This window comes from Paenarthrobacter nitroguajacolicus (genome assembly GCF_007786235.1).
Classification (GTDB): Bacteria; Actinomycetota; Actinomycetes; order Actinomycetales; family Micrococcaceae; genus Arthrobacter; species Arthrobacter nitroguajacolicus_A.
On record NZ_VNFK01000007.1, the window covers coordinates 1 to 55,969 of the forward strand.

56 protein-coding genes and 1 pseudogene (1 of these 57 cut by a window edge) are annotated in these 55,969 nt (G+C 63.2%); 31 read left to right on the plus strand and 26 right to left on the minus strand.

The annotated features are described in order from the left end of the window. From FQP90_RS23640 to FQP90_RS10865, 10 genes and pseudogenes are all read left to right on the plus strand, one after another. Nucleotides 1–238, plus strand: a pseudogene (locus tag FQP90_RS23640) (hypothetical protein); the annotation flags it as partial. A 233-nt stretch (nt 239–471) separates the two neighbouring features. Next, nucleotides 472–1,026 carry an RNA polymerase sigma factor gene (locus FQP90_RS10825; RefSeq protein ID WP_144650062.1) on the plus strand — a complete coding sequence of 185 codons (555 nt, stop codon included), beginning with the start codon at nt 472–474 and terminating at the stop codon, nt 1,024–1,026. After that, nucleotides 1,023–1,844 (plus strand): hypothetical protein, encoded by an 822-nt coding sequence (locus tag FQP90_RS10830; RefSeq protein WP_144650064.1) that lies wholly within the window; start codon nt 1,023–1,025, stop codon nt 1,842–1,844. The genes FQP90_RS10825 and FQP90_RS10830 overlap by 4 nt, the downstream gene beginning before the upstream one ends. A 130-nt stretch (nt 1,845–1,974) precedes the next feature. Beyond that, nucleotides 1,975–2,400 (plus strand): CoA-binding protein, encoded by a 426-nt coding sequence (locus FQP90_RS10835; protein ID WP_144650066.1) that lies wholly within the window; start codon nt 1,975–1,977, stop codon nt 2,398–2,400. 138 nt (nt 2,401–2,538) lie between these two features. Continuing rightward, on the plus strand, nt 2,539–3,330 hold the full coding sequence (locus FQP90_RS10840) for a polysaccharide deacetylase family protein (protein ID WP_244296686.1): 792 nt from the start codon (nt 2,539–2,541) through the stop codon (nt 3,328–3,330). 23 nt (nt 3,331–3,353) lie between these two features. After that, nucleotides 3,354–3,764, plus strand: coding sequence for an MmcQ/YjbR family DNA-binding protein (locus tag FQP90_RS10845; RefSeq protein ID WP_144650070.1), 411 nt, complete (start codon nt 3,354–3,356; stop codon nt 3,762–3,764). Nucleotides 3,765–3,860: 96 nt separating this feature from the next. After that, nucleotides 3,861–4,487 carry a hypothetical protein gene (locus FQP90_RS10850; protein WP_144650072.1) on the plus strand — a complete coding sequence of 209 codons (627 nt, stop codon included), beginning with the start codon at nt 3,861–3,863 and terminating at the stop codon, nt 4,485–4,487. 176 nt (nt 4,488–4,663) lie between these two features. After that, complete coding sequence (ngcE, locus tag FQP90_RS10855; RefSeq protein WP_144650074.1) at nt 4,664–6,073, plus strand: N-acetylglucosamine/diacetylchitobiose ABC transporter substrate-binding protein; 1,410 nt, start codon at nt 4,664–4,666, stop codon at nt 6,071–6,073. Between the two features lie 5 nt (nt 6,074–6,078). Continuing rightward, nucleotides 6,079–7,095, plus strand: a complete 1,017-nt coding sequence (locus FQP90_RS10860) for a carbohydrate ABC transporter permease (protein ID WP_144650076.1) — start codon at nt 6,079–6,081, stop codon at nt 7,093–7,095. Then, nucleotides 7,095–7,988 (plus strand): carbohydrate ABC transporter permease, encoded by an 894-nt coding sequence (locus FQP90_RS10865; protein ID WP_144650078.1) that lies wholly within the window; start codon nt 7,095–7,097, stop codon nt 7,986–7,988. The genes FQP90_RS10860 and FQP90_RS10865 overlap by 1 nt, the downstream gene beginning before the upstream one ends. Nucleotides 7,989–8,085: 97 nt before the next feature. Here the strand turns inward: FQP90_RS10865 and FQP90_RS10870 are convergent, their stop codons facing one another. Both FQP90_RS10870 and FQP90_RS10875 read right to left on the minus strand, forming a co-directional pair. After that, nucleotides 8,086–8,808 (minus strand): alpha/beta fold hydrolase, encoded by a 723-nt coding sequence (locus FQP90_RS10870; RefSeq protein ID WP_144650080.1) that lies wholly within the window; start codon nt 8,806–8,808, stop codon nt 8,086–8,088. 87 nt (nt 8,809–8,895) lie between these two features. Next, entirely contained in the window at nt 8,896–9,894 is a 999-nt protein-coding gene (locus FQP90_RS10875; RefSeq protein WP_144650082.1) for an AraC family transcriptional regulator, read from the minus strand. A gap of 80 nt (nt 9,895–9,974) precedes the next feature. Between FQP90_RS10875 and FQP90_RS10880 the strand changes: the two genes are divergently transcribed. After that, entirely contained in the window at nt 9,975–10,295 is a 321-nt protein-coding gene (locus FQP90_RS10880; RefSeq protein WP_018780008.1) for a putative quinol monooxygenase, read from the plus strand. Between the two features lie 57 nt (nt 10,296–10,352). Here the strand turns inward: FQP90_RS10880 and FQP90_RS10885 are convergent, their stop codons facing one another. The 6 genes from FQP90_RS10885 to FQP90_RS10910 are packed head-to-tail and all read right to left on the minus strand — an operon-like array spanning nt 10,353 to nt 15,580. Continuing rightward, nucleotides 10,353–10,877: a flavin reductase family protein gene (locus FQP90_RS10885; protein ID WP_018780007.1), complete on the minus strand. Its 525-nt coding sequence runs from the start codon at nt 10,875–10,877 to the stop codon at nt 10,353–10,355. A 1-nt stretch (nt 10,878) separates the two neighbouring features. Beyond that, complete coding sequence (locus FQP90_RS10890) at nt 10,879–11,250, minus strand: cupin domain-containing protein (RefSeq protein WP_144650084.1); 372 nt, start codon at nt 11,248–11,250, stop codon at nt 10,879–10,881. A gap of 2 nt (nt 11,251–11,252) precedes the next feature. Then, entirely contained in the window at nt 11,253–12,725 is a 1,473-nt protein-coding gene (locus FQP90_RS10895) for a 4-hydroxyphenylacetate 3-hydroxylase family protein (protein WP_144650086.1), read from the minus strand. Continuing rightward, a complete protein-coding gene (locus FQP90_RS10900; RefSeq protein WP_144650088.1) occupies nt 12,725–13,417 on the minus strand; it encodes a DUF2848 family protein in 693 nt (230 codons plus the stop codon). The genes FQP90_RS10895 and FQP90_RS10900 overlap by 1 nt, the downstream gene beginning before the upstream one ends. Nucleotides 13,418–13,427: 10 nt before the next feature. Continuing rightward, nucleotides 13,428–14,222 (minus strand): carbon-nitrogen family hydrolase, encoded by a 795-nt coding sequence (locus tag FQP90_RS10905; RefSeq protein WP_144650090.1) that lies wholly within the window; start codon nt 14,220–14,222, stop codon nt 13,428–13,430. Continuing rightward, nucleotides 14,219–15,580: an MFS transporter gene (locus FQP90_RS10910; protein WP_144650091.1), complete on the minus strand. Its 1,362-nt coding sequence runs from the start codon at nt 15,578–15,580 to the stop codon at nt 14,219–14,221. The genes FQP90_RS10905 and FQP90_RS10910 overlap by 4 nt, the downstream gene beginning before the upstream one ends. A 230-nt stretch (nt 15,581–15,810) precedes the next feature. On the opposite strand from FQP90_RS10910, the gene FQP90_RS10915 reads away from it, so the two are divergent. Then, the gene (locus FQP90_RS10915) at nt 15,811–16,452 is read left to right on the plus strand and encodes a GntR family transcriptional regulator (protein WP_144650093.1); all 642 of its coding nucleotides are present in this window, start codon (nt 15,811–15,813) and stop codon (nt 16,450–16,452) included. On the opposite strand, the gene FQP90_RS10920 is transcribed toward FQP90_RS10915, so the two are convergent. Then, nucleotides 16,449–16,742 (minus strand): DUF503 domain-containing protein, encoded by a 294-nt coding sequence (locus FQP90_RS10920; RefSeq protein WP_144650095.1) that lies wholly within the window; start codon nt 16,740–16,742, stop codon nt 16,449–16,451. The genes FQP90_RS10915 and FQP90_RS10920 overlap by 4 nt on opposite strands. A 163-nt stretch (nt 16,743–16,905) precedes the next feature. Here FQP90_RS10920 and FQP90_RS10925 point away from each other — a divergent pair, with 163 nt between their 5' ends. From FQP90_RS10925 to FQP90_RS10950, 6 genes are all read left to right on the plus strand, one after another. Then, nucleotides 16,906–18,900 carry a cellulose biosynthesis cyclic di-GMP-binding regulatory protein BcsB gene (locus FQP90_RS10925; protein WP_144650097.1) on the plus strand — a complete coding sequence of 665 codons (1,995 nt, stop codon included), beginning with the start codon at nt 16,906–16,908 and terminating at the stop codon, nt 18,898–18,900. Continuing rightward, on the plus strand, nt 18,890–20,581 hold the full coding sequence (locus tag FQP90_RS10930; RefSeq protein WP_144650099.1) for an ArnT family glycosyltransferase: 1,692 nt from the start codon (nt 18,890–18,892) through the stop codon (nt 20,579–20,581). The genes FQP90_RS10925 and FQP90_RS10930 overlap by 11 nt, the downstream gene beginning before the upstream one ends. Further along, nucleotides 20,581–22,539 (plus strand): glycosyltransferase family 2 protein, encoded by a 1,959-nt coding sequence (locus FQP90_RS10935; protein WP_144650101.1) that lies wholly within the window; start codon nt 20,581–20,583, stop codon nt 22,537–22,539. The genes FQP90_RS10930 and FQP90_RS10935 overlap by 1 nt, the downstream gene beginning before the upstream one ends. A gap of 125 nt (nt 22,540–22,664) precedes the next feature. Next, nucleotides 22,665–23,843 (plus strand): GGDEF domain-containing protein, encoded by a 1,179-nt coding sequence (locus tag FQP90_RS10940; RefSeq protein ID WP_144650103.1) that lies wholly within the window; start codon nt 22,665–22,667, stop codon nt 23,841–23,843. Further along, nucleotides 23,840–24,337 carry a hypothetical protein gene (locus FQP90_RS10945; protein ID WP_144650105.1) on the plus strand — a complete coding sequence of 166 codons (498 nt, stop codon included), beginning with the start codon at nt 23,840–23,842 and terminating at the stop codon, nt 24,335–24,337. Before FQP90_RS10940 ends, FQP90_RS10945 begins: the two co-directional genes overlap by 4 nt. After that, nucleotides 24,334–25,752 carry a putative bifunctional diguanylate cyclase/phosphodiesterase gene (locus tag FQP90_RS10950; protein ID WP_244296688.1) on the plus strand — a complete coding sequence of 473 codons (1,419 nt, stop codon included), beginning with the start codon at nt 24,334–24,336 and terminating at the stop codon, nt 25,750–25,752. The genes FQP90_RS10945 and FQP90_RS10950 overlap by 4 nt, the downstream gene beginning before the upstream one ends. A 67-nt stretch (nt 25,753–25,819) precedes the next feature. Here FQP90_RS10950 and purL read toward each other — a convergent pair whose 3' ends face one another. The 3 genes from purL to purS are packed head-to-tail and all read right to left on the minus strand — an operon-like array spanning nt 25,820 to nt 29,149. Next, the gene (purL, locus tag FQP90_RS10955; RefSeq protein WP_144650107.1) at nt 25,820–28,129 is read right to left on the minus strand and encodes a phosphoribosylformylglycinamidine synthase subunit PurL; all 2,310 of its coding nucleotides are present in this window, start codon (nt 28,127–28,129) and stop codon (nt 25,820–25,822) included. Continuing rightward, nucleotides 28,126–28,896, minus strand: a complete 771-nt coding sequence (purQ, locus tag FQP90_RS10960; RefSeq protein WP_144650109.1) for a phosphoribosylformylglycinamidine synthase subunit PurQ — start codon at nt 28,894–28,896, stop codon at nt 28,126–28,128. Before purQ ends, purL begins: the two co-directional genes overlap by 4 nt. A 1-nt stretch (nt 28,897) precedes the next feature. Beyond that, a complete protein-coding gene (purS, locus tag FQP90_RS10965) occupies nt 28,898–29,149 on the minus strand; it encodes a phosphoribosylformylglycinamidine synthase subunit PurS (protein ID WP_011773385.1) in 252 nt (83 codons plus the stop codon). A gap of 305 nt (nt 29,150–29,454) precedes the next feature. Here purS and FQP90_RS10970 point away from each other — a divergent pair, with 305 nt between their 5' ends. Together FQP90_RS10970 and FQP90_RS10975 are read left to right on the plus strand one after the other, a co-directional pair. Then, nucleotides 29,455–29,640: a hypothetical protein gene (locus tag FQP90_RS10970; RefSeq protein ID WP_144650111.1), complete on the plus strand. Its 186-nt coding sequence runs from the start codon at nt 29,455–29,457 to the stop codon at nt 29,638–29,640. Nucleotides 29,641–29,800: 160 nt separating this feature from the next. Next, on the plus strand, nt 29,801–30,091 hold the full coding sequence (locus tag FQP90_RS10975) for a DUF1540 domain-containing protein (RefSeq protein ID WP_144650113.1): 291 nt from the start codon (nt 29,801–29,803) through the stop codon (nt 30,089–30,091). A gap of 59 nt (nt 30,092–30,150) precedes the next feature. Here FQP90_RS10975 and FQP90_RS10980 read toward each other — a convergent pair whose 3' ends face one another. Together FQP90_RS10980 and FQP90_RS10985 are read right to left on the minus strand one after the other, a co-directional pair. Further along, nucleotides 30,151–31,134, minus strand: a complete 984-nt coding sequence (locus FQP90_RS10980) for a manganese catalase family protein (protein ID WP_144650115.1) — start codon at nt 31,132–31,134, stop codon at nt 30,151–30,153. A 124-nt stretch (nt 31,135–31,258) separates the two neighbouring features. Continuing rightward, entirely contained in the window at nt 31,259–32,206 is a 948-nt protein-coding gene (locus FQP90_RS10985) for a phosphoglycerate dehydrogenase (protein WP_144650117.1), read from the minus strand. Between the two features lie 239 nt (nt 32,207–32,445). On the opposite strand from FQP90_RS10985, the gene FQP90_RS10990 reads away from it, so the two are divergent. Both FQP90_RS10990 and FQP90_RS10995 read left to right on the plus strand, forming a co-directional pair. Beyond that, nucleotides 32,446–35,388 (plus strand): exo-alpha-sialidase, encoded by a 2,943-nt coding sequence (locus FQP90_RS10990; protein WP_244296690.1) that lies wholly within the window; start codon nt 32,446–32,448, stop codon nt 35,386–35,388. 258 nt (nt 35,389–35,646) lie between these two features. Then, the gene (locus FQP90_RS10995; protein ID WP_439898645.1) at nt 35,647–38,823 is read left to right on the plus strand and encodes a S8 family serine peptidase; all 3,177 of its coding nucleotides are present in this window, start codon (nt 35,647–35,649) and stop codon (nt 38,821–38,823) included. Nucleotides 38,824–38,910: 87 nt separating this feature from the next. On the opposite strand, the gene FQP90_RS11000 is transcribed toward FQP90_RS10995, so the two are convergent. The 4 genes from FQP90_RS11000 to FQP90_RS11015 all read right to left on the minus strand — a co-directional run bounded on the left by FQP90_RS11000 (nt 38,911) and on the right by FQP90_RS11015 (nt 41,407). Beyond that, on the minus strand, nt 38,911–39,315 hold the full coding sequence (locus FQP90_RS11000; protein WP_144650118.1) for a serine protease inhibitor: 405 nt from the start codon (nt 39,313–39,315) through the stop codon (nt 38,911–38,913). Nucleotides 39,316–39,317: 2 nt separating this feature from the next. Continuing rightward, entirely contained in the window at nt 39,318–40,283 is a 966-nt protein-coding gene (locus FQP90_RS11005) for a 3-methyladenine DNA glycosylase (RefSeq protein ID WP_208759988.1), read from the minus strand. After that, nucleotides 40,270–40,797 (minus strand): SSI family serine proteinase inhibitor, encoded by a 528-nt coding sequence (locus FQP90_RS11010; RefSeq protein WP_144650123.1) that lies wholly within the window; start codon nt 40,795–40,797, stop codon nt 40,270–40,272. The genes FQP90_RS11005 and FQP90_RS11010 overlap by 14 nt, the downstream gene beginning before the upstream one ends. A 103-nt stretch (nt 40,798–40,900) precedes the next feature. Beyond that, nucleotides 40,901–41,407 carry a MarR family winged helix-turn-helix transcriptional regulator gene (locus tag FQP90_RS11015; RefSeq protein WP_144650125.1) on the minus strand — a complete coding sequence of 169 codons (507 nt, stop codon included), beginning with the start codon at nt 41,405–41,407 and terminating at the stop codon, nt 40,901–40,903. 94 nt (nt 41,408–41,501) lie between these two features. Between FQP90_RS11015 and FQP90_RS11020 the strand changes: the two genes are divergently transcribed. The 3 genes from FQP90_RS11020 (at nt 41,502) to FQP90_RS11030 (ending at nt 42,841) form a co-directional block, all read left to right on the plus strand. Next, nucleotides 41,502–41,726 (plus strand): hypothetical protein, encoded by a 225-nt coding sequence (locus FQP90_RS11020; RefSeq protein ID WP_144650127.1) that lies wholly within the window; start codon nt 41,502–41,504, stop codon nt 41,724–41,726. Between the two features lie 338 nt (nt 41,727–42,064). Then, nucleotides 42,065–42,295, plus strand: a complete 231-nt coding sequence (locus FQP90_RS11025; protein ID WP_167510458.1) for a hypothetical protein — start codon at nt 42,065–42,067, stop codon at nt 42,293–42,295. A 168-nt stretch (nt 42,296–42,463) separates the two neighbouring features. Further along, nucleotides 42,464–42,841 carry a LapA family protein gene (locus FQP90_RS11030; protein ID WP_144650130.1) on the plus strand — a complete coding sequence of 126 codons (378 nt, stop codon included), beginning with the start codon at nt 42,464–42,466 and terminating at the stop codon, nt 42,839–42,841. Between the two features lie 106 nt (nt 42,842–42,947). Here the strand turns inward: FQP90_RS11030 and FQP90_RS11035 are convergent, their stop codons facing one another. The 3 genes from FQP90_RS11035 to FQP90_RS11045 all read right to left on the minus strand — a co-directional run bounded on the left by FQP90_RS11035 (nt 42,948) and on the right by FQP90_RS11045 (nt 47,178). After that, entirely contained in the window at nt 42,948–43,247 is a 300-nt protein-coding gene (locus FQP90_RS11035; RefSeq protein WP_011773410.1) for a DUF4193 domain-containing protein, read from the minus strand. A 154-nt stretch (nt 43,248–43,401) separates the two neighbouring features. Beyond that, a complete protein-coding gene (locus FQP90_RS11040) occupies nt 43,402–45,897 on the minus strand; it encodes a beta-glucosidase family protein (protein WP_144650132.1) in 2,496 nt (831 codons plus the stop codon). Next, nucleotides 45,898–47,178, minus strand: coding sequence for an MFS transporter (locus FQP90_RS11045; protein WP_244296692.1), 1,281 nt, complete (start codon nt 47,176–47,178; stop codon nt 45,898–45,900). Nucleotides 47,179–47,313: 135 nt separating this feature from the next. Here FQP90_RS11045 and FQP90_RS11050 point away from each other — a divergent pair, with 135 nt between their 5' ends. From FQP90_RS11050 to FQP90_RS11070, 5 genes are all read left to right on the plus strand, one after another. Then, the gene (locus FQP90_RS11050) at nt 47,314–47,928 is read left to right on the plus strand and encodes a TetR/AcrR family transcriptional regulator (protein WP_144650136.1); all 615 of its coding nucleotides are present in this window, start codon (nt 47,314–47,316) and stop codon (nt 47,926–47,928) included. Nucleotides 47,929–48,015: 87 nt separating this feature from the next. Continuing rightward, nucleotides 48,016–48,651, plus strand: a complete 636-nt coding sequence (locus FQP90_RS11055; RefSeq protein ID WP_144650138.1) for a hypothetical protein — start codon at nt 48,016–48,018, stop codon at nt 48,649–48,651. 163 nt (nt 48,652–48,814) lie between these two features. After that, complete coding sequence (locus tag FQP90_RS11060; protein WP_167510459.1) at nt 48,815–49,351, plus strand: copper resistance CopC family protein; 537 nt, start codon at nt 48,815–48,817, stop codon at nt 49,349–49,351. Nucleotides 49,352–49,428: 77 nt separating this feature from the next. Further along, nucleotides 49,429–49,983, plus strand: coding sequence for a copper chaperone PCu(A)C (locus FQP90_RS11065; protein ID WP_244296699.1), 555 nt, complete (start codon nt 49,429–49,431; stop codon nt 49,981–49,983). A 10-nt stretch (nt 49,984–49,993) separates the two neighbouring features. After that, the gene (locus FQP90_RS11070; RefSeq protein WP_144650142.1) at nt 49,994–51,241 is read left to right on the plus strand and encodes a Dyp-type peroxidase; all 1,248 of its coding nucleotides are present in this window, start codon (nt 49,994–49,996) and stop codon (nt 51,239–51,241) included. 57 nt (nt 51,242–51,298) lie between these two features. Here FQP90_RS11070 and FQP90_RS11075 read toward each other — a convergent pair whose 3' ends face one another. Together FQP90_RS11075 and FQP90_RS11080 are read right to left on the minus strand one after the other, a co-directional pair. Further along, nucleotides 51,299–52,645 (minus strand): aspartate kinase, encoded by a 1,347-nt coding sequence (locus tag FQP90_RS11075; RefSeq protein WP_062069961.1) that lies wholly within the window; start codon nt 52,643–52,645, stop codon nt 51,299–51,301. A gap of 157 nt (nt 52,646–52,802) precedes the next feature. After that, entirely contained in the window at nt 52,803–53,327 is a 525-nt protein-coding gene (locus tag FQP90_RS11080; protein ID WP_208759989.1) for a DUF427 domain-containing protein, read from the minus strand. 88 nt (nt 53,328–53,415) lie between these two features. On the opposite strand from FQP90_RS11080, the gene FQP90_RS11085 reads away from it, so the two are divergent. Further along, entirely contained in the window at nt 53,416–54,510 is a 1,095-nt protein-coding gene (locus FQP90_RS11085; RefSeq protein ID WP_144650146.1) for a hypothetical protein, read from the plus strand. Here FQP90_RS11085 and FQP90_RS11090 read toward each other — a convergent pair. The 3 genes in view from FQP90_RS11090 to FQP90_RS11100 are tightly spaced (at most 36 nt apart) and all read right to left on the minus strand, a layout consistent with a single transcriptional unit that may run on beyond the window. Next, on the minus strand, nt 54,452–55,096 hold the full coding sequence (locus FQP90_RS11090) for a dihydrofolate reductase family protein (protein ID WP_244296701.1): 645 nt from the start codon (nt 55,094–55,096) through the stop codon (nt 54,452–54,454). The genes FQP90_RS11085 and FQP90_RS11090 overlap by 59 nt on opposite strands. Nucleotides 55,097–55,132: 36 nt before the next feature. Then, entirely contained in the window at nt 55,133–55,732 is a 600-nt protein-coding gene (gene recR / locus FQP90_RS11095) for a recombination mediator RecR (RefSeq protein WP_144650148.1), read from the minus strand. Between the two features lie 33 nt (nt 55,733–55,765). Further along, nucleotides 55,766–55,969, minus strand: the final stretch of a protein-coding gene (locus tag FQP90_RS11100; protein ID WP_144650150.1) for a DNA polymerase III subunit gamma and tau. The gene runs 3,060 nt beyond the window's last position; 204 of the gene's 3,264 nt are visible here — the last part of the coding sequence; its start codon lies beyond the right edge, outside the window; it ends in the stop codon at nt 55,766–55,768.

A 55,969-nucleotide genomic window follows, 5' to 3' on the forward strand; every position in this document is an offset into this window, starting at 1 on the left:
CACCCTGAGCAACGGCGCCGGGCTCTGCGAAGCCTGCAACCACACCAAAGAAACCCCCGGCTGGAGAAGCAAAACCATCCCAGCAGACACACCGGGCACCCACACCCTCGAAATCACCACACCCACCGGCCACAGCTACCGATCCACAGCCCCACCCCTGCCGGGACATGCAGCAGGACCACGGACAGGCAAAATGCGGCCCCAGAAAACTTTTCAAAAAACTTCGTACCCCCCGTAACCCTTTGGCGTGCTGCGACGATTACGTTTTTGAAAGGGCCGAGCTGGAATTTGTCCCCCATCATGTTCCAGCTCGGCTCTTCCTTGTCCCGGGGACTTTTCCGCGGGGCAAGCGGGTCTTCCTTATGGATGGCCCGGCAGAGCAGTTACCCTTGGTGGGGTTGTCCGTCGAGCAAAGGCGGGTGACCTGGCTACAAAGCCACGGACCTGCCGCCGATCGAAAGTCCCAATCCTGTGACCGACGCATTGACCGATGAAGCGCTGCATGCACTCAAAGGCAATAACGCGGAATTGTTCAGCGCCGTCTACCAGGCGTACGCAGGGCAGGTGCTCGGATACTTGACAGCAAAAGGTGTCTCGGATCCGGAAGCGGTGACGCAGGACGTCTTCTTGGCCGTCCTTCCGCGACTGGATGATCTCAATGGCGGCATCAACGGCCTGCGTACCTTCATTTTCTCGGTAGCCCATGCACGCATGGTCGACGAGCATCGGAAGCAAAGCCGATCACCGGACTACCACGAGTTCGAGCCCGAACGGGATACGCGGGAATCGAGTTCCGCCGAGGCCGAAGCCCTGGTGAGGTTGGCGCCGTACGAGGTCATGGCGTTGCTGGACTATTTGGGCGACGACCAGCGGGAGGTCCTGACCCTCCGCATCGTGGCTGGCCTCACGGTCGAACAGGTGGCCGACATTATGGGGAAATCCGCTGGCGCAGTGAAGCAACTGCAACGGCGGGCCCTCATAACGCTCCGTGAGCATTCGGCAGTAAAGGAATATGTGTCGCCATGACATACAGGGACAACGAACGCGAAGCGATCGTGGACGAGCTGCTGCTCGACGCCGATCTCTCCGACCCCTCAGACGTCAGGCTGGCGCTCCTCTCCATTGGTTCCCTCGCCAATCTTGCCGCGCCTGCCCCCGGCGCGGAACTGGCCGCGATGATGGCCGGCCCGCACGACGAACTCACCAAGCGCCGTTGGCGGCACAAGCATCGCACCGCGGTTGTCAGTGTGGCCGTTGTTGCTGCAATGGGTCTGGGCGTCAGCGGTGTAGCTGCCGCCAGCTCCGGCTTTACGCGGGCGCCGTCCTTAGCTGGGCTCATGGGAAACTTCGTGCCGCAGTGGTCTGCCGCGACGCCGGTACTGCCTGCTCCGGACGCACCCAGAATCACCACGGAGCCCGCCCCGGTGGTGGATCCTGCGGCGGTTCCACCTGCAACTCAGGCTCCGGCGATCCCTGCGCCCGCCGATGCTGCGCCGGTGCCCGCCCAGAATCCAGTTATCGTCCCTGAGCCAGTGCCCGCCGCAGCAGTCCCGAACGCCGCGCAACAAGCCGTGCCCGTGCCGCCCGTGGCAGCGCCGAACGCCTCATCGAATGGTGCTGCCCCGAAACCGGTGGATACCAAGCCGGCCGAGGCCAAGCCGGAACGCCCGGCAGCGGTCAAGCCGAAGCCTGCGCCGAGTGCTCCTGCAGCCGCTGCCAAGCCTGGAACCAGTGACAAGAGACCTGGCCATGCGTCCCCGTCGCTGACCGACAAGAAAGCGGACAAGGAACTGCAATCTTTCCTGGACAGGCTCAAGCAGTGGACCAAACGCGGGGACCGTTAAGCCAGGACCTGCCGCTTGGAGGACATCACGCCGGTGTCCGAAGCCGGTGGAGCCCGCCGTGGACGCTGCTGCCATCGCCGCAGATTATTCGGCAAAGCTGCTGGCACATCAGCGGGCGTAGGCTTGGGTCATGATGCATGTCAACGATCCGGCCGTCGTCGAGCGGTTGATGCGAACAAAGGGCACCTGGGCCGTCGTGGGTCTGAGCACCAACCAATGGCGCTCCGCCTATGACGTCTCGCTCTACGTCCGGGACACCATGGGCATGGAGATCATTCCCGTTAACCTGAAGGGCGAGGACGTGCATGGGGAGAAGGGGTACGAGTCCCTGGCGGACATTCCCGAAGCCAAGCACCCCATCGACGTCGTGGAATGCTTCGTCAACTCCCAACGCGTAGGGGCCGTCATTGACCAAGCGATTGCCATCGGCGCGAAAGCAGTGTGGTTGCAGCTGGGTGTTTTCGATGACGAAGCCACGCAGCGCGCAAAGGATGCGGGACTCGACGTCGTGGTGAACTCCTGCCCGGCGCGCGAAGGCTGGAACTACGGCTTGTAATCCCGGGGTGGATTCTCCTGCTAGATTGCAGCTGAATCATTTCTTGAGTCTTGGGGGACAGCCATGTTCGGCGACCAATCTGCAGAGCCATATTTCAGACCCAGCAGAAGGGCCGCTTTCAGCGTATTAGGCGCTTCCGTGGTGGCCGGTTTGACGGCCTGCACTGCGGCCGAAGGCGCGTATGAAAGCTCGACGCCGGTGCTCACGCCCGGTGCCGCTGCGGAGTCGCCGGCCGTGCCGGCCGCCTCTGTTTCCCCGGCTCCGACTCCCACGCCGACCCCTACCGCCACCAAGCGCATCCGGAAATCGTTCGTTCCGGACTACCAGCTGCCGCCGATTGTGGGTGGCCTCGCTCCGGTCATCACCAAAATCGAGACCCAGCATCCCGTGGTGTTCCTGACCATTGATGACGGCAACATCAAGACGCCCGAATCGGTCAAGCTCTTGGCTGAGTACGACTACCCGGCATCCCTGTTCCTGACCAAGGACACCATTGCCGATAACCCGGCTTTCTTCAACGCTTTCAAAGCCCAGGGCAGCTTGGTGGAAAACCACACGGTCACCCACAACATCAACATGGTGCGGCAGTGGGGCTATCAGCAACAGCTGACCGACATGGTTGGAATGCAGGAGTACGCCTTCCATCACTATGGCCGCCGTCCCACGCTGTTTCGTCCGCCGGGCGGTGCCTACTCCAATGTGATGCGCAAGGCTGTGGCAGACGCGGGCATGAAAGCAATCGTCACATGGGAGGCCAAGGCAAATGCCGGAAAGATGGACTACCAGGTGGGCAACTCCCTGCGTCCTGGCGACATCGTGCTGATGCATTTCCGCGCGGAGTTTGCCGCGGACCTTGCTGCGTTCCGTTCGGCCCAGTTGGCCGCGGGGCTCGAAGTGGTGCTTCTGGAGGATTTCCTGGGCGTGGCTTAGGACCAAAGTACTAGGCTCAATCCATGGATGTTTCCCGCCTCCGCGAGATCTGCCTTGGCTTCCCCGGCGCCTTCGAAGACTTCCCGTTCGGACCTGAGACGTCCGTGTTCAAGGTTCGTGCCGCCGTCGCTGGTGGGGCCCGCCACGAGGCCAAGATGTTTGCCCTTTCCTCGATGGACCCGGACGACTGGTCGGTGAGCCTCAAATGCGAGCCTGCCTTGGCGGAACAGCTCAGGGCAGCCAATCCGGAAATCACGGGTGCCTGGCACATGAACAAGACCCACTGGAACGGCGTACGGCTGGACGGCGCCCTTCCTGATGACATGATCCGGGACATGGTAGAGGACTCGTACGACCTTGTGGTGGCCACCCTGAGCCGCAAGCAACAAGAGCAACTTGGCTGGGCCCGGCTGGCGCACCCAAAGGGCAGTTGACACACCCCTCGAACACCCTCCCCACGGCGCTGACATGGGACTAGATTGATACTGCAACCTAAAGACCTCAGCTACGGGCTGGTCAGGAGCGGTTTGATGCTGGATCAGAAGACACTGGACCATCTATGGAATTTCCGCGATCCGGCAGCCTCTGAGGCCGCCTTCCGCAATGCAATGACGGAGGGCAGTTACGACGCCGACGAGCGCGCTGAGTTGGCAACGCAACTTGGGCGGGCCATCAGTTTGCAGGGCCGCTTCGAAGAGGCTGATGCGCTGCTGGATGACATCGACGACGACGAGCCCACCGTGGGCGTCCGCATTCTGCTGGAGCGCGGACGGGTTTTGAACGCCGGCGGCCGTGGCGCCATGGCTGTTCCTCTGTTGGAGCAAGCGGCTGAGATGGCGGACCACCTCGGTGAGGAATTCCTGGCCGTCGACGCCCTGCAGATGCTTTCCATCGCAGATGCCGCGAACTCCGAGGTGTGGATGCGAAGCGCGCTCGAGTACGCCTCCACGGCCCATGATGAGCGAACCAAGCGCTGGATGATTGTTTTGCACACAAGCCTTGGCACGTTTCTGCGCGGTAAAGGGCGGCTCACCGAGGCCATGGTTGAGTTCCAATTGGCCGAACAATGGGCGGAAAGACTGGGAACCGAGCGTCAAAGGGAGTTCGCACGCGAGGCCATCACGGAGTGCGGGAAGGCCCTGGCGGAGGGTCCGTAGAAAGATCACGCTTTGACAAATGTTGATCGAAACTGCCACGAAATATTGATTTTCGATCATCCGTGGTGAATTATGTCACAGAAGGTTGGTGCTGCCAGAGCGCCAACCCAGACTGTCTGACTGAACGGCTTTCCCGCCGCAACAGTCGACACTACGAGTCACTGGAGGGTTTAGAAATGAACGTTCAGCACCAGTCCGTTGGTCGCCGTGGATTCCTGCGCGGAGCACTCGCAGCAGCCGTGCTCGTGCCCATGGGGGGAACCATTGCCTCATGCGCTGCCGGAGGCGGCGGTACAACCACCGGCCCCACGGGTACTGTCTCCGACACCAACCCGTTCGGTATGGCAGAAAAAGCCACCCTCGACGCCGTGATCTTCAAGGGCGGCTACGGCATCGACTACGTCGAATTCGCTGGCAAGATCTTCGAGAAGACCCACGAGGGCTCCACGGCCAAGATCTCGCCGTCAACTGACATCGCCCAGGAACTGCAGCCGCGCTTCGTCGGTGGCAACCCGCCGGACCTGATCGACAACTCCGGCGCCAAGGCCATTGGCTTCAGCACCATCCTGGCCCAGCTCGAGGACCTCACCCCCTTGGTAGAGGCCAAGAACCTCGAGGGCAAGGTCATCAAAGACACCCTGTACACAGGCGTACTGGCTCCGGGAACCTTCGATGGCAAGCTTGCCGCCCTGAACTACGTGCTCACTGTCTTCGCCATGTGGTACTCGGATTCCCTCCTCAAGGAGAACGGCTGGACCGTTCCCAAGACCTGGGATGAGATGTACGCGCTGGGTGAGCAGGCCAAGGCCAAGGGCAAGTACCTGTTCGTGTGGGGCAAGGAAGCTGCCACTTATTACCAGGAAATGGCGATCGCCTCCGCTATCAAGGAAGGCGGCGACGAGGTTCGCCTCGGCTTGGAAAACCTCACGGCCGACTCCTGGTCGCACCCGGCCATCCAGTCCGTTTTCACCGCACTGGACAAGATCGTCAAGGCCGGCTTCTTCAAGCCGGGCGGCTCGGGCACGCAGTTCACGGCAGCCCAGGCACAGTGGAGCAACGCCCAGGAAGCAGTGTTCTACCCGTCCGGTTCGTGGATTGAAAACGAAATGAAGGACCAGACCAAGTCGGGCTTCAACATGATGGGTGCGCCTGTGCCCACCGCAACCGCGAGCCCCAAGATGCCGTACACCGCACTCCACAGCGCTGCCGGCGAGCCGTTCATCGTCCCGTCGCAGGGCAAGAATGCTGCCGGTGGCAAGGAATTGCTCCGCATCATGCTCTCCAAGGAAGCTGCCACCAACTTCGCCAAGACCAAACTGGCTCCCACCATCGTCAAGGACACCGTTCCGGCCGATGGCTTTGGTTCCACAGCGCTTGTCTCGCAGACCAAGCTGCTGGGTGACGCAGGCGAGGACATCTTCACCTGGAACTTCGTTGACCTCTATGGCACCAATAAGGACCAGCTGGTTGTCTGGAACTCTTTCCTTGACGGTAAGTCGGACGTCGCAACCCTGACCTCCGCACTGCAGAACATCACCGACAAGGTCCGTAACGACAGCTCGGTCAAGAAGATCGAAGTGAAGTGACCTCAGTGAAGACTCAGCAGAGCCGGAACGACGACGGCCTGGCCGCCGTCGTTCCGGCCACCGCTCCACAGCAGTTGGTTAAGCGGCGGCGGAAACCGTTGACGTGGGACAAGGTCAGTTTCTTCGCGGTATTCCTCGGACTGCCGCTGGCGATCTACCTTTTGTTCGTGATTTGGCCCTTCCTCCAGGCGTTCCAGTATTCGCTGACCGACTGGTCAGGTTTCTCGCCCAACCCGAATTTCATCGGTTTGGAGAACTACGCCAGGATTTTCACGGACGACATCTTCATGAAGGCCATGGCGAACAACATTCTCCTGGTCATCGTCCTGCCGGTAGTGACCATCATCCTGAGCCTGGTGCTTGCCACCTTGGTGACGGTGGGCGGAAGCAGCAAGGGCCAAATCAAGGGCCTGCGGAATTCCAGTTTCTACCGCGTGGTGTCATTCTTCCCGTACACGATTCCCGCTATCGCCATCGGCATCATGTGGGGCCAGATCTACGATCCCTCGGGCGGGTTGCTTAACGGAATTCTCACTGGGCTGGGCTTTGACCAGTTCAAGGATTTCGCCTGGTTGGGGAATAAGGACACGGCCATGATTGCCACCATGTTTGTGATCGTGTGGGGCTTTGTGGGCTTCTATATGGTCCTGTTCGTGGCGGGCATCAAGGGCATTCCGGCCGAACTTTTCGAAGCTGCGAGGATCGATGGTGCCGGTCGCTTCCGTACCGCCGTGTCCATCACCATTCCGTTGATCCGCGACAACATCCAGACTGCCTACATCTACATGGGCATCCTGGCATTGGATGCCTTCGTCTATATGGCGGCACTGAACTCGGGCGGTGGCCCGGACAACTCGACGCTCGTGATGGCGCAGCAGCTGTTCTTCACGGCCTTCAGCAAGGGCCAGTTCGGACTGGCCAGCGCCATGGGCGTAGTGCTGGCCATTACTACCCTGATCTTCTCCGGCCTGGTGTTCTTGGTTAACCGGCTCACTGGCGGCGACAAGGATGTGAGCAACTGATGACTACCAGAGTTGAGACCCCGGAACGGAAGTCCTTGCACTTCCAGCCGCGAACACCGGCGTCCACGCCCGGCGACAAAGTGGTGGGTGCGATCTCGCACACAGCCTTGACCATTTGGTCGCTCATCGTGATCCTGCCGCTGCTGTGGACGTTCATGTCGTCGTTCAAGACGTCCAGCGAGATCTTTGCTTCGCCCTTCGCTTTGCCGTCGGTGTGGCGTTTCGATAACTACGTCAAGGCGTGGACCGAGGCAGGCATCGGCAGCTACTTCCTGAACTCGGTGATCGTAGTCGGGTCGGCGTTGGTAATCGTCATGGTGCTTGGTGCCATGTGTGCCTACGTTCTTGCCCGCTACACCTTCCCGGGCAGCAGGGCCATCTACTACCTGATGCTCGCGGGCCTGACATTCCCGATCTTCCTGGCCATGGTTCCGTTGTTCTTCGTCCTGAAGAACATGGGCCTGCTGAACACCTTGCCAGGACTCATCCTGGTCTATGTAGGCTTCGCGCTTCCGTTCACGGTGTTCTTCCTGTTCTCCTTCTTCAAATCGCTGCCTCACGAAATCACCGAAGCGGCAGCCCTTGACGGAGCAGGGGAGTGGCGGACGTTCTTCCAGGTCATGCTGCCGATGGCCAAGCCGGGCCTCGCTTCGGTTGCCATCTTCAACTTCCTGGGGTTGTGGAACCAGTTCCTTATTCCGGTGTCCATCAACGCCGCCGGTCCGCGCGTCCTGTCCCAGGGCCTCGCGGCCTTCGCGGGCCAGATGGGCTACGCCGTGGACTTCGGTGCGCTGTTCGCGGCTGTGACCGTCACGGTCATCCCGGTGCTCATCGTTTACGTGATCTTCCAGCGCCAGCTGCAGGGTTCCGTCTCGCAAGGCACCTCAAAGTAGTACAACCGCGCTAAAACAGCGTTCGACGGCGGTCCGCACCTAACGGTGCGGGCCGCCGTCGGGCGTTAGGGCAGCGGGGGAGGGGGCACAGTCCGGCTCAGTCCCTGCCGGCCTCAATGAACTTGAGGGCGGTGTACCCGGGGTTTGTCAGGAGGACCTCGTGGCTGCCTTCCATGCTGACCAGCCGGAAGACACCCAACCTGTTTGATAGCCGGGGGTGCCGTCCCCATTCCCCCTGGGTGATGTCGTTGTCGTCCAAAGGCGCGATGTAGCTGAACGCCTGGGGAACGCGCTCCCAACCTGTCATGTCTGCAGGGTCGGTGAATGCGCCGAAGGGCTGGGGGCGCAGTACATCGTAGATTTCCTGGGCCTGTTCGGCGCTTCCATCGTTGAAGAATCCGTCCCTCCACACGAAGAACGGCAGGACCACCGAGCCGTCAGCGCGTTCGTCGGCGCTTGCCTGCAGGGCGGCCCGGAGGTGCGGCGGTACCTCGTCCACCAGCGCTTTGCCGTGCTCAGGCACGAACGCTGCAAAGTAGACGAGTCGTCGGATCCGTTCGGGCATTTCAATGGCAATCCTGGAGATCAGATAACCGCCCCAGCTGTGGCCCACCAGCACAAAGTCGCTGAGGTTGTGCTCCCTGATGTAATCGATGATCGGCTCGGCCGCACCGTTCAGGTTGACGTATTTGCTGTCGTTCGGCCCCAGTCCACCCGCAGTGGGGGTATGAACTTTGTGCCCGGCCGCCTCAAGGTGGGTGCGAACGGGGTCCCACATTTCGCCGTAGTGCCAAGCGCCGTGTACAAGGACAAACTTCATGGTTCTCTCCGAATCCGGGATCAATTGTCTGTCATCGAAGTATGCTCAACGGCGGATGGGGCCGCTATCGGAAAGACGACGGCGGTCCTATCGGATTCGCGCAGCCTTCAGGACAACGGAGGGCGTCGTGCCGTAGCGGGACTTGAACTGCGTGGAGAACTCACCCAAATGGAAGAAGCCGCACTGCAACGCGACCTCGGTGACGCTGGTCCCGTCCGGATCTGATTCCCGCAGAATCCGGTGGGCGGTTTCGAGCCGTTTCATTTTCAGCCATTGGCCGGGCGTCGTGTCCAGCTCGCGGCGAAAGCTTGCCTGCAGGCTGCGGATGCTGATGCCGCAGTAACGTGCGACGCTGCTGAGGCTTACTGGTTCGCCAATACTCTCCAGCATGTACTCGGTTGCCCGGCGGACACGCAAAGACGCAATCCCGCCCGGGCTCCGTGGCTGGAAGGGGGTGGGAAGGTCTCCGCTGGGGATGAGGAGGGACTCGATGATGAGCTCTTCAAGGTGAAGGCTCACCCGATGCTGCCAGCTGGAGTCTTTCACCGTCGATATGCTCATGCTGCTTTCGATCAAGCTGCAAAGCAGGGCCGGCGGCAGCCCCAGGGACAAGGGGAGCTCGACTCTTCGGCCTGGGCCAGTGGTCATTGCCTGGCCGGCCACGGTCTCGACGCGATGACGATCCAGCCTCAAAACCACTTGGTCGTAGTCGGCGTCGAGGTCGAATTGAAAGAGGTCATACGGGCCGACAACCACTGCGTTGTCAGGCGTTGCGACGGCGGTCTCCGAGCCGTAGCGAAAAAGTGCACGGCCGCGGACGGGCATGCTCACCAGGAAGCTGTTCTCGTCCGGCTCCGCCGGCGACACCGTGACTGCAGCGCCGTAGAGCAGCCGGTTGATCGAAAGCGAACCAATCTGCTGATGGTCGAGCCGCGCCGCAAGCCGGGATGCCCTGCCGTTTAGGCGCAACGTGTGGGGGCGCAAGGTCCGCGTACATGCCTCCACCACCTGGTCCTTATCGTGCGCCGGGTCCAACATCCTCTGGCCTGTGGAGCTGAGGGTGGCAGCAATGCGTGAAAGCGTCATTGGGATCTCCACGGCGGAGGGAAGTACAGGAATTCTGACAGTATGGACGGTAAACCGCAACGCAACGAAAGGCAGCAACCGTGATCTTCATCGTGGTCAAGTTCAACGTCAAGCCGGACTGGTCCGATCGCTGGCTGGATCTCGTCGGTGACTTCACCGAGGCCACCCGCGCGGAACCCGGGAACCTGTGGTTCGATTGGTCCCGCAGCGTGGAGAACCCGAACGAATTCGTCCTCGTGGAAGCCTTCCAGGACGATGCCGCCGAGGCGCACGTGAACAGCGAACACTTCAAGAAGGCCATGTCGGACATGCCGCAGGCACTCGCCGAAACGCCGCACATCATCAGCCGCCAGATCGAGGGCAGTGGCTGGGACCGCATGGGTGAGCTGACCATCGCCTAGCCGGAGGGTAGAGGTGGTGCCCGGCTCGAACGAGCCGGGCACCACCTGTTTAACTCCTCAGAACATCCACGGAATCTCCGCGTGGCCGAAGTCGGAGAAGGATCCGAACCGTCCGGCCTTGAACGCGAGCACCTCGCCGTCCCGGTCCCGGCACGTGGTGACCTGGCCGAAGAAGACCTGGTGATCGCCGACGTCGTACTTCTGCACAACGGTGCAATCCGCCTGGGCGAGGGCGCCCTTGATCACGGGCAGGCCGCTTTCGGTGACGTCAAAGTCCCCGTCGCCGAAGCGGTCACCGCCGCGCACCGCGAACCGCCGCGCGATCGACTCCTGCTTGGACCCCAGGATGGACACCGCGAACTTGCCGCTCTCCATCAGGGCCTCACCGGTGCGGGTACCGAAGTTCAGCGAGATCATCAGGATGGGCGGCTCCAGGCTGATGGATGTCAACGAGCTGATGGTCATCCCGTATTGCTCGTCCTCGTGTTGGGTGGTGACCACGGCAACGCCCGTCAGGAACCGGCCCATGGCCCGGCGCATCCCCATGGCATCGGGAACAGTGAAAAGCGGTGCGAGGCTCATGTCAGTTGCTCCGCTCAGCTGGTGTTGGATCCGTGTAGTAGCGGACTTCGAACATCTTGGCACCGTTCTCGGAAACCCACGGGCCGTGTTCCATGCCGGGCGGGCGGGTAGCCCAGTCGCCGGCTTTGAAGGTCCTGCCCAGGCGCTGGTCAACGAACGAGCCTTCGAAAATGAACACTTCTTCCCAGAAATCGTGGGTGAGGACGCCGTTGGGGGAGGTGTCCGTGCCAGGTTCGAACTTCAGGATTCGGGTGACTGAGTCGTTGTCCGAGTCCCGAGCCAGGATGGCCTCGGACAAACCCTCAACGTGCGGGTTGCAGGGTGCAAAGTCCACCGAGTCCGTGGGCGTGAACTCGAATTCGGGCTTGGCCATGATCAGATCTCCTCCGACTCGGTGGTGCCGGCAACGCTGTAGGAACCAAGGAAGGTGTCCAGCTCGGCGACCAGTGCGTCGTAGCCGTAGTTCCGGTAGGTGTACGCACCCCGGACTACAAACGGGGCGCCGGCGTAGAACATTTCGTACTGCTGGTGGCGGCCCGCGAACTCCGAACCGATGATGTCCCAGGCGAGCTTGAACAGCTTGACGCGTTCCTCGCTGGTGACGCCGGGGGACTGGACATAGCGTTCCATATCCGGCCGCGTCACGCTGCTGGTCATGTCGGCGACGCTGGAGGGCAGCTGCAGCACGCCGCCGCCCACGAGGTCGCGGAGGATGGAAATCACTCGCGGGTACGTCTCGGACTGCAGGCCCATGGCCCCGTACAGTGCGCTCTTCCCGGGAACCCGCATGCCGGCGTCGTCCGTTGTTGCGGTGTACTCGGCGGCGAGCACCGCCGATTCGACGGACTGGACGATTGCGGCGAGTTCTCCGAGCTTCTCCTGCACGCCGGGGATCTTGTCCGTTCCATTCACCTGGGTGACCTTGCGGGCGACGGAGGCGATGAACTTGAGCTTGGTGGAGAACCGGATCTGGGCCTGCCAGTTGCCTAGGGCATGGGCGCCGGTCTCGAAGAACTGGCGGCGCAGCGTGTCGATGTTCCGGTTGATGAATACCCGGTCCCAGGGGATAAGGACGTCGTCGAAGACCACCAAGGCGTCCGGCTCGTCGTAGTGGCTGGTGAGCGGGTAGTCGAAGTCGCTGGTGGCGGCAGGCGCGAACGGGCGGCGGCAGTACAGCTTCAGGCCATCGGTGGCCACCGGGATGGCGAAGCTGACGGCGAAGTCGACGTCGTCCGGCCCCAGCGGTTTGATGCAGGTGACGAAAACTTCGTCGGCGATCGCAGCGCCCGTGGCGAGCATTTGCGAACCCCGGACAATGATGCCCTCTTCGGTTTCGCGCACGACGCCGACCTGCAGGTATTCGCCTTCCCATCCTGACGCTGTGGTGGCGCGGGAGACCTGCGGCGGGATGATCGCGTAGGAGAGGTACAGGTTCTCGGACAGGATCTTCTTGTAGTACCGCTCCACGTTGCCAGCGAAGTCGCGCTCGTCGTTCTGGAAGACCTCCGGATGGGAACCGAACGCGGCAAAGAACGTGCCGACGTGGTCAGGGCTGCGGCCCACCCAGCCGTGCGTGTGCTTGGCCCACTTTTCGATGGCCTGCCGGCGCAGCACCAGCTCTTCCTGGTTCCGGGGAGCCGCGAACGTGCGGTTTGCCGGCCCGCCGATTTCCTCCGAATGGAACTGCATTCCATTGGCGGGATCAGCCGCGATGTCGAACAGCTCGGACATGGTCCGGGCAACCTTCGCGAAGGCCGGGTGTTCCAGGACGTTGCCGACAACCTCGCCGTCGAGGATAACCGTCCTGCCGTCATTCAGGGACTTCAGGTACTCTTTTCCGGTCCTCATCAGAGTGAGCCTTTCTTGATTTTGTAGTTATGTTCAATGGTGGTCCCATTTGGGAACGAGAGCTCCAACTTCCAGGAAGTTCCGTCTATGAACTTTCCGTCCAGAAGCGGCAGGGTGCCGCCGAGGCACATGAAGTCGGCGTCGCCGATGCCGGTCCGGGCCAGGAGACGCTCGACGACGTCGGCCGGCTTGCGCAGGCCGCTCAGCGAACCTTCCTGGTACAGGACTCCGTCAACCCACGAGCGCGCTGTGCAGTCGTCGAGGTCGAGATTTTCCAGGTTCTCTACGGCGATCACCTCAGCGGCCACCGGCTTGGGGCACGCGCGCTTGGAATCGCCGATATCCCGGGCTTCAATGTCACGGTCTGTGTGGTCGGATCCGATGCCGAGGTAGTACTGGCCGTTGTGGCGGATGTACAGGGGCTCAATCTCACCGGAGGTCAGGTTTTCCGAAGCGTCGTGCTCGCCCGAGGTCTCGAAGAGGTCCGAGTCCATGCGGTAAAACATGGGCACCTCCGGGGGCGGGGCTACGCCGATGGCAGCCAGCTCGTCAATATGGTGTTGCACCGCTTTCGGATCCCGGCCTGTGTAGCCGGCCACCACTGCGTGGAAATCCGAAATGACGATTGTCTTGTCCGTGCCCACCACCCTGAAAGTGAGTGGGACTTGCCGTGTTGTTTGCTGTGTTTGCATTGGACTTCCTCTAGACGGTCAGAGTTTCGTAGCTGGCCAAGCGGTCATTGAGCACCGGGAACTCGTTGCGGACAATGCCCACCTGCTGCGGATCGATGTCCACCATGAGCACGGACTCCCCGGCGCCGGCCTCGGCCAGCACGTTGCCGGCGGGATCCACCACCCTGCTGTGGCCGCCGAGCTCCACGCCCTCCTGGATACCGGCAGCGTTGCAGGCAACCACGAAGATCTGGTGCTCCAGGGCGCGGGCGGTGGTGAGGAGACGCCAATGTTCGCGCCGGGCTGCGGGCCAGGCTGCCGGAACGATCACGATTTCTGCGCCGCGGGTGCTCAGCTCCATCCACAACCCCGGGAAACGCAGGTCGTAGCACGTGATTCCTGCCGTGGCCCCGAAGGGGAGCGGGACCACGGGCAGGGCGGCCCCGGCTGTCAGGAGACTGGCTTCCTTCGATTTGTAACCGAAGACGTGGATCTTCCTGTACGTGTGGACCACGCTGCCGTCCGGGCCCAGCAGGATTGATGTGTTGCTGAGTTGCCCGTCTGCGCCGGCTTCAATGATGCTGCCGAGATGGAGATGGACGCCCAGTTCTTTCGCAACCCGTGAGCACATTGAAACGGTGGGGCCGGAGAGTGTCTCTGCCAGGGTCGCGTAGTCATCGAAGTGGAAGTAGCCTGCACTCCACAGTTCCGGGAGGACGATCAGCTCGGCGCCGCTGATGTTGCGAAGAATCTTCTCGACCCGGTCGATCCGGTCCCCGCGGCTTTCGGTGTCCGGACTGGCTACCTGGACCAATGCGATTTTCATGCTTGTTCCTTCTCTTTGCTGCTCGGCTCGTCCAGATCACTGAGCTTCAGGCCCTTGGTTTCCTTGGCAAACATCACCGAGACCATGGAGATCAAGCCCATCCCTGCCAGGTAGATGCCGATCGCGTAGCCCGTACCGAAGGCGCTGTAGAGGGCCAACGCAATGATGGGAGACAGCGAGCCGGCGATCAGCGAAGCCAGGTTGTAGGCCACGGAGGTGCCGCTGTACCGGACATCGGTGGGGAAGAGTTCGGAGAAGAAGGCGCCGATCACCGAGCTGTACGCGGCGAAGATCAACAGGCCACCTACCGCCGCGGCGATGATGCCCCACATCTGTCCGGTGTTGAGGAGGGCGAAGAAGGCGAATGCCCAGACTACGGTGGCGATCGAAGCCCCGATCATGATGGGCTTCCGGCCTACGCGGTCCGCGTAGATGGCCAGGACAGGAATAGCGACGACGGCCGCTGCCTGACCGATCATGACGGCGGTGAGCCCGGCTTGCCTTTGCAATCCCATGATTTGGGTGACGTACGTGATGATGAACAGCGAGTAGATGTAGAAGCCTGCGTTCTCACCCATGCGGCTTCCTGTGGCGATGAGGATTTCGCGCCAGTTGCGGCGGAAAAGGATGGCCAAGGGCATCTTGCGCTCGGACACTGCCATGGTCTCGCGCTTTCGCTGCGCTTCTTTGAACAGCGGTGTTTCCTGCACGTAGAGGCGGAGGACCAGGCCAATGATGACCAGCAATGCGGACAATCCGAATGCTATGCGCCAGCCCCATGCAAGGAATTCGCTCTCCGGCATGGTGCCGGCGAGGATAGCGAGCACGCCGGCTGCCATGAGATTGCCCAGGGGCGGGCCCACGTTCGGCCAGGAGGACCAGAACGCGCGGCGGGAACTGTCATTGCTGTGCTCCGACACGAGAAGGACAGCGCCGCCCCATTCCCCTCCGAGTGCGAACCCTTGGATCAGCCGCAGCAACAGCAGCAGCAACGGTGCTGCAATACCAATGGCCGCGTATGGCGGGATGAAGGCGATGAGGGTCGTCGCGACCCCCATGAGCATGAGGCTTGCTACCAACGTGGCGCGTCGGCCGTGTTTGTCGCCAAGGTGCCCCAGGACAATCGCGCCGAGGGGCCGGGCGAGGAAGCCGGCGGCGAATGTGCCCAGCGCCAGCATGGTGCCGACGAGGGGATCATCCGTGGGGAAGAAGAGCTTATTGAATACCAGTGCAGCGGCTGTGCCATAGAGAAAGAAGTCGTACCATTCCACTGCCGTACCGGCGAGGCTCGAAGCAGCAACCACGGGCAAGCTGGAGTGCTTTTGCTGCCTTGGCTCGGCTTTCTTCAAATCGGTCATTGTGGGGATCCTTTTGCGATTGGGAGCGGCCGGGCTTCTTGCGAGGCGGGCCGATGTCCCAAGAAATTGAGGGGTTCCAATGCGTGAGCGGAATCACTTGAGCCGCCACTGAAAACTACTGTAGACGAGTTGTATACAACCTGTCTATAGTTGGGATTAAAGATTCTTCCAGACGTCCGGGACCCTCCTGGAGGCAACTCGTATACTGGGCTTCGCGAGAAAGGCTCTCCATGATCCAAATGACTCCCACTGCGCAATCCCAGCCCGAAGTGGCTTATCAGTGGATGAAAAGCTACATCGCTGCCCTTCCGCGGGAGGAGGAAACGTTCCTTAACGAGGCCGTCCTCGCCAAGACCACGGGCACATCCCGTACACCGGTACGGGAGGCCCTGCTGCGCCTCGAAGCGGAAGGCTTCGTCAAGCGGATCCCCCACAAGGGCGCGTTCGTGCCCCCAATTTCAGACCCCGATGTGCGGGCAATCCTGCAGGCCAGGGCCGTGGTGGAAAAGTGGGCCGTGTCAGCCCTGGACACCATGACCGACGCACAGATCGACGCTTTCCAGAGCGTCATCGACCAGCAACGGGAAGCCAAGGATGATCCCGCGCGCTTCATTGAGCTGGATACCGAGTTCCATACGCTCATGGTTCAGGCCGGCGGAAATCCGGTCCTCGCCGACTTCTACGCCTCGCTCCGGCAGAAGCAGCTGAGAATCGGCGTCAAAGCAGTCTCCCGGGGATCGGATCGCGCCGGTGATGTGCTTCGCGAGCATCAACTGATTGTGGACGCCCTGCGCAGCCGAAGCCTGGAAGCGGCCCACCAAGCCATCGATGCACACTTGGACTCCACCCGATGGGCCGTCATCGGCTACTAGTCCTCGCTGTGGAGCTCCCGCTGCCGTGCGCTGAGCAGCTCAAACTCAGGCCTGGCAGCCACAAAACGTTCAACGGCGTCGAGCACTTGCTGAAGGTGGGCGTGATCCGCGGCCACCACAGCCGCCCCCACCAAGGCGCGCCGGTGCTGATCCAGCATTCCGGTCTCGGCTGCTGAGACGTCGAATCGCCGCTTGAGTTCCGCCACGAGGGGTCGCACCAGCGAGCGCTTCTCCTTGAGGCTATGGACATCGCCCAAAAGGACGTCGAATTCAATCCAGCCGATCCACATGATTCATTATCACCGCAGGTCACAGGCGAAGAGGCTCGCATGGTCTTGAGCCAATCTTGAGGCATTGCAGCAAGGGGCCTTGAGTTCCACCCGGCAGTGTCTAAGAGGTTGGCCCACAACGGCCGACGAACTCATTCGCTGCTAGTTACTCAGGACTGACATCGTGACCCAAACCCCTGCCAGACCCCGCGCCCGATCGCATGCCGGGGCCATCATTCTCGCCTGTGCCGCAACGCTGGCTCTTTCCGCCGTCACAGCGCCGGGAGCCATAGCGGCTCCCCCTGAAGGAGCTGCACTGCGGACATCCTCCAGCGTTTCGGCCCTGGCCGGCCAAAATGAGCAGACGCTGGTGGTGCCGGTGACGGCAGGCTTGGAACCCACACGGGTAAAAGGGACCATCGTGGTGTCCGGGAAGCCGGAAGGGACGGTCCGGGCGACGGTCAATGGCAGGGTGGTCCTGGAAACCAAAGCAGCGGCAAGCATTCCCCTCGACGCAGCAGTAAGTGCCGCGGACATGACAGCGGCGGACGTGGCGGGCCAGCAACTGACGGTGGGGCTGCAGTTCGTGGCGGCAACGCAAACCATGTGCGTCGTCTCCAACGCCACGGCCACTCTCAATAACCTGGCGGTCGATTTCAGCGGAACGGCCAAGGTTCCCACCACGGTGGGCGAATTCTTCCCGGCGTCCGTGCCCGCCGTCGTGCTTCCCGTCCCCGCCGAGCCGGGGGCCGATGTTTCCGCTGCCATCATGACGGCCTCCGCCGCCATGTCACACCGCTATCCGGATGCCGCCGTCAGCGTGGTTCCGGACACTGAACTTGCGGCGCGCGCGGCCAACCTTCCGGCGGGCAGCCGGGTTCTCAGCGTTGTGGCCGACCAAGGCGAGACCAGTACCGAGCTCGCCACCGCTGCCGGACTGCCGCAGCTCATCCTCAGCGGCCACGATGACCAGCTCCGCACCGCGGCCCGGGCGCTCTCCAGCGACAAGACCGCGCTCGCCGTGACGTCATCGGTCACCGGGCTGACCTCCGCCTTGCCCGCCGCGCCCGGCCTGGTCCAGAGCCTCAAGGACCTGGGCAGCAGCACCCTCAAACTGTCCGGCTACGGCACGCCGGAATCGTACGTGGGTGTCACCCAGTCGCAGTTCGGCGGCCCGGTTTCATCGGTGAAGGTCCAGCTCAAGGGCACGCACACGGCCGTTCCGGATAACGCTCAGGCGCAGGTTTCGGTCTTCTGGAACGATTACCTGTTGAGCTCCAAGAACCTCGACGGCGGCGACACCTTCACGGTGGACGCCGACGTTCCAGCCGGCCAGCTTCAGGCGAAGAACGGGCTGCGGATACGCCTCGCAGCCCTCCCGGCCGGCGGCGATTGCACCGGACCTGCGGGCGTCATGCCCATGGAAGTCACTGTGGACACTGCCGGCAGCAACCTCACCGCGGTCCGCGGCGGCTCCACGAAAGCCGGTTTCGCACGCTTCCCCCAGACATTTGGCCAAAGCGTTCCCGTGGCATTCGGCCCTGGCAACGCTCAGGCGAACACCGTCAACGCAGCGTCGCTGGTAGCGTCCTTGCAGCGGGACAGTGCCACCCTGCTGGACACCCGCATGGTGGGCCTCGATGATTTGGCTGGCTCCAGTGAGTCCGGGCTGGTGGTGGGCGCCACCGCGGACGCTGCCAACAGGCTCTCGGCACCCCTCCGGTTGGCAGAGTTCCGCACCATCGCGCCCGCCGACGTCGAGTATGGCGTAGGCACCACGGCACCGTTCGGCGTGCTGGAAGCCTTCGAGCAAGGTGGTCGCGATCTGCTGCTCCTGGGTGCCTGGGCACCGGAAGGTGACACTGCGGGGGCGTCCACGCTTCAGGCATCGCTGGCCTCGCATGTCAGTGGTGTTGAGGGTGGGTGGGCTTCGCTGTCCCGCAACCTCCTGGTGACGCAGCCCTCGGGAACACCCGTCCTGCTGGAAAGCAACGTGGTGGTTCCGCAAAAGGCCGTCACCGACGACTACCGTCCTTACGCCTGGTGGATCGGTGGCGCGGTCCTGATCCTGGGCTTGGCTTTCGCCCTCCGGACCGTCCTCATGAGGCGACGTGCCAAGGCAGCACAGGACTATGTGGACGCAGAACAGAAGGCGACCGAACCGGGTCATGGCAACTAGCGTTGCCACGCGCCGCCGGGCTGCCCACCGGCAGCCGGCGCTGCGGTCCCTGACATCCCTGGTCACGTGGGGCTGGGAACGGCTGGGCGCTCCGGTGGATGGCCGCAAGGTCCCCGGCACCAGGATCGTCGCGGTGACTTCATTGCTGGTGGGATACCTCGCCTGCCTGTACACGATCGGCCAGGGCACCAACCTGGACTACTCGGACGCCCAAAGCCACCTGACCATCGCCCGGCGCATCTTCGACAGCAAGGCGCCCGGCTTTGAACAGCTCGGCACGGTGTGGCTGCCAATGCCCCACCTTCTGCTGGCGCCATTCGTGCTGAACACGTGGCTGTTCAGCACGGGCTGGGCCGCCGGACTGTTGGGGATTCTCGCCTTGTCCGCTACCACCACAGGCCTGTACCTGATCGCAGCGCGCCTCGGTTTGGGCCGGGCAGGTCGACTGGCCACCACCCTGGTGGTCCTGGCCAACCCGGCCGTTCTGTACGTCTACACCACGGCGCTGACTGAACCGGTGCTGATCATGTGCATCGTGGGCGGAATGGCTGGCCTGGCGCACTGGGCCACCAGCCGGCGTCGAATGAGTGCCGGCGAACTGGCAGTCTTCGCTGGCATTCCGTCTGCCGCTGCAGTGCTCTCCCGCTACGAGGGGTGGGCGCTGGTGATGACCGGAACGCTCTTCGTGCTGGTCGTGGCCAAACGCCGAACCGGTGGGTGGCGCGAAGCGTTCATCATGGCCGGCGGTTACGTGATGGTCCCGGCCGCCGCCGTGCTGTGGTGGATCTCCTACAACTGGGCCATCTATGGCAATCCGTTGGAGTTCATGTTCGGGCAGTATTCCGCCTACGCGCAGCAGAAAAACATCACCGACGGCGGCTTGTTGCCTACCAAGGGCAACCTCGGGCTGACGCTGACTACTTTCCACTGGTCGCTGCTGGAAACCGCGGGGATGGTGGTCCTTGCCCTGGCGGCGTGCGGCGCCGTCGTGTTGGTCTTCAGGAGGGGCTTCGCCAACAGCACTTTGCTGGTGGCGGTCACCGGCAGCGCCTACGCATTCGCACTGCTGAGCTTGTTCCTGGGACAAACCGCCATCAACAACGATCACTCGCTGCCGTCCACGTGGTGGAACAACCGCTTCGCCCTCACGGCGTTGCCACTGGTGGCCATCCTGGTGGCGGTGTTCGTCCATGAGATCACCAGGCCCGCCCGGCTCAGGCCTTGGGTGATTGGCGCTTTGCTGGCGACGCTGGCAGCGCAGAATGCGTGGTGGAATGAGGACCCCACGGGCCGACTTGCCGTGCTGGCCGAGGGGCGAATGTCCGCCGAATCCACCACCAATTCCACAGCGGCAGCACGCTGGCTCCACGATCACTACGAGTCCGGCGGAATCCTGATGGACGAAAGTGCCCGCGGCAATGCTGTACTCCCCGTGATGGGCATTCCGCTCAAGGAGATCTACAACCGCGCCGCCGGAGACTACTTTGGCCCGGCGCTGAAGGATCCGGCGAAATACGCCAAGTGGGTGTTCGTCAACGTTGAAGCCGGAACGGGAGCCAGGGACTCGGGCCCCACGGACCTCGTGTACCGGGCAATGGTCAGCGACCCTTCCTTCAACGTCCGCTACTCCGTCGCCTTCTCCACACCAACGCACCGGATCTATGAAAGGTCCTCAGACTGATGACGTCCTCTTCACACGTTACGGAGCCACAGCTCAACCGACAATCAATCGGACAGACACTGCTGGCCGCCGGCCTGGTCACCCCGGAACAGCTGCAGCGCGCCCTCGCCCGTGCCGCGAGCGAAGGCGGGTTGCTGGGCCGGCACCTCATCCTGGAAGCCGGGCTGGACCGCCGTCGGGTTTATGAAGTGCTGGCGGAGCAATGGGATGCGCCGCTGGTTGACCTGGTGGCCGAACCTGTCGACGACCAGCTGATGGAGATGCTGGGTTACAGCGAACTGGGTGAACCGCGCTGGCTGCCCTGGCGGATGGACGGTGAAACACTGACGGTGGCTACGGCCGTGGCCCCTTCGGCGGCCATCGCGCATGAGGCGGCGCTGACCTTTGGCGTCCAAGACGTTGTCTTCCGCACCACCACCGACTGGGACATCAACCAATCCATCCAGCGCTCCTTCCGCCGCCACCTACTGTACGAGTCCGCCGAACGCCTCGCCGAGGAGCGGCCAGGGGAGTCCGCGCGCACTGCCCTGACGCAATGGCAGCGCTACCTTCCGGTGGTCTTGGTTGCAGGAATTGTGGCCGCCTTCATCGTCTCGCCGCTGACGGCCATCATTGTGCTGCTGGCCGCAGCCAACATCGTCTTCCTGGTCAGTATCGGATTCAAGTCCTTGGCTAGCCTGCGCAGCCCCTTTGACAGGCTGCACGATGCCGGAGTCACCAAAGCCAGGAACAGGGAGCGGGCCCGCCGCGGCCTCCCGCCCCTGGCGGAGGAGCGGGTTCCCGACGCGGACTTGCCCATCTACACGATCCTGGTGCCCGTCTTCCGGGAAGCCAACATCATTGACAAACTGCTGACCAACCTGGGCCAGCTGGACTACCCGCGCTCCAAGCTCGATGTCCTTGTCCTGCTTGAGGAAGACGACGACGAGACCATCGCCGCGGCGAAGGCCTCACGGCCCCCGGAATATGTCCGAATCCTCATCGTGCCCAAAGGCGATCCCCAAACCAAGCCGAGGGCCTGCAATTATGGGCTGACCTTCGCTCGCGGCGAGTATGTGGTGATTTACGACGCCGAAGACCGCCCGGACCCCGGTCAGTTGAGGGCGTCCATAGCAGCGTTCAAGCAGGACGAGTTCGAACGCGAACACCTCAACCCGAACCGCAAACCCCTCATCTGCGTCCAAGCCGCGCTTAACTACTTCAACGCGGACCAGAACGTCCTCACCCGGATGTTCACCATCGAGTACACCCACTGGTTCGACTCCATGCTCCCGGGCCTGGACAACTCCGGCATCCCGCTGCCGTTGGGCGGCACGTCCAACCACTTCGTCACATCCTTGCTGAAGGAAGTAGGCGCCTGGGATCCGTGGAACGTTACCGAGGACGCGGACCTGGGCCTGCGGGCAGCCGTGGACGGGTACCGCGTAGGCGTCATCGACTCCACCACCTGGGAAGAAGCGTGCTCGCAGGTTCCGGCCTGGATCAAGCAACGCACCCGTTGGATCAAGGGCTACATGGTCACCTCGGCCGTGAACACCCGTAACTCCCTGCGCTACATCAAGAGCACCGGGGTGGCCGGCACCATCGGCTTCCTGGGCCTCATCCTTGGCACGCCGCTGGCGTTCCTTGCCTACCCGTTGGTGGTGGGCTTCACTGTGGTGACCTACATCGGCTACGACATTGTTGGCCTGGTCCTGCCCGAATGGCTGCTGGTGGGCGGCGTGGTGTCCATGCTGTTTGGGAACGCCATGATGATCGTCGTTTCCGGTGTTGCCACGCTGCGGCGCCACGGCTGGCGGATCGCCATCTTCGCCTTGCTGAATCCGTTTTACTGGGTACTGCACTCGGTTGCCGCCTGGCGGGCCGCCTGGCAGATGGTCACCAGCCCGCACAAATGGGAAAAGACACCCCACGGACTGGAAGCGGAATACCACGACGACGGGCACTGGGCTGGGTGAGGATACGTTGGATGCCACCCGCGGGCGATCTTGAGCCAATCTTGAGCAAACGCCGCATCCGGGTTGAGTAACCCCCACCACACTGGACTCAAAGGCCGAAGGATGACCAGCTGAGGGGGTTGGACATGGTGCTCGATGCGTTTTCCGTGAGAGTCGCCCTGGGCGTGGTCACAGTTACCCTTTTGGTGCTGTTCTGCATCTCCTTCCACCGCACGCGCTCGCCGTATGCCGGCTGGTGGAGTGTTGCCCTGCTGGAATTCATGGTGGGCAATGCGGCGTTCCTCCTCAACGGCACGGCCCACCAACAATGGGCCAACCCCGTGGGCAACGTCCTGGTGGTGGCCGGCGCCTTCAGCGTGTGGGCGGGAGCTCTTACCCTGCGGGACATGAAGGCCGCCCCCTGGCAGTTGGCGGTGGCCCCAGTGGTTACTGCCGTTGCTTCCGTGCTGGAGAGCCCCGGGACCAACGTATGGTCCGGGGGTTTCGTCTATCTGGCCATGATGACCGTGGGCATTGCGTTGGCTGCCAAAGATCTGTGGTTCATCAAGGCCGCACATTCCCAAGTCCACAAAGCGTTGTCGGTGGCGGCCGGGCTGCTGGCTGCGTATTATCTGGCGCGTTGGCTGGTCTACGCGCTGGAGGGACCCACCAGTGACACTTTCCGGACGTACTTTGGACCCGGACCGTCCGGACTGATATCCATGGTGCTGCTGGTCACCGTGTCCTTCAGCATGACGGCCCTCACCAGTGACCAGCTCATCAAGGGACTCAAGGAGCGGGCCACCCGTGACCACCTGACAGGTCTCCTCAACCGCGGTGCCTTCCTTGACTTGGCCGCCACGGAGCTCAACCGGCTGCACGCCACGGATTCCGGTGCAGCCGTTGTCCTGGCGGACCTGGACCACTTCAAAGCCGTCAACGACGAACACGGTCACGGCGCCGGCGACGCTGCCTTGAAGGCGTTTGCCGAGGCATGCACAGCATCGGTCAGGTCCACGGACCTCATCGGAAGATATGGCGGTGAGGAGTTCATCCTCTTCCTGCCCGGCGCCACACAGGAACGGGCTGAGAGCATCGCTGTGGAAATCAGCCGGCGGATGGCTTCCACGACGGGTCCGGAAGGTGTCACATTCCCGACTGTGAGCTACGGGCTCACGTCAAGCATTCCCGCTGCAGCGGACCTCACCTTCTTGATCGAGGTAGCGGACGCAGCCCTTTACAGCGCCAAGGCGCAAGGAAGAAACCGGATTGTAGGAGCAGACCGCCTCCAGGCGGCAACTATCGCGGATGAGGCACGATCATGAACGAGCTCACCACCAAAATTCAGATCCAGCACACCCAGGAGCTGTCAGCGTTCAGGCAGGACATCACCAGCGCTCCCTACACGGCGGGCACCAACACGTCACTGAACGCTGACCGCCGTTCGGTGAGGATGGGACCCGTTCAGTCCGTGGAAGACGGAAATGCAAACCTGACCATCGTGGCCGACGTCGAAGGCCTTGCCTGGTTCACGGCGGACAAGGGCCTCCTGGGCAGTTGCATCACAGTATCCATTGCAGGGCACCGGAGGAACACCGGGACGCGCATCCACCTTCCGCTGGCCGAATGCGACGCATGGATTGAGGCCATCCTCGGTGGGTCCTGGATTACCCACGTATACCGGGCCGGGAACAAAGTAGAGCCGGACGGCAGGCTGGATATCGCGTCCTACCGGCTCTTCCTGGACGAACGCCGCAATCCGGTGGCAAAACCGCAGGCCGTTGCCGACCCCAGCCTGCGACGCTTGGAAGAGTCGTGACCAGCACCACCCCGGACAGTCCAGCGGACCTTGATCCCCGGATCGGGGAACTGGAACGCCATATTCAGGCCCTGATGCAGGAACTCCACCAAGCACGCTACGAACAGCGGCGCGATACCGTCACGGACACCCTCACCGGGCTCGGCAACCGCCTGGCCTTGGTCAATGCGTTCATGGATGCGCAGGACGCCGCGGCCCGGGGAGCTGCCCCTCCTGCGCTGCTCCTGGTGAACCTGGATGGGTTCAAAGCGCTCAAGAATTCAGCTGGTCACGCCGCGGCCGACCAGATTCTGGTCACGGTCGCCATGCGCATCCGCTCGGCCGTGCGGAATAACGACGTCGTCACTCGCCTGGGCGGCGACGAGTTCGCGGTGCTGTTGCCCGCCACCCCGCAACCCCGGGCCGCCGCCGTCGGGAACCGCATCCTGGCCGCGCTGGAACCGAACATCGACCTCGGTAACAACAGCGTCCGCTGCGGAGCCAGCATGGGATTGCGGGTCGCAGAGCAGCATCACAGTGCCGAAGACCTTCTTCAGGAGGCCGACCTGGCCATGGAGGAGTCCAAAAGCGAGGGCCGGAACAAGCTCAAGGTCTTCGATCCCGCCACACTGCACGCCCGGCAGCTCCAGAGACGGATCGTGGGGGAGCTCCGAGAGGCCATCCGTTCGGATCAGCTGGTCCTCTTTTACCAGCCGATCGTCGAGCTGGCCACAGGAAGGATCGAAGGCTGCGAGGCCTTGGTCCGTTGGAACCACCCCGATCACGGCCTCATCATGCCGGACCAGTTCATTCCCGTCGCCGAGGCCACAGGGCTCATCGCGGAACTGGGCCGGTGGGTGCTCCGCACGGCCGTGGGGCAGTTGCGGCATTGGCGGGATAACCCTGCCACTTCACAGCATGACTTCTCCATCCGCATCAACGTCTCTGCCGCGGACCTTCAAAGCCTGGAGTTCGTGGATGACGTCAGCGAGGCCCTGGCGGAGGAAAGCCTTCCTCCGGAATCGCTCGTGCTGGAGCTGACCGAGAGCGCCATCATCCATAACAACGAGCTGGATCGCTACACCCTTGCCAGTCTGCACAGGTTGGGCGTCGGACTTGAGATCGACGACTTCGGTGCCGGCTATTCGTCCATGGGCTATCTCAGGAAGTTGCCTGTGGACCGGGTGAAAGTGGACCGGCAGTTCGTGAAGGACCTGGGGAAAGACCCGTCCCAGCTCAGCTTCCTGGCCGCCATCCATCAAGTCATCCGCTCCTGTGGTTTGGAGGGTGTTTGGGAAGGTATCGAAACCGCCGAACAAGCAGAAGCCCTCCGGAGCATCGGGTGCGCGAGCGGGCAGGGTTACTACTTCGGCAGGCCGCTGCCCGAGGCGGAGTTCACTGCACAGTTGGTCCGGCAGCAGACTTGGCCGGCGTAAACCCCTGCGGCTACGCGCAAGGCCCCGGCACTCAGAGAGTCCCGGGGCCTGGCGATGTCAGCTGTTTCTAGCCGAAGTACTTCGGCAAGGTTGCTTCGTGGGCTTCGCGCAGGGCGTCCAGCGAGAGCTCATCCACGCCGTTGATCTCCAGCTTTCCACCGGCAGCGTCAACGACGCCGATCCGGAGGTGGGCGAAGCCACGGGCGGTGCACATGTCCTTGAAGCGGACTTCCTCGGAACGCGGCACGGACACGATGGCCCGGGCCTGGGACTCGGAGAAGAGGGCCGTGAACAGGTCCACGCCGTCGCGCTCCATGAGTTCCTCAAGGGCGATGCGGGCGCCAACGCCGTAGCGCAGCGAAGACTCCACCAAAGCAGCCGCGAGGCCGCCTTCGGAGAGGTCGTGCGCGGCGTCAACCATGCCATCGCGGGAAGCGTTGATCAGGATTTCACCCAAGGCACGCTCCGCTGCAAGGTCAACCTTCGGCGGCAGGCCACCGAGGTGTCCGCGGAGGTTGGACCATTCCGAACCGTCCAGCTCTGCTGCGGTGGTTCCCAGCAGGTAGATAGCCTGGCCGTCCTCGCGCCAGCCCGACGGCGTACGGCGGGCGACGTCGTCAAGCTTGCCCAGGACCGCCACAACGGGGGAGGGGTGGATCGGCGTGGTGCCGGTCTGGTTGTACAGCGAGACGTTGCCGCCGGTTACCGGGATGCCAAGTTCCATGCAGGCGTCCGAGAGGCCACGGATGGCCTCGGCGAGCTGCCACATGACATCCGGGTCCTCGGGGGAACCGAAGTTCAGGCAGTCGCTGACGGCCATCGGAACGGCGCCGGAGGTAGCGACATTGCGGTAGGCCTCAGCCAGTGCAAGCTGTGCGCCCTGGTACGGCTCAAGGTAGGTGTAGCGGCCGTTGGCGTCGGTGGCCAGGGCAACGCCCAGGCCCGTTTCCTCGTCAACACGGACTACGCCGGCGTCATCCGGGAACGCCATGGCGGTGTTGCCGCCAACGTAGCGGTCGTACTGCTTGGTGATCCAGGACTTGCTGCACATGTTGGGCGATGCCACCAGTTCGGTGACAGCCGCAGCCAGCTCGGTGGGAGCCGACGGGCGGCCGGCGTCCTCAACGGAACCGGTGAAGGAGTTTGCCTGGACGGAATCCTGCCACTCCGGGCGGGCGAACGGACGGTCGTAGACCGGGCCGTCGTGCGCAACCGTGCGGGGATCGACGTCGACGATTACTTCGCCTTCCCAGGTGATGATGAGGCGACCTGTGTCGGTGACTTCACCCAACCAGGAGTACTCCACGGCCCACTTGTCCATCACGGCTTCGAAGGCCTCGATGTTCTCCGGGGTAACCACGGCCATCATGCGTTCCTGCGACTCGGACATGAGGATCTCGCCCGGAGTCAGCGTGGGGTCGCGCAGCAGGACCGAGGTCAGCTCGACCTCCATGCCGCCGTCGCCGTTGGAGGCGAGCTCGGACGTGGCGCAGGAAATGCCTGCAGCGCCGAGGTCCTGGATACCTTCAACCAGCGAGCCCTTGAAGAGCTCAAGGCAGCACTCGATGAGGACCTTCTCAGCGAACGGGTCTCCCACCTGGACGGCCGGACGCTTGGAGGGCTTGGTGTCATCGAAGGACTCCGAAGCGAGCACGGAAGCGCCGCCAATGCCGTCGCCACCGGTGCGGGCGCCGAAGAGGACAACCTTGTTGCCCTTGCCGGAGGCGTTGGCCAGGCGGATATCCTCGTGGCGCATAACGCCCACGGCCAGCGCGTTCACCAGCGGGTTGCCCTGGTAGACGGAGTCGAAGACCATTTCGCCACCGATGTTCGGCAGGCCAAGGCAGTTGCCGTAGCCGCCAATGCCGGCAACGGCACCGTGCATGACGCGTGCGGTGTCCGGGTGGTCGATGGCACCGAAGCGCAACGGGTCCATGACGGCTACCGGGCGGGCGCCCATGGAAATGATGTCGCGGACGATGCCGCCGATGCCGGTAGCGGCACCTTGGTACGGCTCAACGAAGGACGGCGAGTTGTGGGACTCGATCTTGAACGTTACGGCCCAGCCGTCGCCCAGGTTGGTGACGCCGGCGTTTTCGCCGATGCCCACCAGCATGTCCTTCTTCATTTCCTCGGTGACCTTCTCGCCGAACTGGCGGAGGTGGTTCTTGGAGGACTTGTAGGAGCAGTGCTCGCTCCACATGACCGAGTACATGGCCAGCTCGGCACCGGTGGGGCGCCGGCCAAGGACCTTGACGATCTCGTCGAATTCGTTCTGCTTCAGGCCCAGCTCGGCCCACGGGAGTTCCGTGTCCGGGGTCTTGGCAGCGTGCTCAACGGTGTCGATGTTGAACTTCTTGGTGGTTTCCGTGGTCACTTGTCGCCTCCCACAATCTTGGTCAGTACGGAGGTGAAGAAGCCCAGGCCGTCGGTGTCGCGGGGTTCGCCGTTCAGCGACTCGGGGCCGAATCCGGCCTCCACTGCGTGCTCGGGGTGCGGCATGAGGCCCACCACGTTGCCGGCTGCGTTGGAGATACCGGCGATGTCGCGGCGGGAGCCGTTCGGGTTGAAGCCGACGTAGCGGAACACCACGCGGCCCTCAGCCTCAAGGGCGTCCAGGGTCTTCTCGTCGGCGATGTACTGGCCGTCCTGGTTCTTCAACGGCACGATGATTTCCTGGCCATCGGTGTAGTCCACGGTCCAGGCTGTGTTGGCGTTTTCCACGCGCAGCGTCTGGTCGCGGCAGATGAACTTCAGGTGGTCGTTCTTGATCATGGAACCGGGCAGCAGGTGCGACTCGGTGAGGATCTGGAAGCCGTTGCAAATACCCAGAACCGGGAGCTTCGCGTCCGAGTTCGCTGCATCGATGATCTTGGACATCAGCGGCGCGAAACGTGAGATGGCGCCTGCACGGAGGTAGTCGCCGTAGGAGAATCCGCCGGGGATGATGACTGCGTCAACGTCGCCCAGTTCGGAGTCAGCGTGCCAGAGGGACACCGCCGTGCCACCTGCGAGACGCACTGCACGGGCGGCGTCGCGGTCGTCAAGGGTGCCGGGGAAGGTGACGACGCCGATCTTGGCGCCTGCCAACCGGGGTTCTGCGGCGACGGCGACTGCCTCGCCAATCAGGGGGATCGAAGTCATATCAGGCCTCGACGACCTCGACGTTGACAACATCCTCGATCACCGGGTTGGACAGGAGGGTCTCGGCAGCTTCGCGGGCCTGGGCCAGGATAGCGTCGGTCACCTCACCGTCGACGGTCAGTTCAAAGCGCTTGCCCTGGCGGACTGCGCTGAAGCTGTTGAAGCCGAGGCGGGGCAGTGCACCCACGATGGCCTTCCCCTGGGGGTCCAGAATCTCGGGCTTGGGCATGACGTCAACGACGATCCGGGGCATCCGGTAACTCCTGTGCGTGAGTTGGGTGAACCTTAAATAAGGCTGCCGCGGAGGTGCCGTCTCACGCCGTTCAGCCGCATTCAAACAGCGTTATGAACACAGGGTTAAACACGGTTGTGAACTGCAATGTTTGAACGGCATGGGGGCGCTCCGCGAGCTTGCACACCTATTCTACCGGGAGCGGCGCGCATACCCTATTCAGCCCGATTGCGCGAGGCCACCCCGCCGTGGCGGCGGAAATCGGGTCAGATGAACGCTCGACGGCGGCACTTTCGCCGGGTGGCAGGCGTCACTAGGATTGCGGCATGGCTGAGAAACCGAAATCGATGGTGCTGGGCGTTGTGGCCGCAGCCGTTTTTGCAGGTTTGGGCCGGATGGTCATCCAGAAGATCAAAGCGGACAAGGCTGCCCGGGAGCATCGCGTGACCGCGCCCCTGGATAAGGAAACGCGGGCGAAAATCAGCGACGCCCTGCGCACTCCGAGTAAGTAGGACCTAACCTCCCGATGGCCGTTTTCCGGCGGAATGACGCGGATTAGGGCACATACAAATGCGCTATTCAAAGCGGTTAAAGGGCATGATTTCGGCGTAGCTTGGGTAGTACACGCGGGGTTCAGCCCCAGTACCATTCAGGACTCAACCAGGAGGAACAATGACCGAACACATTGCCGAAGTATCCGCCTGTAGCGTTGGAAGCTGCGGATTCAACCATGATGGATGCACCGCTTTTGGCATCACCATCGGTGGCAGCCAGGATCATGCTTCCTGCGCAACGTTCATTGACACGAATGCCATGGGTGGACTGCCCAAGGTCCTGGCCCACGTCGGCGCTTGCCAGCGCTCCGAGTGCGTCCACAACAACAACCTCATGTGCGAGGCACACGACGTCAGGGTTGGCCCCGGACGCGAGGCCGCTGACTGCCTGACGTACGAGCACGCCTGACAATTCCGCGAGAAGCGGGCCTGACCTCTTTCGAGGACAGGCCCGCTTTGTCGTGTGGACTACTTCTTCTTGGCGGCCGCAGGCTTGGCCGAAGCCGACGTGGCTTCCTTGGGGCTGTCGGCTTCCTTCATTTCCTGTTCCGCCGTGGCCTGGATCAAGGCCATGAGTTCAGGATCCAATCCCGGGGCAAACTCTTCCTTGCGTTCCGGCGAGATGGTCATGGGGAATCCGTCAGGCATCTGCTGGGTGCTGAGCTCCGTGCCGTCGTTGGACGGTGATGCTCCGCGGTAGAGCTTGCCTGCTTCGCTGAGGTTGTCAGCGCTGAAGGTGTACTGAATGCTCTGGAGACCCAGGTCAAGGAGCTTCTTCACTTCGGGGAATTGCTCAGCGTTGGTCTTTGGGATGGGAAGGAGCTTGCCCCAGTTCACGCCCAGGCTCTCCAATGCCTTGGCGTAGGCATTCTCGTGGGCTTGGTCGCGAACGATCAGGTACGCGATGGTGGAGCGCGCCGTCTTGTTGTCCGTCATCTCGTAGATCCGGCACTTCTGGAGCCGGCCCGTGGATTCCAACATCAGGTTGTACAGCAGGTCCAGCACCAGGTTGCCACTGTTGTAGACGTAAGAGCCACTCCAGGGATTCCCGGCGGCGTCCACGGGCAACGCACCTTGGGCGCCCACCAGATAGTGGTGGATGTTGCTGGTGTCCAGGGCGATCTTCAGGGGAGCGGCTCCCCCCGCGCCCGGCTGGTCCACAGGATCGGACTTCTTGCCTTGGTAGCGGGGAGAACCATCGAGGAGTTGGGAAATGGTGGTTCCGATGAGCTCCACGTGGCTGATCTCTTCTGTACCGATGCCCTGAAGGAGGTCCTTGTAGGGCTTCGAGGCAGCGTCTCCCCGGAAGTTCATGCTTTGGAAGAGGTACTGCATCATGGTGCGCATCTCGCCGAACTGTCCGCCCAGTCCTTCCTGGAGGGCGTTGGCGGCTGCGGGATCTGGCTCGTCAGCAGCGATTTCATTGATGAGAAGTTGGGTGTGCAGGTACATGCGTTTCCTCACGTTGTCTCATGCTATGCGTGGGATGGAAACCCTCTGCTGGCCACCCCGGACCCAACTAACATAAGCATGCTTACTATTTACGCGCAAGGAATTTCATGGGAATCGGGATCGCCTAGCCCGCAACCTGGTTGGTGAGTGGTGCGCCGTCTTTGAGCGCGCTGATGTTCGCCTGGACCAGTTTCGCGGAGCCTTTGGGGCGGTTGCCTGCCACGTGGGGCGTGATGATCAGGTTGGGCGCGTCCCACAGTTTTGAGTCGGCGGGAAGCGGTTCAACCTTGGTGACGTCCAGCGCGGCGGCGCGAAGGCGGCCCTCGCCCAGCGCGGCCAGGAGTGCGTCCTCGTCAACGGTGGCGCCGCGGCCTACGTTGACGAAGACGGCGGTCTTTGGCAGGGCGCCGAGGACCTCCTCATTCAGGGCGTCGGTGGTTTCGGGGGTGGCGGGCAGGATTGAAATCAGGACATCGGTGGTACGCAAAACGTCGGGCAACTCCGTTGTTGAGTGGACTGGGAAACCGTAGCGCTCACCCTTGGAGTTGGCCACGCCGGTGACTTTCGCGCCCAAGGCGGCCAGGAGGGGAGCGAGCCGCCCCGCGATGGAACCGAAGCCCCAAATGGTGACGTTGGCGCCGTCGAGCGTGTAAAGCTGTTCGGTCGCCGGGTTGGACTGGGCAGCGTTGTATGGCTGGTTCCACGTGCCGGCTTTCTGGGATTCCAGCAGGATGTCGAGTCGGCGAATCGCTGCCAGCACCAGCGCCAGTGCATGTTCAGCTACCGGGCCGTCATGGAGTGAGCGGCCGGAGGTGATGGCCACGGCGTCCGCAAAGCCGGCGGCGAGTACGGAGTCCGGGCCGGCGGCGAGGGTCTGAACCAGCCTCAGCTTTGGCAACTCCCCGGCGGCGTCCGCCAGGTTCTCTGAGGAGTTCCGCCACACCACCAGGACCTCCGCGTCGCGGTGCTCGCTGGGGATGGGCTTGTCCACTGCGTAGACCACCACGTCGTCGCCTGACGCGGCGAGATCGGAAAGGTCCAGTTCGATGGTGTCCGGGACGAGGATTTTCACGGCAACTCCAAGGTTCGTGAGCAGTGACGGTTTGCTCTCGAGGCTACAGCTTCGTTCCGCCGGAGATCTTCTCCAGCTTCATCCCTAGCAATGTGACGGCGAACACGCTTATGGTTGTAGGACGTTCGACGTGGCACGTAGCACGAACGTCCATCCCGAGGTGGCATATCACTGCAATCCCTGAAGCAATACATGGGTGTGATCTGCCAGCTCGGAGCCGATTCGAAAGGACACTGGATTTGAAATCCATACCCCCTGCACCATCGCTCGCCCGCCTCGCAGCTGCCGGCACACTGAGCTTGGGCCTCCTTGCCGGGCTGGGTCTTCCAGCCACCGCCGCCCCTATCCCGCCCAACAACCCCACGGCGGCGCCGGGTACCTTCACCGAGGCCAACATCGGTGCCGACCGCACGGCTGCCAACTTCTTCTACCGGATCCCAGCCCTGACGTACTTGGGCAACAATGTGGTGCTCGCAGCATGGGATGGGCGTCCGGGATCAGCCGCCGATGCTCCCAACCCGAACTCGATCGTCCAGCGACGCAGCACCGATGGAGGCCAGACATGGGGGCCAGTCACGGTGATCGCCGCCGGGCATGTGGGCGATGCCAGCGGACCCAAGTACGGCTACAGCGACCCCTCCTACATTTACGATGCTGAAGCCGGAAAGGTCTTCGCCTTCTTCGTCTACTCCAAGGACCAAGGCTTCGGCGGCAGCCAGTTCGGCAACGACGACGCCGACAGGGCGGTGATCTCCTCAGCTGTCATCGAGTCCTCCGATGGCGGGGTCACCTGGAGCCAGCCCCGGCTCATCACCAACGTGACCAAGCCCGGGACCAGCAAGACCAGCCCGGCAGCCGGTGATGTCCGCTCCAACTTCGCCTCCTCCGGCGAAGGCATCCAGCTCAAGTACGGCCAGTACAAGGGCCGGCTCATCCAGCAGTACGCCGGCGATGTGCGCCAGGCCGACGGCACCAGCAAGATCCAGGCCTACAGCGTGTACTCCGATGACCACGGCGCCACGTGGCACAAGGGTGCCAACGTCGGTGACCGGATGGACGAGAACAAGACAGTGGAACTCTCCGACGGACGCGTGCTCCTGAACTCCCGGGACAACGCCAACCAGGGCTACCGCAAGGTGGCCATTTCCACTGACGGCGGCGCCACCTATGGTCCCGTCACGCAGGACACGGAACTTCCGGATCCCGCCAACAACGGTGCCATCGCGCGCATGTTCCCTCATGCAGCGCAGGGCTCAGCCGACGCCAAGAAGCTCATTTTCACCAACGCCAACTCCAAGACCGGCCGCGAAAACGTCTCCGCTCGCATCTCCTGCGACGACGGCGCCACCTGGCCGGGCGTCCGCATCATCCGTGCGGGTTTCTCCGCGTATTCCACGGTGACCCGACTGGAGGACGGTAAGTTCGGTGTGCTCTATGAGGGCAACTACACAGACAACATGCCGTTCGCGAAGTTCGACGACGCCTGGCTGAACTACGCCTGCGCCCCACTCTCCGTCCCGGCTGTCACCACCGCGCCGGGAGCTACCCAGCAAGTTCCCGTGACCGTGACCAACCAGGAAGCCACCACACTCTCCGGGGCTACCGCAACGATCTACACGCCCACCGGCTGGGCAGCCACCACGGTGCCGGTTCCGGACGTCGCGCCCGGTGCTTCGGTGAGCATCAACGTAGCGCTGACGGCACCGGCCAACGCCAGCGGTCCGCAGAACCTTAATGCCGCCTTCACGACGGCGAACGGCCGGGTTTCGCAGTTCACCTTCACTGCCACCGTGCCGGTGGCTCCGCAGGTGGGCCTGACCATCACGGGAACGGCGCCGAGCCGCGACGTCGTGGCCAGCCCGTACCAGGTGGGTGAGGTCCTCAGCTACTCGCTCAACGTCAAGAGCACCGCCAACGTCACCGCCAACTCCGTACCGGTTTCCGGAACGTTCGACTCCGGCTTCCTGCCGCCGTCGGCCCCCAACTGCCGGTTCAACAACCTGGCCGCAGGCGCCAGCTACAACTGCACCACCGCCAAGCATGTGATCACGGCTGCCGACGTCCAGCGCGGCTACTTCGTGCCGGAGGCGAGCTTCAGCGTCACAGCCAGCACGACGCCGTCGCTCACCAAAACGGTGCCGTTCACCGGCGCTGCGGTCGCGTTGCGCGACGGTCTGCTGACGGCCGACATCAGCGGGGTGCGTGCCGACGTCGGGCGTGACCTTGCCACCCAGCCGTACGCGGCCGGGGACCTGGTCCCGTACACCTTCACGGTGAAGAACACGAGCCCGCTGGTGGAGAAAGTAGTGCCTACGGCCGGCAACTTCAGCCCCTTCCTTCCGGATGGCCCGGGCAACTGCCGCTACGGCGTGCTCCCGGCCGGTCAGAGCTACCAGTGCACCACTCCGCGCCACACCGTGACCGCCGAAGAAGCCGAGCAGGGCTTCTTTGTGCCGGCGAGCACGTGGGAGGTCAGCTCTGCCGGCCAAACCACCAAGACCATCGCCGTGAACGGCGGCGAAGTGGACCTCAAGGTTCGGGAGCCCAGGCTTGACGGAACCGTGTCTGCCGAGTGGAGCGACGCCGACGGGGACCGGTTCGCCAGCGTCGGAGATCCCGTGACTTACACGTACACCGTGGGCAATGCCGGGAACGTCGCAGTGACCGGATTGGAGGCGCCGGACGCGGGAATCTCGGAGGCCATGCTTGCGGCAGGATCCACTGTGACTGCCACGCGCGAGCATGTGCTCACGGCAGCGGACGTTGCTGCCGGAACCCTCGGTGCAGTTTCCTTCGAGGCCAAAGCGCACAACGGATCCCGTGAAGTTGCCGCAGCTGCTGAAGGTGATCCGCTGGTACTGGCCGTGCAGCCGGCCCAACCGGTTGCCGAGCCCGCGCTGACCGTCCAGGAACTGGGCACTCCACCCACTGATCTGGGAACTGCGGACAAGTACCGCACGGGGCAGAAAGTGGTGCTGAAGGGCCTCGACTATGGGAACTGGTACTACGTGTACCTGAACAAGACGAGCTACCGCTTGGGCTGGATCTTCCCCACTACGGACAACACGGTGGAATTCATCCTTCCCTCGGACGTCAAGAACGGGCGGGACGATGTGGTGGTCCTGGACAAGGATGGCGTCCAGGTCTCCTTTGACCGGCTTCAGGTGACGCCCAAGGGCTAACGCTTCGCAGCGTGGACGGGCGACGGACCGCGGGACATTCCTGCGGTCCGTTGTTTGTCCTTCCATGACGAATCACCCGCCCTGTGACAAGACAAAATTCCTGAAATGTGCTGTATGTCATATTCGGCTCTCACTAGGTACTCTGTGACTCGGCTGGTTGCGCATTTTTGACAAGAACTGTCACTAATCCAACCAACTCCAGTTGACAGGCCTTGGCGATGGAGCCCGGGCCTCCCTCAGTGAAAGGTGCAACCACTCGTGAAATCACAAGGAAAGAGCTTCGTCAGAAGCGGGGGACTTCGGAAGGCCGCGGCGCTCGCCCTCGGACTGCCGTTGCTGCTCTCGTCGATGGCGATGCCGGCCCAGGCCGCTCCCGCCCCGGAGACGCCCGGGAATGTTGCAGGCGTGGCCAAGAAGAACCTTGACCCCAGCGCATATAAGGACGGCCGCTACATGGTGGTCCTTGCCGAGAAGCCTGCGGCTACTTACGACGGCGGCACGGCGGGCCTTGCGCCGACCAAGCCGGAGGAGGGCAAAAAGCTCGACGCCGACAGCGCCGAGGTGAAGGAGTACCAATCGCACCTGCAGCAGAAGCAGCAGGAAGTCGCGAAACAGGAAAACATCACCATCGAGCGTGACTTCACCACCGCCGTCAATGGCTTCAGCGCCAACCTGACGGCGGACCAGGCCATCAACCTGGCCAAGGACCCCAAGGTCCTCATGGTGGCACCGGACACGCAGTACGCACTGGATTACTCCACCACCGACTTCCTGAAGCTCAGTGGCCCCAACGGCACGTGGGCCACCCAGTACGGTGGCCAGGAGAACGCCGGCAAGGGCACCGTTGTTGGTGTGATCGACACCGGCTACACCCCCTCCAACCCGTTCTTCGCGGGCGAGCCGGTAGGACCCCTGGTGGGCAACCCGCAGGTGGGTGTTCCCTACCGCACCGCCGACGGCAAGATCGCCATGCTCAAGGCTGACGGCGATACCTTCATAGGTGAATGCCAGCCCGGCACGGATACCGGTGCCGACTACGATGGCAGCGCCTGCAACTCCAAGGTCCTGAGCACCCACTACTTCGCTGACGCTTTCCTGGAGACCGTTCCGCCGGAAAACCGCGCCCCTGAAGAAGTCATCTCTCCCGTGGACGTGGACAGCCACGGCACCCACACAGCCAGCACTGCGGCAGGCAACGCCAACGTCGATGCCGTGGTTGACGGTCGCAGCTTTGGAACCACCAGTGGCATCGCACCCGCCGCCAAGCTCTCTGTCTACAAAGTCTGCTGGGAAGACACCGACCCCGCCACGGGTGGTTGCTATGGCTCCGCCTCCGTTGACGCGATCGAGCAGGCCATCCTGGACGGCGTGGACGTGTTGAACTACTCCATCTCCGGTTCCACCACCACCACCACGGACCCCGTCTCGCTGGCATTCCTGTCCGCAGCGTCCGCTGGCATCTTCGTGGCAACCTCGGCCGGTAACTCCGGGCCCACCGCCAGCACCGTGAACCACGGAGCCCCCTGGCTGACCACGGTTGCGGCCACGTCCTTCTCGCAGGAACTCCAGGGCACTGTTGAGTTCTCCGATGGCAGCAAGTTCCGCGGAGCGAGCATCATGAATCGCGAGGTGAGCGGGGCCGGCGTCGTACTGTCCACCAACGCCGCCAGCGGCGAAGGCAACGCGGCCCTGTGCGCTCCCGGGTCCTTGGACCCGGCCAAGGTGGCCGGCAAGGTTGTTGTCTGTGACCGCGGAGTGGTTGACCGCACCGCCAAGAGCGCCGAGGTCCTGCGTGGCGGCGGCGTCGGGATGATCCTGGTGAACCTGACGGATTCGTCGCTGGACACCGACAAGCACGTAATCCCCACGGTCCACGTCAACCCGCCTGCAACGCAGACCATCAAGGACAAGGTCACTGCCAACCCGGCCATCACCGTGTCCCTGTTGAACCGCGACACCACGGGCCTGCCTGCCGAAGCGCAGCCCCAGATCGCTGGATTCTCCTCCCGCGGACCGCTGCTTGCCACTGATTCGGACCTGCTCAAGCCCGACGTATCCGCTCCCGGCGTTGCCATCCTCGCGGGTGTTTCACCGATCGGTACCGGTGGCGACGACTTCGGCTTCCTCTCCGGGACCTCGATGGCGTCACCGCACGTTGCCGGCTTCGGCGCACTGATCCTGGGCAAGAACCCGCAGTGGTCCCCGGCCACCGTGAAGTCCGCCATGATGACCACCGCTGGTCCGGTCAAGTTGGCCAACGGCGCCGTCAACAAGGACGTCTTCGCCACCGGCGCGGGGCAGGTTGACCCCGCGAAGGTCCTCAGCCCGGGCCTGGTCTACGACGCCACTACCGAGGACTACCTCAAGTTTGTCCAGGGTACGGGCATGGACCTGGGCATCGAGGGGCTGGGCACCACACAGCCCCGCGACATGAACGTGCCGTCCTTCGCACTCGGAAACCTCGCAGGCAAGATCGAGGTCACGCGTACTTTGACGGCGCTGACGGCGGGCACTTACCGTGCAACGGCCAACGTTCCCGGAGTCAACGTCAAGGTCACGCCGTCCGTACTGACCTTCGGCGCACCCGGCGAAAAGAAGACCTTCAAGGTGCAGTTCGAAAACAAGAACGCCGAACTGGGCAAGTTCGCCATGGGTTCGCTGAGCTGGCAGGGTGCCAACAAGACCGTCACCTCGCCCATCGCAGTGCGGCCACAGTCCGTCATCGCGGACAAGGCACTGGCGTTCACGGGAACGGGCCCCAACGGTTCCGGCACCATCAACATCACCTCCGGTACCAACCTGCCGGTGGGCGTGACCATTGATGGCCTGTCCAAGGCGGACTCCTCCGCAGTTGAGTTGGTTCCGGGCCCGTTTGCCGGCGAAACCAATGCGTCCAACTACGTGAAGAAGGTGACCGTTGGTGAGGGCAGTGCACTGGCCAAGTTCTCGGTCATCTCCTCCAACGAGGCCGCGGACTTCGACATGCTGGTCCTGACGCCGTCCGGCCAGCAATTGCCGGCCGCAACGGCCTCGGCCAGCGAAACCCTGTCCGTGCCCAACCCAGCACCGGGCGACTACTACGTGTTCGCCAACCTCTATGCGAGCCCCAACAACCAGCCCACCAAGGCAACTGTTGATGCTGCGGTCCTGGGAGCCAACCAGGGCAACGCCACCGTGACGCCGAATCCGATCCGACTCGCCAACGGCAAGACGGGCCAGATTTCGCTGAACTGGAAGAACCTGGCACCAGGCTCCTACATTGGCCGACTCACCTTCGCAGGTACCAGCGAGCCGAGCTTCGTCACGGTCATGGTCAACCCCGGCGGAGCTGTTGTGGTTCCGGATGAGGAAGACCCCAAGAAGGACAAGAAGGACAAGAAGCCGCGGGGTAAGATCCGCGGCGATGAGCCGACACAGAGCAATAACGCCGGCTAAACCCCTGCAAGACACGCAAATGGGCTGAGGACTCCCGAATCCGGGCGTCCCCAGCCCATTTGCGTGTCGTGAGCCGGAAGGTGTGTCCTAGACGGCGCCCGTGGAGCCTCCGGTATTGCCCAGCAGCGCAGCCAAGGTCTTCCACCGTGCGATCTCGCACCCGTCCGTCCGGCTGAAATGGCTGTGGACTTTGCGTCCACGGAACCAGCCCTTGACCACCGCAACCTGCGGACCGCCATACTGCTGCGTGCAGATCCGGTCCGGCCGTGGCTCGGGAAAGAAGATTTCCTCCCCGAACTGTTCGACGGCGGCAAGCGCCGCAAGCGCGTCCGGCAAGTTTGAGTGCATCGAATCCGGGTCGGGCGAGAGGAGGCCGGCAGCGGACCGTAGGTGGAACTCCCGACTCTCAGCGCCAGGTGCCTCTGTCAGCGTGACCGTGAGGTCGACGTCGTACTCGCTGCTGGCTGGCTCGCTGTTCTTTTCGGAAACCATGGTTACCTTTCGCTGGTGGCGGCGGGTGCTCCGACCATCAAACCGCTCAGCTCGTCCAAGAGCGGTTCTACTGCCTGGAGCACGCGGGCCCGCAGCTCCTGTGATTCGGCCGCGAAAGCCCGCTGGTACTCAACGTACTCGGCCTTGCCCTGTGGTGTCTCAATCCTGATGGGCGGGTAGCCCCATTCTTCAAGATCGTACGGAGAGGCCTGCATGTCCATGGCCCGGATCCGCCACGACAACTCGAAGCAGTCCATCACCAGTTCACTCGGCAGGGCCGGCGTCAGCTTGTAGGCCCACTTGTAGAGGTCCATGTTGGCGTGCAGGCAGCCCGGTTGTTCCATGGTCCGTTGGTTCTCGCGGGTGGGCGTGAGCTCATTGAGCGGCAAAGCGTCCGGAGTGTAGAAGCGGAAAGCGTCAAAGTGGGAGCAGCGGATGCGGTTCTCTTCCACCACCGTGTCCGTGCCTTCGCCTCCCAGCCGCAGCTTCAGGTATTCGTGGCGCAGCTCGAACTTCTCCTGCCGGTACACCATGGCCCACTCGTGCAGTCCGAAGCAGCCGAATTGGGCTGGACGCTTCGCTGTCCCCGCAAGGATGATGCCCGCAAAGCGAACCGCTTCGGCGCGGTCGGCCAGGAAGCCGGCCCGGTCGAAGGTGACCGCCGGTGTACCGGGGGACAATCCCAGTGAGGTGAGTTCGCCGTCGTCGAGCGTCCGGTAGAACTTCCAGTTGGTGCGCTCAAGGGCGGGAGCGCCGCTGAGGACCACGCCGTCGCCCGGGTGCCAGCGCAGCAGTTGGCCTGGCTTCTGGGTGTAGTAGGTGAAGAGGAAATCCTCCACGGGGTGTTTCTTGCCGGCCGAGCGCCGGGCCAGGTAGGGATCTGCGTAGCGCGCGACCCGAGCATGATGGGCTGCCTCCAGCCCGAGCCATTGCTCCTGGGGGAGGTACTGCTGCCTAGAGGCCGCCATCTGATCCGAGGATGCTCTTCGCCGCATCCCAGAGCGCTATCTGGCAGCCGTCCGTGCGGCTGAAGGCTGCGGTGACTTCCTTGCCGTCCACGGAGCCGGTCACCTTGGCCGTCGCGGGACCGCCGTACTGCATGGTGCAGGCCTGGTCGGTCTTGGTGGGGGCCGGGTTGAGGATGGCCGGGTTGTCCTTGATGGCAGTGCACGCTTCCGCGGCTGATGGGTGCTCGCTTTCGGCCGCCGGCGTGCCCGCTGCGCACACGAGCGTGAAGGCCTTGAGCGGGGCATCCGGAGCCTCGAGGAGCGTAATGGAGAGCTCGGCGTTGCCCTGGCCGGGGGTGGCTGGCTGGCTGCTGGGGGAGGCGCTGCCGGGGGCTGTGGGGCTGCTTGACGCAGCCGACGACGACGGCGCTTGGGTTGCGCTTCCCGTGGACCCTGGAGTGGGGGTGCCTGAGCATGCGGCGAGGCCGGTGACGGCCAGTACTGCCAGCAGGGGGCCAACAAATCGCATGCGCATGGAATCTCCTAGGTTGCGTCCATTTTACGTGGCACTTTCGGTGCTCGTTTCAAGAAGATCACTGAGGCCGTGCGCTTGGCTAGGGAGTTGTGCTTCCAATTGGCTAACGGCTGCCGCCGTTTTCCATGGAGGGGGCATCGCTCGAGTGGGCGCCGCTTCGCTGGGTTGCCGCGATGAGGCCAGTCATGGCTTGGTGAAGCTCAGCGACCTCCTCGCGGCTTAGCTGCAGGCGCTCGCGGATCTCGCCCGGAACGGCTGTGGCCTGCTCGCGGAGCGCGGCGCCCTTGTCCGTCAACCTGATGGCCAACGCGCGCTCGTTGCCGGTAACGCGCTCGCGGGTGATGAGTTTGGCCTCCTCCAGGCGCTTCAGGAGCGGCGACAGTGTGGCCGGTTCATGCAGAAGGCTGTCGCTGATGTCCTTGAGGGTTCTGGGGCTGCGCTCCCAGAGAGCCAGCATTACCAAATACTGGGGATGGGTGAGGCCGAGCCGCTCCAGTACGGGTTTGTAGACACCTACCACGCTCCGCGAGGCGACGGTGAGGGCGAAGCACAGCTGGCGCTCCAGCAGGAGGTCATCGGTGTCCTGGGTGGTCTCGCTGACGCTGGTCATGGCTGCCTCCTGTGCTCGCCGCGGCAATTAGTTAGTGTACTAACAATTAGCGTACTATGGAGATGTTGAACCGTCTAAAAAGGAGTCGATCTGCGTGGCAAAGGAATCCCTTACGCGGAAGTTCATGCGCGCCACTGGCAAGTTCAGGGTCATCTTTGGCCCGGCCCACAGCAGCTCCCTTGATCACGAGATGACCGAGGCCAACCGGAAGCTGCTGGTTCAGCGCCAAGCCGAAGCGCAGCAGTGGGAGACCCTCCGTCGCCCGGACGGCAGCACCTACGTGGTGCCCCGCAATCCCGACGACAAGTCCCTGCGGTAAACGCTCCCCACCTTCCGCCGAGTTGACAGTTAATGCCCATGTTTCCTGGGAGTATTGCCATCAACTGTCAGTTCGGTGTTGACTGCACTGACCCGGCCGGCCGGCGTCGACGTTCCAGAAGGCGTGGTCCTGCCAACCGGGCAGGCTAGGATCCCCGCGAGATGACAGTTAATGCCCATTCTTCGGCGGAACATTGTCATGAGATGCCAACTCGGCGTTGACTTTGCTTAGCTCAGGGCCGCGCCTTTTTCCTTTTCCGGGCGTAAAATTACCTCACTGAACGGCACGCACCAGCCTTGCCGCTTTTTCGCTCTCCGGTAAGAAGGGAGGTGGAAAACATGGGACGCAGAATGGAAGGCTTCGTCCACGTGACCGAGCGGCTGCAGTCCGTTTTTGGACCGGCAACCCACGGCGACACGGACAGCCCCGTGGTGCATAAGCATGATGATTTCGAGTCCGCTTCAGAGGAAGACCTGAAGCATTTCGATGTAGAGACTGACTCCGAGGGTCATCATTATGCCGTCCGGAATGACGATCCTGGCCCGACCACCACTGACTACTCCCTGTAACGGGACGTGAAATGCCGAAGGACCGGACCGCGAACTCCGGTCCTTCCTTAAGTGATGACTGGTCCGCCACCTTGACCCTGCTTTGGTGGCCGTGCCACTGTTGAGCAACTAGTCAGCATGCTTATTATGTGAAGTGCACGGTAGGTGCTGATGCAAAGGGGGCCGTCAATGAGTTTCCAAGAAGATGCAGCAGGGGTCCCGGGCAGTTCCGCGCGCCCGGACCGGGGCAGTTCCAAGGACCGAGCACTTCCGCCGCCGGCGCCAGGTCATGCCCGGCCCACCCGCACCGCCGCCTTGTGGGTGGCGGTGGCTGTCGGCTTGGTGGTCCTGGTGATGCTGATCGTGTTCTTCGTCCAAAACCAGGACATGATCACCGTCCGGTTCTTTGGGCTGGAAGGGACGCTGGCGCTCGGCACCACGTTGTTTATAGCGGCTGTGGGCGGGGGCGTGCTGGTTGCCCTCGCAGGCGGCGCGCGGATCCTCCAGCTGCGGATGAGCAATCACCGCCGCAAGAGGACAGTGGGCGGCACGGGACTGGCGCCTTAGGCCATTAACTGCGGAAGGACCGGAGCGTTTGCTCCGGTCCTTCCGCAATTTAATCCCGACGGCGGCACTCCCTGACGATGTAAGTCCGCCGGGGTGGTGTGTCGTCCTAGCCTTCGCAGTCGGTGCAGTAGGCGACGCCATCTTTTTCGCGTGCGATCTGCGAGCGGTGACGGACCAGGAAGCAGGAGTGACAAGTGAACTCGTCGTTTGCCTGCGGAATGACCTGGATAACAAGTTCTTCAGCGACGATTTCGCCGCCGGGGCCGTTGGCGTCAAGGCCATCGGTTTCGTCCAGTTCAAGCACGACACTCTTGGCCGTGGGAGCGCTGGCGGACTGGAGAGCCTGGAGGGACTGCTCCTGGTTCTCTTTTACATCGGTACGGAGTTCGTCGTAATCGGCTGCCACTTTTTAATGCCTCTTCGTGTTAGGGGGTTACCGGGTATGCAACGTACAGCATGCCACGAAAATTCCATACCATACCCCAGTTCTACCGCTTGTGGCGAAAACCACGTGGGTGGCGGCCCGAAAAAGCCGCCACCCACGGTGTTTTCGCCCTGTATTACCGGAGTTCGATGTCCAGGGTTTGGAATTCGTCGGCTGCGTGGCGACCTACCAGCAGGCGGAAGGTGCCCCGCTCAAACTGCCAGCCGCCGTCGTAATGTGCAAATGCTTTGGCGGGGACGCGGATTTCCACGCTGTCCGTACCGGCCGGGGCAAGGTGCGTTCCAGCGTAGCCGGCAAGCCAGCGGACCGGGCGTTCAACCGCGGAGAGCGGGCGGTCCAGATAGACCTGCACCACCTCGCGGCCTGTCCGGGTGCCGGTGTTCTTGATGGGCACGTGAACCACAACGTCGTTCCCCGCGGTAACCACCTGCGGTGCGTGGGCTGTGCCGAGCTCGAACGTCGTATAGCCAAGGCCATAACCGAAGGGAAGAGCCGGAGCGGCGCCACCTTCAGCTTCCTGCTTGAGCCACGCACGGTAACCGAGATGGATTCCCTCGGCATACACCACTTTGCCGTCGACGGGCGTGGTGCTGAGCACCGGAACATCCGCCAGTGCTGCCGGCCAAGTGGTGGGAAGGCGGCCGCCGGGCTCTTCGATGCCCAGCAGGATGTCGGCGATTGCGCTGCCGAATTCCTGGCCTCCGAACCACCCGAGCAACACTGCGTCCACCTTGTCGAGCCATGGCATGAGGACCGGCGACCCGGAGTTCACCACAACCACCGTGCGCGGGCTGACCGCGGCCACAGCTTCCACCAGCTGGTTCTGGAAGCCGGGAAGGTCAAGATCACTGCGGTCGAAGCCTTCGGACTCAATCGCCGCGTTGGTGCCCACTACGATCACAGCGACGTCGGAGTCCCGGGCAGCTTCCACGGCGGCGTCCATCTCGGCCCCCGGATCCGCAACCACCGTCTCCTCGCCCAGCAGGATCGCCGTGAACGGGATGACCTGTTCCTTGGGCAACTGGTACTCGGCCTCGATCCGAACAGTCTGGCCCACCGAGGTTTCGAGGGCGTGGACGGTTTTGGGGGGATCGAAGAGTGCCGCGCCGAGGACTTCGGTATCGTCCTCAAGTTCGCTGTTGAACACTTCCGTGCCGTCCAGGACAAAGCGGATCCGGCCCACGGTGCCGACGCCCAAGTGGTGGACGCCCGCTGTTTCGGCAGTCCAGTCCGCCTCCATGCGGATGGAGGCGGCGCCGTCGGGAATTCCGATGCCGAACCAGATCAGGTGCGAGGCCAAGCGGTCTTCGCCGGAGATTTCGGTGCCATCTTCCGCGAGGAAGGTCACGCGTAGCCCAAGCACCCCGGAAACAGGATTGTGAAGGGACTCGCGAGGGAACGCCTGGATGCCCTCGGCCACCTTGGCGCCGCGCGCGTAAGTGACCTTGACGTCGTCGGGCAGCGCCTTCCGCAGGCCTTCCAAAGGCGAGACGGTGTACTTGGGCATGACGGTGGCACTTCCACCGCCCTGCGTGCGGGCTTCGTCGGCGTTATGGCCGATCACGGCCACGCTCGTGAGCGCCTTGGCATCAAGGGGGAGGAGGCCCTTGTTGCGGACCAGTACGGCACCGCGGACTGCCACTTCACGCGCGACGGCGGCCCCGTTCAGTTCGGTGGGGAGCTGGGTAACTGCGGGTTCGAAGCCTTCCAGTGATCCCACTCTGGCAGCGAGCCGCAGGATGCGGGTGACCTTTTCCAGGATGGCGTCCCGGCTGACGCGCCCGTCCTTCACGGCAGCGAGCAGCTTGGGGCCCCAATGGCCTGCCGGACCGGGCATTTCCAGATCCTGGTGCGCATTGGCGGCGTCGACTGACCGCACGCCGGTCCAGTCGGAGACGACGACGCCGTCGAAGCCCCATTCGGTGGACAACGGCGTTTCCAGGAGCTTGTTCTCGCTGGCTGTGGTGCCGTTGATGGAGTTGTACGAGCTCATCACCAACCAGGCACGGGCTTCGGTGATGGCGTCCTCGAAGGCTGCCAGGTAGAGCTCCCGCAAGGGCCGCTCGTCCACCACGGAATCAGCCGTGAAGCGCTCGCTCTCGGCCTCATTGGCCAGGTAGTGCTTGGGAGTGGCGCCAACGCCCATGGACTGGACACCGGCAACATACCCCGCAGCCATGGTTGCGGTGAGCCTCGGGTCCTCGCTCATGCACTCGAAGTGACGGCCGCCCAGCGGGGAACGGTGCAGGTTGATGGTGGGGCCCAGGACGGCGTGAACGCCCTTGCGGCGGGCCTCCTGGCCAAGGACCTGACCGTACCGGCGCGCCGTTTCGACGCTCCAGGTAGCGGACAGGGCGGACGACGACGGCAGGGAAACGGAGTCGTGCCGCTCATCGAAGTCTTCGCCGCGGACACCGGCAGGGCCGTCCGACATGACCACGCGGCTCAGGCCAATGTCCGGGATGGCGTGCGTGGACCAGACGTCCGCGCCGGTCAGCAGTTGGATCTGCTGTTCAAGGGACAGGCTCTGGGCGAGCTCACGGATGCGTGCTTCGGCGTCCGGGGAGCCGGCAGGCGGTGCCGTGGCTGCAGCTGCGAGTGTGGGATTCATTTACTTGACTCCTTTGATTCGTGTGACGAGGAGGGCGCCGATGATGCCGACTGCTGCACCACCGAGGAACAATGCGGGGTACCCGCCCACGGCGATCACGGGGAAGGCGATGGCCGGCACCAGGGACTGCGGAAGGGCCTGGGCGATATTGAAGACACCAAAGGTCTTGGCATTCTCGGCCTGGTTGCCAGGCAGGAGGTCCGTGATGAGGGCTACGTCCACCGCGCTGAAGACGCCGAGGCCGAGCCCCAGGATGCCCTGGCCGACCAGAACCTGACTGGTATTGGTGCTGGTGGCAATGACAACCAGGCCCGCCATCATGATCAGCGCCGAGATGATCACCATGCTCTTCCTCTTACCAATGCGGTCACTGATCCAGCCGCCGGCGAGGCTGGTGATCACGGTGCCGGCGGAGCTCACCAGCGTTGCCTGGAAGACCAGGCTGGTGACCTGGCTTTCGGCGACTTGGAGGTGGTCCGTGAAGAAGTACGGCAAATAGAGCAGCCCTGCGCAGTACCCGACGTAGACCATGAACTTGGTCAACCATGCCCAGCCCAGGCCGGGGAACACCCGGGGGTTGAAATAGAACGAGCCGATGATCTCCTTGGCGTTCAGCGGTGCCGGCTTCTCCGTGAGGACGCGGTCCTTGAACGTAAATGCGAAGGCGACAGCTACTGCCGTCCCAACGATCCCGGGGACAACAGCCATCTGCATGGCGTTGTCGAACATCTGCGCGAAGAAGGCTGCGGCAACCAGGCCGATGGGAAGCGTCATGCCGATGAGGCCTGAAAGGCGGCCGCGCTCCGACGGGGCGGCTTGATCGGGGAGCGTGGCCACCAGGGCGGAGAGTGCCGCGTTGAAGCCCAGCTGTGCTACTACCCAGGCCACCAGGACCGTGAGGACGTTGGTGCCGGAGCCCAGCATGAAGAGGGAGGCCAGTCCCACGAGTGATCCGCCCACGATCCATGGTTTGCGCATGCCAAAGCGGGATGTGGTCCGGTCGCTAAGGCGTCCGAACAGCGGGTTGGCGAGCAACGCGACCGTTGCGCCGACGCCTGCCACGAGGCTGAGGGCCCCGGCGCGCGTATCCGGGGTGGTGATTTCCGAAACCTTGATGGCCAGGACCACCAAGGCCGGAGCGAGGACGGCCATCCAGAGGCCTGCGCTCGCGATGGGCATACCGATGACGTAGGCGCGGGAAGCTGCCGTGGGCGGGGTGCTGCCGGGCTCCGTGCCGAGGGTTTCCGCGCCTGCCGGTTGCGGATTGAGTTTGAGGGCCACATTGCCTCCTGATGAACGGGTGACCCACCGTTGGGTCTCGAGGAATGACTCTAGCTTCAAAAATCTAGTGTGACTAGGTTTTAAGGAAAAAAGTCGAGTGATGCTCGATTTTGAACCGTGAAATACACTGTTCGGATGTCAACGTCGAGGGCCCGGGGCCAGTACGCCAAGGGAGCGGAACGCCGCGAACAGATCATCCAGACGGCAACCGATGTTTTTGCCACCGAAGGTTTTGAAGGAACGGCGCTCAAGCGCGTGGCCGAACTGGTAGGCGTCAAAGAAGCCACCCTGTTCCATTACTTCAAGGGAAAGCAGGAACTCCTCACCGCCGTGCTGGCCGAACGTGACCGGCGGTCCCTGACTGCCAGCGGGCAAGAAGACGTTGGTGTGAACCTTATGCCGTCCATCGCAGAGCGGAATGTACGCGAGCCCGGCCTGACCACGCTCTATGCCGTGGCGTCAGCAACGGCCAACGATCCCGGGCACGATTCCCACAGCTACTTCAAGGAACGCTACGAGACGGTGGTTCGTGACATTGCCGCTGACATCGAACGGCGCCAGGCCTCCGGAGAGGTCCGTGCCGACGTCGAGGCTGTCATGCTGGCCCGGCTGACCGTTGCGGCCTTCGACGGCCTGCAATTGCAGTGGCTCTACGACAAGTCCGTGGACATGGCTGACGGCCTCCGGCAGCTCCTTGACGTCCTGTTGGCACCCACGGACCGGAGCTCGGCGCAGCTATCCGGTTTGTGAATCCCCGCAGAAGATTCTACGCTGCGTAGAATTACTGCATCAGCGATAGGGCAAGCTTGGACGCTGCCTCGGAGGGCGGGAGGGACCATGACGGCACGCAAAGCGCGTTTCCTGCGCGCTTGGGCCGGCGCCGTCGCCGCCACCCTCATCGCCGCCGCCTCCCATGCGTTGGCAGGCGGAAACCCGCCAGCGGTGCCCGTCCTGATGCTGTCCTTGGCCCTCTCCGGACCAGTGTGCATTGCCCTTGCCGGGAGAGTGTTGTCGCTGTGGCGCCTAACTGCCGCCGTGGTAACGAGCCAGGCCCTCTTCCACGGCCTGTACAGCCTTGATCCGACATCCCACCGCGACGTTGGGATGATGGCCGCCGCCGGAGGGCATGCCGGCCATGCGGTACACACGCTTCCTTCAATCTCCGGTCCCTTGGACCATGCCTCTCCCATGATGGGCCTGGGGCACTGTCTCGCAGCCGTTGCCACCATTGCCGTCCTCCGCTACGGCGAGGTCACCGGCGTGCGCCTACTGACTGCCCTTGGCCTGAGGCTGATTCCTTTCCTGAGGATCATCCAGCCTTTGGCTGTGGAACCCGGGGCCAGCGTCATCCCTTCGGACTGGGCTGTCCGCCCGCTGCGGAATCTGGGTATTCCGTTCCTGACCATGCGGCACCGCGGACCACCGATGCTTCCTGCCCTGTCCCAGGCGCCCGGCGCCTTCGTCACCTCTTAAGCCCCGCCAGCCCAGCTACGGGCGGCGATCCCTTTCACGGACTGCCGAACCTTTGCCACAGGCCGCGGGGCGGGAAGCAGCCATGGCAAGACAAATCTTGCGCAAATTTTCATGGCGAAACCCAGGACTCAGCGGACCTACGCTTGCCGTCATACTGCTGTGCATGGCCTTCGGGCTGGCCACTGCGCCGGCGGCGTCCGCCCACGACCAACTGGTTTCGTCCACCCCTTCCACCGGCCAGCGCTTGGACGCGCCGCCGTCGGGCATTGAACTGAAATTCAGTGCCCCGCTACTGGCCATCGGCCACGAAGTCCGCGTCGTAGATGCGGCATCAAACAACTGGGTCCAAGGAGAGTCTGTCCTGGACCGCGGGACCTTGACCCAACCGCTCGCCCCGGGCATGCCCGACGGGGAGTACCAGGTCAGGTGGCGCGTGGTATCCAGCGATGGCCACCCCATCAACGGCAGTTACTCATTCCTGGTGGGGGCCGGCGCCACAGCCGGCGCCATTACGGCCCCCGGAAACACGGCCACCTCCGGCGTTCCCTCCGGATCGGCCGAATCCGGGGACACCGCGTCCACGGTCCAGGTACCCGATTGGCTGATTGCTGCAGCCCTCGGGGCGGTCGCAGGCCTCGCCTTGTACCTGGGCTGGGGACTCTTCACGCGCCGACGCCGGTCCAGCCCGCGGGACGGCTAAGTCACCAACCTGCCGTCCTACCTGTTCCGGAGCTGTTTCAGCCCGATGCAGGACACCATTTCAGAGAGAGCATCACTATGACAAAGAGAAAAATCGTTCCCGTTTTGTCCCTCCTAGCAGCGGCCTCGTTTGCCCTTTCAGGTTGCGGACAAAGCGACGCACAGACCTCCACCACCCAGTCCGCTTCCCCCAGCCAGTCATCCGAGCCATTGACGGTGAGTGACACGTGGATCAAGACTGCCGACTCAGGGATGTCGGCGGCCTTCGGGTCGATTCGGAACACCAGTGACAAAGATGTGACCATCGTCAGCGCGGCAGCACCGGTGGCCACCATGGTGGAACTGCACGAAACCGTGATGGGTTCGGACGGCACCATGAAAATGCAGGCAAAACAGGGTGGCTTCGTTGTTCCGGCACGGGGCGAACTCAAGCTCGAGCCCGGAGCCAACCACATTATGCTCATGGACCTGACAAAGCCCGTCCAAGCCGGTGACGAGGTCACGTTCGAGCTGAAAACGTCCGACGGCGGGACGGTCACCTTTACTGCCCAAGCGAAGGACTTCTCGGGTGCCAATGAGAACTACACGGCGGGCGAAGGCAGTGGGTCGGCAACGCCCGCGCCGTCCAAGTAGGGCAGCAGCTGTGGCAACTCCCGGACGGGACAACACCACACCCAAGCCCGGAGCCGGAGTGCGGCGGCGGCACCTCCTCTTTGGCGGTGCTGCCGCAGGCGTCGGAGCATTGGCCGCCGTGGGCACGCAACTCGCCGGGAAGCCAATCCCACTGCTGCCAAGTGATTCCGGGGACGGGGCGAATGGTGCCAGGACTGTGCCGTTCCACGGTGACAGGCAGGCGGGCGTTGGCACCGCTGCGCAGGCCCACGGTGTCTTCCTTGCCTTGGACCTGAAGGAAGGGACAACGCCTGAGCGGCTCAAGTCCCTCCTAAAGCTGCTGAGCGACGATGCCGCGAACTTGACCCAGGGAAAGGCTGCGCTGGCCGATACAGAGGGCGAATTGGCGCTCCGGCCTGCACGGCTGACCGTCACGTTCGGCTTTGGTCCTGGCCTGTTCCGGGTTGCGGGTACCGTGCCGGTCCCGGACGGTGTATCCGGACTTCCGGCATTCTCCATCGACAAGTTGGTACCGGAGTTCTGCGGCGGGGACTTGTTGCTGCAGATATGCGCCGACGATCCCCTTTCGGTTGCGCATGCGCAGCGTATGCTCCTCAAGGACAGCCGCCGTTTCACCACGGTGCGCTGGGCCCAAACAGGGTTCCGCCGCGCCTACGGGACAGAACAGTCCGGAACGACCATGAGGAACCTTTTTGGCCAGATGGATGGCACATCGAATCCAGCGCCGGGGAGCGAGGAGTTTGAGAGAGTTGTCTATGGCGACGGCGGTACCGGGTCATGGGCGCCCCACGGAACCTCCCTGGTGATCCGCCGGATCAGCATGGACCTGGACAAATGGGACGAGCTGGACAGATCCGGACGGGAAGAGTCCGTGGGCCGCAGATTGGCGAACGGCGCTCCATTGACGGGCACGGCTGAGCACGACGAGCCGGACTTTGCCGCCGTCACGCCCGTCGGGTTTCCAGTCATAGCCGATTTCGCCCATCTGCGCAGGGCACGCCCGGAAGACCCGTCCCAGCGGATCTTCCGGCGGGCCTTCAACTACGACTCCGTTCCCAGGGCCGGGAGCGTGTCAGATTCCGGATTGATTTTCGCGTCCTACCAAGCGGACATCGGCCGGCAGTTCGTTCCCATCCAGCGCCGCCTCGACGAGCTGGACCTGCTGAATCTATGGACCACGCCCGTGGGTTCGGCCGTCTTCGCGATTCCGCCGGGATGCGCTCCGGGCGGTTTTGTCGGCGAAGGGCTGTTCGCCTGAAACACATGAAGGACCGGAGCGCTGGCTCCGGTCCTTCATGTTGCCGTAGCGGCTTGCCTAGCGGCCGGTGCCGCCGTAAACGGTAGCCTCGGCGTCGCCGTCGAGCTCGAACGCATTGTGGATGGCGCGAACGGCGTCATCCAGGGCGTCGGCACTGGTGACGACGGAGATGCGGATTTCCGAGGTGGAGATCATGTCGATGTTGATGCCGGCATCGGACAGGGCCTTGAAGAACGTGGCCGAGACGCCGGGGTGGGAACGCATGCCTGCGCCGATGAGGGAGAGCTTGCCAACGTGCTCGTTGTACTCGATGCTCTCAAAGCCGATCTGGCCCTCCGCAGCACGCAGGGCTGCCAATGCGTCCGCACCTTCGACGATGGGCAGCGTGAACGAAATATCCGTCCGGCCCGTGCCGTGGGTGGACACGTTCTGGACGATCATGTCGATGTTCGAGTGTGCGTCTGCGATCACCTGGAAGATCGCGGCAGCCTTGCCGGGGATGTCGGGGACGCCCACAACGGTGACCTTGGCTTCGGACCGGTCGTGTGCAACGCCGGAGATGATTGGCTGCTCCAAGGCAACTCCCTCTTGAATCGTGAACTTTTCGTCGGCGCCAGGGATGACCCAGGTGCCTTCGTTCTGGCTGAATGACGAACGGACGTGCAGCGGCACACCGAAGCGGCGGGCGTACTCCACACAACGCAGGTGCAGGATCTTGGCGCCGGAAGCTGCCAGCTCCAGCATTTCCTCGCTGGAGATGCGGTCAATCTTCTGGGCAGAGGACACTACTCGGGGATCCGCGGTGTAAATGCCATCCACGTCGGTGTAAATCTCGCACACATCGGCTTCAAGGGCAGCGGCCAAAGCAACGGCTGTGGTATCCGAACCGCCGCGGCCCAAGGTGGTGATCTCGTTGGTGATGCGGCTCATGCCCTGGAAGCCCGCCACGATCGCAATGTGACCCTTGTCCAAGGCAGTGCGGATTCGGTGGGGGTCGACGTCGATAATTCGCGCCTTGCCGTGGATACCGTCGGTAATCATGCCGGCCTGGGAGCCCGTGAAGGACTGCGCGGAGGCTCCGAACTTGTTGATGGCCATGGCAAGGAGGGCCATGGAAATTCGCTCGCCGGCGGACAACAGCATGTCCATCTCGCGGGCGGGAGCGGAGTCCGTGACCTGACTCGCCAGATCCAGGAGTTCATCGGTGGTGTCGCCCATCGCGGAAACAACAACCACAACCTCGTTGCCGGCCTTCTGCGCATCCACGACGCGCTGTGCGACCCGTTTGATGCCATCAGCATCTGCAACCGAGGAACCGCCGAACTTCTGAACGATCAGCTGCTTGGTAATGGCAGCCTCGTTGGAGAGCTCTTCGATCTTCACTTCGGTAGTGGGCATAGTCATGCGCGCACCCTCACTGCATCAATAGGGTTCGAACGCGGCATGCTGGATTCCAAATTGGAGCACGCCTGCGTAGCTTATTTGCCCAGTTTATCGCCGCGTGGAGTGCTGGCAGGAATTGTGACCATATGGCGGCCACACAAACAGCGGCCGGGGGAGCTCACCACCCGGCAGTGTCCGGAGCGCCCTTGAAAGGGCCCACGATGTTCCGCGTAATCCAGCCGCCGTAGAAGTTGCCGTCCTGAGGCGTTACCTGCTCGCCGTCCACCTCGCAGGAGTCCATCCGGCCGGGATAGAGGGCCACCCGGATCCGTAGTGCTTCGAAACCGCGGCTGGGTTCCGGGTACGTCCACCCGGCACGGGAAGCCACCAACCCGCCTGCTGCAACATCGAAATACCCGGCCATGCCCTTGTATTCGCAGAAGGTGGCTCCGTCCACGGGGACGAGCACCCCGGGCGCAAAGGCATCGAACGGCAGGTAATAGACGGGCGGATGACTTGTCTCCAGGACACGCACTGAATCCACGGTGTCAGCAATGACATGACCACCCAGCCGCACCAGGATCCTCTCCGAACGGGCCTCCACCCGCGGCGGCCGCGGATAGTCCCACACTGATTCCTGTCCAGGCTCGGGAGGGATTCGGTGCGGCCGCTTGGAACGTGGGAAACCGGAAAGGGAAACCATGACTCCATGGTGCCACCTTCTCCCCGGAATGGATGTTGGTGCCGGCCCGCCCGGCGTACCATCCACATCATGAGGATTGCGTGTGGCAATGGCCGGCGTCCCTGACCGTCCAGGTGGCTCTGGGCCGGGAGGGAATGAGCCCGAATATGAGGTCATCGGTGGCGGGATGATCGATGACCAACGGCGGATGGCTGATACTCCACGGGCAGGCTCGGATTCGCGAACGCATCCCGGTGCGGTCTTCAGAACTGCCGCTGGTGCGGCATGGCAGAGCGCCCGGAACTCCTTCACTTCTTGGTGGTTTTGGCTCGCCTGCGCCGCAGGGGTAGCCCTGGCTTGGGGGTTGGCTGCGGTGGTGGTTGCGTGGGCTGATTCCAACGGGTGGTTCGAACGGAGCGTGCCGGGCGCCGTTTTGTTGATCATGGCCGCGATCCTGGCATTGGCCGCAGCCGTGCTGGGAACAGGCTGGGGATTCCGCCATGCGGGAGGAAGTGTCCTGGAGCTGCTGCTCGCAGGAGCCATGCGGGGCGTGGCCTTGGCCGCGTTAGCCTGCAGTGCCTTGTTCGCGGTGGGCTTCAGCGTCGGCGGGCCGATCGCGTTGGCCGGTGCCGCCGTCGTTGTGATTGTGCTTGAAGCAGCAGTGTTCGGGCTGATCGGTGCTGGATCGAGGGTGTGGTTCGCAAGCGCTGCGGCCGGTGTTGCACTGGCTACGGTGCTGGTAACCTTCCTCTGCTTCGGCAACGTGGCCGTCACCCTCCTATTGCTTCCCGGGACCACGGAAATGGACCAGGCTTCCGTGCCCGTGAATGTGCAACGGGACGACTCCGGAAGGGTTACCTCCTACCTGTGCGTGGGCGATCTTCGCCCCGTGGAGGTGGCACACACGGAACGGGTTGCCTGGTTGGCGGCGTCCAACCCCGCTCTGCTGCTGGGCAGTGTCGGTGCCGAGTTCGTGTCCACTGACAATGACGTGGGCTGGCTGTTGGCCGGACTTCAGTGGGCTGCCGATGGGCCGTCCCGCGAAGTCCCATGCCTGGGAGGCGAATCAAGCGACGGGCAAGCCCCCGCGATGCCGGTGGCTCTGACTGGCTTGGCGCTGCAGGGGCTGGTGGCCGCGGTGGTGGTTATTCCGGGGCGCTGGCTGGCGTCCCGGAGGCTGGCTGCTGGATCGCGGTCCGGCTAGGGTTCCGCCGCACATACTCGGAGATCACTACGCCCGAGTCGAAGGCCGTGGTGCCTGCCTCGTCGAAAGCACGTGGCTGGTAGGTGCCGGGTGCAAAGAGCGGAATCCCGTCGCCAAAGAGCAGCGGGCTGCGTTTGAGCACAAGCCTGTCGATTTCATTCGCCAGCTGTGTGGCCAGCTCTCCGCCACCACAGAGCCAGATCGACCGGCCAGGCTCCGACTTCAACCGTCGCGCTACCTCCACAGGGTCCTCGGAAGTCAACGTCAGGTTTGGATGTTCGCCCGGGATGTCAGCCTCGGACTTTGTCCGGGAGAACACCACTTGGCGGAGGTGTTGATACGGGCTGGTCATGCCCACTGGCAGTCCTACAGCGTAGGTGTTCCACCCCATGAGCACGGTGTCGAACATGGTCCCAGTGCGCTTGATGCCCATGGCGTCGGCAATGACCGTGGGGATGGCATCGGAAAAGCGTTCATTTTGGGCTGCCATATGATCGCCCTCCACGGGAAAAGCGTCGAACTCGCCTCCCGGTCCGGCAATGTAGCCGTCCAGGCTGACGGCAACGTAGTAGACAAGTTCTCGCACGGGACCCCAATCACGGTTGATGTTGTGGTTGCGAGATTACAACAGGGCGTTCCGCCGGCCTTCGAAGGCGCGTCCCAGGGTGACCTCATCGGCATACTCAAGGTCTCCACCGACGGGCAAGCCGGACGCCAGCCGCGTCACCGTGATCCCGATGGATTTGAGCATGCGGGCCAGGTAGGTGGCCGTGGCCTCACCTTCCAGGTTGGGGTCCGTGGCGATGATGATTTCCTGGATGGCGCCGTCGTTGAGCCGCGTTAGGAGTTCGCGGATGCGCAACTGCTCGGGGCCGACCCCCGCAATGGGATTGATGGCGCCGCCCAGCACGTGGTACCGGCCGCGGAAGGAACGGGTCCGTTCCACAGCCAGCACATCTTTGGACTCTTCGACCACGCAGATCACGGAGGGATCCCGACGGGGGTCACGGCAGATGTTGCATGTTTCCTGCTCGGTGACGTTGAAGCAGACGGAGCAGAACTTCACGCGTTCCTTGACCGTGGTGATAGCCGTGACCAGGCGCTTCATGTCCTCGGGGTCGGCCTCCAGGATGTGGAACGCCAGGCGCTGCGCTGACTTGGGGCCCACGCCGGGAAGCCGGCCGAGCTCGTCAATCAGCTCTTGAACTGCACCTTCGTACACAATGTCCTCGTTTGTTTGAAATCAATGCCGGGATCAGCGGGTTTGCAGGGGAGAACCGTCCAAGGCGCGCTCTTCGATCAGCTTTCCGCCCAGAATACGCTCCACCGCAGCGCGCCCAAAGACCCTCGATTCCTCGATGGTTTCGTCCTCGGGACTCGGAATGTCCTCCGGCGTGGCGGCTGGGGCTGCCTGCGTCCGAACAGGCGCCTGCACACGTCCTGCCTGGGCTTCGGGGCT

Bases quoted from the DNA above. Each gene is read 5' to 3' on its own strand.
- FQP90_RS10830 (WP_144650064.1), top strand. From the start codon at position 1,023: ATGACATACAGGGACAACGAACGCGAAGCGATCGTGGACGAGCTGCTG.
- FQP90_RS10835 (WP_144650066.1), top strand. From the start codon at position 1,975: ATGATGCATGTCAACGATCCGGCCGTCGTCGAGCGGTTGATGCGAACA.
- FQP90_RS10845 (WP_144650070.1), top strand. From the start codon at position 3,354: ATGGATGTTTCCCGCCTCCGCGAGATCTGCCTTGGCTTCCCCGGCGCC.
- FQP90_RS10850 (WP_144650072.1), top strand. From the start codon at position 3,861: ATGCTGGATCAGAAGACACTGGACCATCTATGGAATTTCCGCGATCCG.
- ngcE (WP_144650074.1), top strand. From the start codon at position 4,664: ATGAACGTTCAGCACCAGTCCGTTGGTCGCCGTGGATTCCTGCGCGGA.
- FQP90_RS10865 (WP_144650078.1), top strand. From the start codon at position 7,095: ATGACTACCAGAGTTGAGACCCCGGAACGGAAGTCCTTGCACTTCCAG.
- FQP90_RS10870 (WP_144650080.1), bottom strand. From the start codon at position 8,808: ATGAAGTTTGTCCTTGTACACGGCGCTTGGCACTACGGCGAAATGTGG.
- FQP90_RS10875 (WP_144650082.1), bottom strand. From the start codon at position 9,894: ATGACGCTTTCACGCATTGCTGCCACCCTCAGCTCCACAGGCCAGAGG.
- FQP90_RS10885 (WP_018780007.1), bottom strand. From the start codon at position 10,877: ATGAGCCTCGCACCGCTTTTCACTGTTCCCGATGCCATGGGGATGCGC.
- FQP90_RS10890 (WP_144650084.1), bottom strand. From the start codon at position 11,250: ATGGCCAAGCCCGAATTCGAGTTCACGCCCACGGACTCGGTGGACTTT.
- FQP90_RS10895 (WP_144650086.1), bottom strand. From the start codon at position 12,725: ATGAGGACCGGAAAAGAGTACCTGAAGTCCCTGAATGACGGCAGGACG.
- FQP90_RS10900 (WP_144650088.1), bottom strand. From the start codon at position 13,417: ATGCAAACACAGCAAACAACACGGCAAGTCCCACTCACTTTCAGGGTG.
- FQP90_RS10905 (WP_144650090.1), bottom strand. From the start codon at position 14,222: ATGAAAATCGCATTGGTCCAGGTAGCCAGTCCGGACACCGAAAGCCGC.
- FQP90_RS10910 (WP_144650091.1), bottom strand. From the start codon at position 15,580: ATGACCGATTTGAAGAAAGCCGAGCCAAGGCAGCAAAAGCACTCCAGC.
- FQP90_RS10915 (WP_144650093.1), top strand. From the start codon at position 15,811: ATGATCCAAATGACTCCCACTGCGCAATCCCAGCCCGAAGTGGCTTAT.
- FQP90_RS10920 (WP_144650095.1), bottom strand. From the start codon at position 16,742: ATGTGGATCGGCTGGATTGAATTCGACGTCCTTTTGGGCGATGTCCAT.
- FQP90_RS10930 (WP_144650099.1), top strand. From the start codon at position 18,890: ATGGCAACTAGCGTTGCCACGCGCCGCCGGGCTGCCCACCGGCAGCCG.
- FQP90_RS10935 (WP_144650101.1), top strand. From the start codon at position 20,581: ATGACGTCCTCTTCACACGTTACGGAGCCACAGCTCAACCGACAATCA.
- FQP90_RS10940 (WP_144650103.1), top strand. From the start codon at position 22,665: ATGGTGCTCGATGCGTTTTCCGTGAGAGTCGCCCTGGGCGTGGTCACA.
- FQP90_RS10945 (WP_144650105.1), top strand. From the start codon at position 23,840: ATGAACGAGCTCACCACCAAAATTCAGATCCAGCACACCCAGGAGCTG.
- purQ (WP_144650109.1), bottom strand. From the start codon at position 28,896: ATGACTTCGATCCCCCTGATTGGCGAGGCAGTCGCCGTCGCCGCAGAA.
- purS (WP_011773385.1), bottom strand. From the start codon at position 29,149: ATGCCCCGGATCGTCGTTGACGTCATGCCCAAGCCCGAGATTCTGGAC.
- FQP90_RS10970 (WP_144650111.1), top strand. From the start codon at position 29,455: ATGGCTGAGAAACCGAAATCGATGGTGCTGGGCGTTGTGGCCGCAGCC.
- FQP90_RS10975 (WP_144650113.1), top strand. From the start codon at position 29,801: ATGACCGAACACATTGCCGAAGTATCCGCCTGTAGCGTTGGAAGCTGC.
- FQP90_RS10980 (WP_144650115.1), bottom strand. From the start codon at position 31,134: ATGTACCTGCACACCCAACTTCTCATCAATGAAATCGCTGCTGACGAG.
- FQP90_RS11000 (WP_144650118.1), bottom strand. From the start codon at position 39,315: ATGGTTTCCGAAAAGAACAGCGAGCCAGCCAGCAGCGAGTACGACGTC.
- FQP90_RS11005 (WP_208759988.1), bottom strand. From the start codon at position 40,283: ATGGCGGCCTCTAGGCAGCAGTACCTCCCCCAGGAGCAATGGCTCGGG.
- FQP90_RS11010 (WP_144650123.1), bottom strand. From the start codon at position 40,797: ATGCGCATGCGATTTGTTGGCCCCCTGCTGGCAGTACTGGCCGTCACC.
- FQP90_RS11015 (WP_144650125.1), bottom strand. From the start codon at position 41,407: ATGACCAGCGTCAGCGAGACCACCCAGGACACCGATGACCTCCTGCTG.
- FQP90_RS11025 (WP_167510458.1), top strand. From the start codon at position 42,065: ATGGGACGCAGAATGGAAGGCTTCGTCCACGTGACCGAGCGGCTGCAG.
- FQP90_RS11030 (WP_144650130.1), top strand. From the start codon at position 42,464: ATGAGTTTCCAAGAAGATGCAGCAGGGGTCCCGGGCAGTTCCGCGCGC.
- FQP90_RS11040 (WP_144650132.1), bottom strand. From the start codon at position 45,897: ATGAATCCCACACTCGCAGCTGCAGCCACGGCACCGCCTGCCGGCTCC.
- FQP90_RS11050 (WP_144650136.1), top strand. From the start codon at position 47,314: ATGTCAACGTCGAGGGCCCGGGGCCAGTACGCCAAGGGAGCGGAACGC.
- FQP90_RS11055 (WP_144650138.1), top strand. From the start codon at position 48,016: ATGACGGCACGCAAAGCGCGTTTCCTGCGCGCTTGGGCCGGCGCCGTC.
- FQP90_RS11060 (WP_167510459.1), top strand. From the start codon at position 48,815: ATGGCCTTCGGGCTGGCCACTGCGCCGGCGGCGTCCGCCCACGACCAA.
- FQP90_RS11065 (WP_244296699.1), top strand. From the start codon at position 49,429: ATGACAAAGAGAAAAATCGTTCCCGTTTTGTCCCTCCTAGCAGCGGCC.
- FQP90_RS11075 (WP_062069961.1), bottom strand. From the start codon at position 52,645: ATGACTATGCCCACTACCGAAGTGAAGATCGAAGAGCTCTCCAACGAG.
- FQP90_RS11080 (WP_208759989.1), bottom strand. From the start codon at position 53,327: ATGGTTTCCCTTTCCGGTTTCCCACGTTCCAAGCGGCCGCACCGAATC.
- FQP90_RS11085 (WP_144650146.1), top strand. From the start codon at position 53,416: ATGGCCGGCGTCCCTGACCGTCCAGGTGGCTCTGGGCCGGGAGGGAAT.